This is a genomic window from Mycobacterium sp. NGS40 (genome assembly GCF_059812735.1).
Map to the genome: position 1 here is coordinate 1 of NZ_JCALDG010000027.1, position 52,353 is coordinate 52,353.

The 52,353-nt window shown below is 66.2% G+C and carries 45 protein-coding genes, 2 tRNA genes and 1 pseudogene; 36 read left to right on the forward strand and 12 right to left on the reverse strand.

Annotated features, from left to right (window positions below; all coding sequences use genetic code 11):
• Positions 1-232 (reverse strand): DUF222 domain-containing protein (locus AC5Y5O_RS27265; RefSeq protein ID WP_500028183.1); only part of this gene is annotated, 232 nt, incomplete at its 3' end.
• A gap of 208 nt (positions 233-440) precedes the next feature.
• Here AC5Y5O_RS27265 and AC5Y5O_RS27270 point away from each other — a divergent pair.
• The 5 genes from AC5Y5O_RS27270 (at position 441) to AC5Y5O_RS27290 (ending at position 8,682) form a co-directional block, all read left to right on the forward strand.
• The gene (locus tag AC5Y5O_RS27270; protein ID WP_096291274.1) at positions 441-926 is read left to right on the forward strand and encodes a single-stranded DNA-binding protein; all 486 of its coding nucleotides are present in this window, start codon (positions 441-443) and stop codon (positions 924-926) included.
• Between the two features lie 80 nt (positions 927-1,006).
• Complete coding sequence (gene ettA, locus AC5Y5O_RS27275; protein WP_500028185.1) at positions 1,007-2,683, forward strand: energy-dependent translational throttle protein EttA; 1,677 nt, start codon at positions 1,007-1,009, stop codon at positions 2,681-2,683.
• 103 nt (positions 2,684-2,786) lie between these two features.
• Complete coding sequence (locus AC5Y5O_RS27280) at positions 2,787-7,613, forward strand: NAD-glutamate dehydrogenase (RefSeq protein WP_096289367.1); 4,827 nt, start codon at positions 2,787-2,789, stop codon at positions 7,611-7,613.
• The gene (locus AC5Y5O_RS27285; RefSeq protein ID WP_096289365.1) at positions 7,610-8,023 is read left to right on the forward strand and encodes an acyl-CoA thioesterase; all 414 of its coding nucleotides are present in this window, start codon (positions 7,610-7,612) and stop codon (positions 8,021-8,023) included. Before AC5Y5O_RS27280 ends, AC5Y5O_RS27285 begins: the two co-directional genes overlap by 4 nt.
• A gap of 32 nt (positions 8,024-8,055) precedes the next feature.
• On the forward strand, positions 8,056-8,682 hold the full coding sequence (locus AC5Y5O_RS27290; RefSeq protein ID WP_096289363.1) for a DUF8185 domain-containing protein: 627 nt from the start codon (positions 8,056-8,058) through the stop codon (positions 8,680-8,682).
• Positions 8,683-8,692: 10 nt separating this feature from the next.
• On the opposite strand, the gene AC5Y5O_RS27295 is transcribed toward AC5Y5O_RS27290, so the two are convergent.
• From AC5Y5O_RS27295 to AC5Y5O_RS27305, 3 genes are all read right to left on the reverse strand, one after another.
• Positions 8,693-9,709 (reverse strand): FAD/NAD(P)-binding protein, encoded by a 1,017-nt coding sequence (locus AC5Y5O_RS27295; RefSeq protein ID WP_500028233.1) that lies wholly within the window; start codon positions 9,707-9,709, stop codon positions 8,693-8,695.
• A gap of 75 nt (positions 9,710-9,784) precedes the next feature.
• The gene (locus tag AC5Y5O_RS27300; protein WP_096289361.1) at positions 9,785-11,350 is read right to left on the reverse strand and encodes a glycoside hydrolase family 13 protein; all 1,566 of its coding nucleotides are present in this window, start codon (positions 11,348-11,350) and stop codon (positions 9,785-9,787) included.
• Positions 11,351-11,375: 25 nt separating this feature from the next.
• Complete coding sequence (locus tag AC5Y5O_RS27305) at positions 11,376-11,771, reverse strand: globin (RefSeq protein WP_096291272.1); 396 nt, start codon at positions 11,769-11,771, stop codon at positions 11,376-11,378.
• A 143-nt stretch (positions 11,772-11,914) separates the two neighbouring features.
• On the opposite strand from AC5Y5O_RS27305, the gene AC5Y5O_RS27310 reads away from it, so the two are divergent.
• From AC5Y5O_RS27310 to AC5Y5O_RS27320, 3 genes are all read left to right on the forward strand, one after another.
• Positions 11,915-12,586: an HNH endonuclease gene (locus AC5Y5O_RS27310; RefSeq protein ID WP_500028189.1), complete on the forward strand. Its 672-nt coding sequence runs from the start codon at positions 11,915-11,917 to the stop codon at positions 12,584-12,586.
• Positions 12,587-12,653: 67 nt separating this feature from the next.
• The gene (gene ctaJ, locus AC5Y5O_RS27315; protein WP_096289357.1) at positions 12,654-12,878 is read left to right on the forward strand and encodes an aa3-type cytochrome oxidase subunit CtaJ; all 225 of its coding nucleotides are present in this window, start codon (positions 12,654-12,656) and stop codon (positions 12,876-12,878) included.
• Complete coding sequence (locus AC5Y5O_RS27320) at positions 12,865-13,332, forward strand: DUF5130 domain-containing protein (RefSeq protein WP_207768555.1); 468 nt, start codon at positions 12,865-12,867, stop codon at positions 13,330-13,332. The genes ctaJ and AC5Y5O_RS27320 overlap by 14 nt, the downstream gene beginning before the upstream one ends.
• 86 nt (positions 13,333-13,418) lie before the next feature.
• Here the strand turns inward: AC5Y5O_RS27320 and pepN are convergent, their stop codons facing one another.
• On the reverse strand, positions 13,419-16,022 hold the full coding sequence (gene pepN / locus AC5Y5O_RS27325; RefSeq protein ID WP_096289353.1) for an aminopeptidase N: 2,604 nt from the start codon (positions 16,020-16,022) through the stop codon (positions 13,419-13,421).
• Between the two features lie 118 nt (positions 16,023-16,140).
• On the opposite strand from pepN, the gene AC5Y5O_RS27330 reads away from it, so the two are divergent.
• From AC5Y5O_RS27330 to AC5Y5O_RS27345, 4 genes are all read left to right on the forward strand, one after another.
• Positions 16,141-16,764, forward strand: a complete 624-nt coding sequence (locus AC5Y5O_RS27330) for a mycothiol-dependent nitroreductase Rv2466c family protein (RefSeq protein ID WP_096289351.1) — start codon at positions 16,141-16,143, stop codon at positions 16,762-16,764.
• A 69-nt stretch (positions 16,765-16,833) separates the two neighbouring features.
• Positions 16,834-17,313, forward strand: coding sequence for a ribose-5-phosphate isomerase (locus AC5Y5O_RS27335; protein ID WP_096289349.1), 480 nt, complete (start codon positions 16,834-16,836; stop codon positions 17,311-17,313).
• Position 17,314: 1 nt separating this feature from the next.
• On the forward strand, positions 17,315-18,115 hold the full coding sequence (locus AC5Y5O_RS27340; RefSeq protein ID WP_500028193.1) for an Fpg/Nei family DNA glycosylase: 801 nt from the start codon (positions 17,315-17,317) through the stop codon (positions 18,113-18,115).
• A gap of 134 nt (positions 18,116-18,249) precedes the next feature.
• Positions 18,250-18,543, forward strand: coding sequence for an Mtp family mycobacterial-type pilin (locus tag AC5Y5O_RS27345; protein ID WP_500028195.1), 294 nt, complete (start codon positions 18,250-18,252; stop codon positions 18,541-18,543).
• A 69-nt stretch (positions 18,544-18,612) separates the two neighbouring features.
• On the opposite strand, the gene AC5Y5O_RS27350 is transcribed toward AC5Y5O_RS27345, so the two are convergent.
• Complete coding sequence (locus tag AC5Y5O_RS27350) at positions 18,613-19,803, reverse strand: serine hydrolase domain-containing protein (RefSeq protein WP_500028197.1); 1,191 nt, start codon at positions 19,801-19,803, stop codon at positions 18,613-18,615.
• Positions 19,804-19,834: 31 nt separating this feature from the next.
• Positions 19,835-19,905: transfer RNA gene (locus AC5Y5O_RS27355), tRNA-Gly, on the reverse strand.
• A 134-nt stretch (positions 19,906-20,039) separates the two neighbouring features.
• On the opposite strand from AC5Y5O_RS27355, the gene AC5Y5O_RS27360 reads away from it, so the two are divergent.
• The 4 genes from AC5Y5O_RS27360 (at position 20,040) to clpP2 (ending at position 22,903) form a co-directional block, all read left to right on the forward strand.
• Positions 20,040-20,116, forward strand: a tRNA-Pro gene (locus AC5Y5O_RS27360).
• A gap of 40 nt (positions 20,117-20,156) precedes the next feature.
• Positions 20,157-21,545: a trigger factor gene (gene tig / locus AC5Y5O_RS27365; RefSeq protein WP_165796437.1), complete on the forward strand. Its 1,389-nt coding sequence runs from the start codon at positions 20,157-20,159 to the stop codon at positions 21,543-21,545.
• A 126-nt stretch (positions 21,546-21,671) separates the two neighbouring features.
• Entirely contained in the window at positions 21,672-22,262 is a 591-nt protein-coding gene (locus AC5Y5O_RS27370) for an ATP-dependent Clp protease proteolytic subunit (RefSeq protein ID WP_090604644.1), read from the forward strand.
• Positions 22,259-22,903 (forward strand): ATP-dependent CLP protease proteolytic subunit ClpP2, encoded by a 645-nt coding sequence (clpP2, locus tag AC5Y5O_RS27375; protein ID WP_096289341.1) that lies wholly within the window; start codon positions 22,259-22,261, stop codon positions 22,901-22,903. Before AC5Y5O_RS27370 ends, clpP2 begins: the two co-directional genes overlap by 4 nt.
• Positions 22,904-22,922: 19 nt before the next feature.
• Here clpP2 and mmuM read toward each other — a convergent pair whose 3' ends face one another.
• Positions 22,923-23,834 (reverse strand): homocysteine S-methyltransferase, encoded by a 912-nt coding sequence (mmuM, locus tag AC5Y5O_RS27380; protein WP_423790925.1) that lies wholly within the window; start codon positions 23,832-23,834, stop codon positions 22,923-22,925.
• Positions 23,835-24,122: 288 nt separating this feature from the next.
• Between mmuM and clpX the strand changes: the two genes are divergently transcribed.
• The 17 genes and pseudogenes from clpX to proB all read left to right on the forward strand — a co-directional run bounded on the left by clpX (position 24,123) and on the right by proB (position 46,204).
• Positions 24,123-25,403, forward strand: coding sequence for an ATP-dependent Clp protease ATP-binding subunit ClpX (gene clpX, locus AC5Y5O_RS27385; protein ID WP_036470433.1), 1,281 nt, complete (start codon positions 24,123-24,125; stop codon positions 25,401-25,403).
• Between the two features lie 49 nt (positions 25,404-25,452).
• Positions 25,453-26,652: an MFS transporter gene (locus AC5Y5O_RS27390; protein ID WP_500028237.1), complete on the forward strand. Its 1,200-nt coding sequence runs from the start codon at positions 25,453-25,455 to the stop codon at positions 26,650-26,652.
• Between the two features lie 271 nt (positions 26,653-26,923).
• Positions 26,924-28,879, forward strand: a complete 1,956-nt coding sequence (locus AC5Y5O_RS27395) for a 2-oxoacid:acceptor oxidoreductase subunit alpha (protein WP_500028200.1) — start codon at positions 26,924-26,926, stop codon at positions 28,877-28,879.
• Positions 28,880-28,952: 73 nt separating this feature from the next.
• The gene (locus AC5Y5O_RS27400; protein ID WP_500028201.1) at positions 28,953-30,047 is read left to right on the forward strand and encodes a 2-oxoacid:ferredoxin oxidoreductase subunit beta; all 1,095 of its coding nucleotides are present in this window, start codon (positions 28,953-28,955) and stop codon (positions 30,045-30,047) included.
• A 12-nt stretch (positions 30,048-30,059) separates the two neighbouring features.
• Positions 30,060-30,653, forward strand: coding sequence for a molybdenum cofactor guanylyltransferase (gene mobA / locus AC5Y5O_RS27405; protein WP_500028202.1), 594 nt, complete (start codon positions 30,060-30,062; stop codon positions 30,651-30,653).
• 1,110 nt (positions 30,654-31,763) lie between these two features.
• The gene (locus tag AC5Y5O_RS27410; RefSeq protein ID WP_500028204.1) at positions 31,764-32,303 is read left to right on the forward strand and encodes a transglycosylase family protein; all 540 of its coding nucleotides are present in this window, start codon (positions 31,764-31,766) and stop codon (positions 32,301-32,303) included.
• Positions 32,304-32,414: 111 nt separating this feature from the next.
• Positions 32,415-33,671, forward strand: coding sequence for a saccharopine dehydrogenase family protein (locus AC5Y5O_RS27415; protein ID WP_096289331.1), 1,257 nt, complete (start codon positions 32,415-32,417; stop codon positions 33,669-33,671).
• Positions 33,672-33,911: 240 nt separating this feature from the next.
• On the forward strand, positions 33,912-34,544 hold the full coding sequence (locus AC5Y5O_RS27420) for a LysM peptidoglycan-binding domain-containing protein (RefSeq protein ID WP_096289329.1): 633 nt from the start codon (positions 33,912-33,914) through the stop codon (positions 34,542-34,544).
• Between the two features lie 85 nt (positions 34,545-34,629).
• Positions 34,630-37,287 carry a valine--tRNA ligase gene (locus AC5Y5O_RS27425; protein ID WP_500028207.1) on the forward strand — a complete coding sequence of 886 codons (2,658 nt, stop codon included), beginning with the start codon at positions 34,630-34,632 and terminating at the stop codon, positions 37,285-37,287.
• Positions 37,288-37,314: 27 nt separating this feature from the next.
• A pseudogene (gene folC / locus AC5Y5O_RS27430) lies at positions 37,315-38,747 on the forward strand (bifunctional tetrahydrofolate synthase/dihydrofolate synthase).
• A complete protein-coding gene (locus AC5Y5O_RS27435) occupies positions 38,744-39,121 on the forward strand; it encodes a DUF4233 domain-containing protein (RefSeq protein WP_096289323.1) in 378 nt (125 codons plus the stop codon). The pseudogene folC and the gene AC5Y5O_RS27435 overlap by 4 nt, the downstream one beginning before the upstream one ends.
• A 29-nt stretch (positions 39,122-39,150) precedes the next feature.
• Positions 39,151-39,561: a nucleoside-diphosphate kinase gene (gene ndk, locus AC5Y5O_RS27440; RefSeq protein ID WP_500028211.1), complete on the forward strand. Its 411-nt coding sequence runs from the start codon at positions 39,151-39,153 to the stop codon at positions 39,559-39,561.
• A 319-nt stretch (positions 39,562-39,880) separates the two neighbouring features.
• Positions 39,881-42,694, forward strand: a complete 2,814-nt coding sequence (rne, locus tag AC5Y5O_RS27445; protein WP_500028213.1) for a ribonuclease E — start codon at positions 39,881-39,883, stop codon at positions 42,692-42,694.
• A 334-nt stretch (positions 42,695-43,028) separates the two neighbouring features.
• Positions 43,029-43,340 carry a 50S ribosomal protein L21 gene (gene rplU, locus AC5Y5O_RS27450; RefSeq protein ID WP_096289317.1) on the forward strand — a complete coding sequence of 104 codons (312 nt, stop codon included), beginning with the start codon at positions 43,029-43,031 and terminating at the stop codon, positions 43,338-43,340.
• Between the two features lie 15 nt (positions 43,341-43,355).
• Positions 43,356-43,622 carry a 50S ribosomal protein L27 gene (gene rpmA, locus AC5Y5O_RS27455; RefSeq protein ID WP_096289315.1) on the forward strand — a complete coding sequence of 89 codons (267 nt, stop codon included), beginning with the start codon at positions 43,356-43,358 and terminating at the stop codon, positions 43,620-43,622.
• 42 nt (positions 43,623-43,664) lie between these two features.
• Positions 43,665-45,107 (forward strand): GTPase ObgE, encoded by a 1,443-nt coding sequence (gene obgE / locus AC5Y5O_RS27460; protein WP_096289313.1) that lies wholly within the window; start codon positions 43,665-43,667, stop codon positions 45,105-45,107.
• Positions 45,104-46,204, forward strand: a complete 1,101-nt coding sequence (proB, locus tag AC5Y5O_RS27465; protein WP_500028219.1) for a glutamate 5-kinase — start codon at positions 45,104-45,106, stop codon at positions 46,202-46,204. The genes obgE and proB overlap by 4 nt, the downstream gene beginning before the upstream one ends.
• A 4-nt stretch (positions 46,205-46,208) precedes the next feature.
• Here the strand turns inward: proB and AC5Y5O_RS27470 are convergent, their stop codons facing one another.
• Complete coding sequence (locus AC5Y5O_RS27470) at positions 46,209-46,859, reverse strand: TetR/AcrR family transcriptional regulator (RefSeq protein WP_096289309.1); 651 nt, start codon at positions 46,857-46,859, stop codon at positions 46,209-46,211.
• 93 nt (positions 46,860-46,952) lie between these two features.
• Here AC5Y5O_RS27470 and AC5Y5O_RS27475 point away from each other — a divergent pair, with 93 nt between their 5' ends.
• Entirely contained in the window at positions 46,953-48,221 is a 1,269-nt protein-coding gene (locus AC5Y5O_RS27475; protein ID WP_500028221.1) for a cytochrome P450, read from the forward strand.
• Here AC5Y5O_RS27475 and AC5Y5O_RS27480 read toward each other — a convergent pair.
• Complete coding sequence (locus AC5Y5O_RS27480) at positions 48,218-49,075, reverse strand: SIR2 family NAD-dependent protein deacylase (RefSeq protein ID WP_096289305.1); 858 nt, start codon at positions 49,073-49,075, stop codon at positions 48,218-48,220. The genes AC5Y5O_RS27475 and AC5Y5O_RS27480 overlap by 4 nt on opposite strands.
• A gap of 120 nt (positions 49,076-49,195) precedes the next feature.
• On the opposite strand from AC5Y5O_RS27480, the gene AC5Y5O_RS27485 reads away from it, so the two are divergent.
• Entirely contained in the window at positions 49,196-50,689 is a 1,494-nt protein-coding gene (locus AC5Y5O_RS27485) for an FAD-dependent oxidoreductase (protein WP_500028224.1), read from the forward strand.
• Positions 50,690-50,733: 44 nt separating this feature from the next.
• Here AC5Y5O_RS27485 and AC5Y5O_RS27490 read toward each other — a convergent pair whose 3' ends face one another.
• Positions 50,734-51,231 (reverse strand): CHAP domain-containing protein, encoded by a 498-nt coding sequence (locus AC5Y5O_RS27490; protein WP_096289301.1) that lies wholly within the window; start codon positions 51,229-51,231, stop codon positions 50,734-50,736.
• Positions 51,232-51,475: 244 nt separating this feature from the next.
• Here AC5Y5O_RS27490 and AC5Y5O_RS27495 point away from each other — a divergent pair, with 244 nt between their 5' ends.
• Positions 51,476-51,838: a hypothetical protein gene (locus tag AC5Y5O_RS27495; protein WP_500028226.1), complete on the forward strand. Its 363-nt coding sequence runs from the start codon at positions 51,476-51,478 to the stop codon at positions 51,836-51,838.
• 15 nt (positions 51,839-51,853) lie between these two features.
• On the opposite strand, the gene AC5Y5O_RS27500 is transcribed toward AC5Y5O_RS27495, so the two are convergent.
• Positions 51,854-52,249, reverse strand: coding sequence for a hypothetical protein (locus tag AC5Y5O_RS27500; protein ID WP_500028230.1), 396 nt, complete (start codon positions 52,247-52,249; stop codon positions 51,854-51,856).
• Positions 52,250-52,353: the final 104 nt, after the last annotated feature.

The window sequence follows — 52,353 nt, forward strand, 5'->3', positions numbered from 1 at the left end:
TCGTGTGGGCATTCGCCGAGGACAGGGCCAGCTTCCAGCCCAGCAACGCCGCCACTGAGCGTGCGCCGGTCGCCCCGCACAGCTCGTCGCGCTCGATCTCGGCAGCGATCTCCACGATGCGCCCATCAATGGCATTGCGCTGACCGGCTAACTCCGCCAACTCCTCGAACAACACCCCCAGACGGTCGGGCGGGCGCGATTCACCAGCGCTCGGCGAGGCGGTCAACGACATAACGACATCATCGCGACCACCACCGACAAATCCCGGCCGCTCAGATCCCGCGCCGCACCCGCCTCGCGTCCTTATCCACAGTCACGATTTAATCCACAGACGGGCCCGGCAGCGGCGGGACGACCGGCCTGACTCGTCGGTGTCTGCGCGCTCAATGAGCGGCAAGTACGAGCACTACCTGAGACACCTGCGAAAGGAAATTGAGCCCATGTTCGAAACCCAGCTGACCGTCGTCGGTCACATCGTCAACGATCTGCAGCGCCGCACCGTCGGCGGGCAGGAACTCATCAAGTTCCGGGTAGCCAGCAATTCTCGCCGGCGCACCGGCGAGGGAAGTTGGGAGCCGGGAAACTCGCTGTTCATCACCGTCAATTGCTGGGGAAAGCTGGTCACCGGCGTCGGGGCCGCGCTGGGCAAGGGCGCGCCGGTGATCGTGGTGGGCCACGTCTACACCAGCGAGTACGAAGACCGCGACGGCAATCGCCGTTCGTCGCTGGAAATGCGCGCGACATCGGTCGGCCCGGACTGCTCGCGCGCGATCGTGCGCATCGAAAAGCCCGGCTACGCCGGTCCCGACGCGGAGTCGGCGCCGGCCAATAGCGCGGAGGAGCCGGTTAATAGCGCGGAGGACGCGGGCTCGGTCGGATCCGGTGACGGCGCCGAGAACCCCAGCGCGCTGCCTCTGTCGGCTTAGCGGGCGGGTCGGGCATCCCGGGCGATGCATAGGATGGTCCGCGAGATCCTTCTCGAAGACCAGAAAGGCATAACCCCGGCATGGCTGAGTTCATCTACACGATGAAAAAGGTCCGCAAGGCGCACGGCGACAAGGTGATCCTGGACGACGTCACGCTCAGTTTCTTCCCGGGCGCCAAGATCGGTGTCGTCGGCCCCAACGGCGCCGGTAAGTCGAGCGTCTTGCGGATCATGGCCGGACTGGACAAGCCGAACAACGGCGACGCGTTCCTGGCCACCGGTGCCACGGTCGGCATCCTGCAACAGGAGCCGCCGCTGAACGAGGAGAAGACCGTTCGGGGCAACGTGGAAGAGGGCTTGGGCGAGATCAAGGTCAAGCTCGACCGCTTCAACGAGGTCGCCGAGCTGATGGCCACCGACTACTCCGACGAGCTGATGGAGGAGATGGGCCGGCTGCAAGAAGAGCTGGACCATGCCGACGCGTGGGACCTCGACTCGCAGCTGGAGCAGGCGATGGACGCGCTGCGCTGCCCGCCGCCCGACGAACCGGTGACCAACCTGTCCGGTGGTGAGCGACGCCGGGTGGCGCTGTGCAAACTGCTGCTGTCCAAGCCCGACCTACTGCTGCTCGACGAGCCGACCAACCACCTGGACGCCGAGAGCGTGCAGTGGCTCGAACAGCATCTGGCCAGCTATGCGGGCGCGATCCTGGCCGTCACCCACGACCGCTACTTCCTGGACAACGTCGCCGAATGGATTCTGGAACTCGACCGCGGCCGCGCCTACCCCTACGAGGGCAACTATTCGACCTACCTGGAGAAGAAGGCCGAGCGGATCGCGGTTCAGGGCCGCAAGGACGCGAAGCTGCAGAAGCGGCTGCAAGAAGAACTGGCCTGGGTGCGCTCCGGCGCCAAGGCGCGCCAGGCCAAGAGCAAGGCCCGCCTGCAGCGCTACGAAGAAATGGCCGCGGAGGCGGAGAAGACGCGCAAGCTCGACTTCGAGGAGATCCAGATCCCGGTCGGGCCGCGGCTGGGCAATGTGGTGGTCGAGGTCGACCACCTGGACAAGGGCTTCGAGGGACGCACCCTGATCAAGGATCTGTCGTTCACCTTGCCCCGCAACGGCATCGTCGGCGTCATCGGTCCCAACGGTGTCGGTAAGACCACGCTGTTCAAAACGATCGTCGGTCTCGAGCAGCCGGACAGCGGCACGGTCAAGGTCGGCGAGACCGTCAAGCTCAGTTACGTCGACCAGAGCCGCGCCGGCATCGATCCGAAAAAGACCGTCTGGGAAGTCGTCTCCGACGGGCTGGACCACATCATCGTCGGCCAGAGCGAAGTCCCGTCGCGGGCTTACGTGTCGGCGTTCGGCTTCAAGGGCCCCGATCAGCAGAAGCCGGCGGGTGTGCTGTCCGGTGGTGAGCGCAACCGGCTCAACCTCGCGCTGACCCTGAAGCAGGGCGGAAACCTGATCCTGCTCGATGAGCCAACCAACGACCTCGACGTCGAAACGCTGAGTTCGCTGGAGAACGCCCTCGAACAATTCCCCGGCTGCGCGGTGGTGATTTCGCACGACCGCTGGTTCCTCGACCGCACCTGCACACACATCCTGGCTTGGGAGGGTGACGAGGACAACGAGGCCAAGTGGTTCTGGTTCGAGGGCAACTTCGGTGCATATGAGGAAAACAAAGTCGAACGACTTGGAGCCGAAGCCGCCAGGCCGCACCGGGTGACGCACCGCAAGCTCACGCGGGACTAGTGTCACCTTTGCCAGCAGCCCCGCAACGATGCGCCCGGTTCGGTCGCCGAGATGTGGGGTGACTGCGCGTAGTGCCAACCGTCCTGAGTAGGGAGCTAACGGCATGACGATCGGTTCCGGACCGAAGCAGGCAACCATCCCGTGGACCGCGTTCTCCACGATGTCGGACGTTCCTGACTGGATTTCCAAGGCCTACGTCGAGACCTATCGCGGCCCCCACGACAAAGAACCCGGAACCCTCGAAACCGGCGTCATCGACCTGACCATCCCGGCCACCATCCTCACCCCGGCGCTGCTGAACGCGCACTACCGGCTGGGCCAGCACCGACCGCCCGGCGAGAGCTGCGTGGCGGTCTATCCGCCCGAGGATCCCGCGGGCTTCGGGCCCGCGCTGCAGGTCGTCACCGACCACGGCGGCATGCTGATGGACTCCGTCACCGTGCTGCTGCACCGGCTCGGTGTCTCCTATTCCGTGCTGATGACCCCGGTGTTCGATGTGCAGCGCAACCCGGCGGGCGACCTGATCAGCATCGAACCCAAGGCGCCGGGCACCCCGCAATACGTCGGCGAGGCGTGGATCCACATCCAGTTCGTGCCAACCGTCGACACCAAAGCGCTCGCCGAGGTCGAGAGGGTGCTGCCCAAGGTCCTCAGCGACGTCCAACAGGTGGCCGCCGACGCCGCGGCGATCATCGCCGCCCTGAGCAACCTGGCCGCCGACGTCGAAAACAACCCCGGCGGGCGTTTCACGGCGCCCGACCGCGAGGATGTCGCGGCGCTGCTGCGCTGGCTGGGTGAGGGGAACTTCCTGCTGCTGGGCTACCAGCGGTGCCGGGTGCACGACGGTCTGGTTTCTGGCGACGGGACCAGCGAGCTCGGCGTGCTGCGCAGCCGGACCGGTTCTCGCCCGCGACTGACCGATGACGACAAGCTGCTGGTGTTAGCCCAGGCCACCGTCGGTAGCTACCTGCGCTACGGCGCCTATCCCTACGCCATCGGGGTGCGCGAATACGTCGACGGTGGCGTGATCGAGCACCGCTTCGTCGGGCTGTTCACCGTCGCCGCGATGAACGCCGACGTGCTGGAGATCCCGTCGATCTCGCGCCGGGTCCGCGAAGCCCTGGCGCTGGCCGACAGCGACCCCGTCCACCCGGCTCAATTGATCCTCGACGTGATCCAGACCGTCCCGCGTTCGGAGCTGTTCACCCTCAGCGGCGAACGGCTATTCACGATGGCCAAAGCCGTGGTGGATCTGGGATCCCAGCGCCGGGCGTTGCTGTTCGTCCGGGACGACCGGCTGCGCTACTTCGTCTCCTGCCTGGTCTATGTGCCCCGCGATCGCTACACGACGGCCGTGCGGTTGCAGATCGAGGACATCCTGGTCCGCGAATTCGGCGGTACGCGACTGGAATTCACTGCGCGGGTCAGTGAATCACCTTGGGCGCTCATGCATTTCATGGTGCGACTGCCCGAAGATGCGGGCCCGGTCGACGTCTCCGAAAAGAACCGGATGCGAATCCAGGCGCTGATCAGCGAGGCCGCGCGCACCTGGTCTGACCGGCTCGTCGCGGCCGCACCCACCGGAGCGATCTCGCACGCCGACGCCGAGCACTACGCCGGCGCCTTCTCCGAGGCCTACAAGACGGCGGTCACCCCGGCCGATGCCATCGGCCACGTCAACATCATCAACGACCTGACCAGCGATTCGGTCAAGCTCGTGTTCACCGATCGCGGCGAGGGAACCGCACAGCTGACCTGGTTCCTGGGCGGGCACAGCGCCTCGCTGAGCCAGCTGCTGCCGATGCTGCAGAGCATGGGTGTCGTCGTGCTCGAGGAACGGCCGTTCACGGTCATGCGACCGGACGGATTGCCGGTGTGGATCTACCAGTTCCGGATCTCGCCGCACCCGACCATCCAGGTGGCGCAGACGCAGGCCGACCGCGACGCCACGGCACAACGCTTCGCCGAGGCCGTCACCGCGATCTGGCACGGCCGGGTCGAAGTCGACCGGTTCAACGAGTTGGTGATGCGCGCCGGGCTGAGCTGGCAGCAGGTCGTGTTGCTGCGTGCCTACGCAAAGTACTTGCGGCAAGCCAACTTTCCCTACAGTCAGTCCTACATCGAATCGGTGCTCAACGAGCACCCCTCGACAGCGCGATCGCTGGTGCGGCTGTTTGAGGCATTGTTCGATCCCAGCGGATCGGCGACGAGCCGCGACGCGCAAACGGCCGCCGCCGCCGTCGCCGCGGACATCGACGCATTGGTCAGCCTGGACACTGACCGCATCCTGCGTGCCTTCGCGTCACTGGTGCAGGCCACGCTGCGCACCAATTACTTTGTGACACGCGAGGGTTCGGCCCGCGTCCGCAACGTGCTGGCGATCAAGCTGGATGCCCAGCTGGTCGACGAGCTGCCGTTGCCGCGGCCCAAGTACGAGATCTTCATCTACTCACCGCGCGTCGAGGGCGTGCACCTGCGGTTCGGCCCGGTGGCCCGCGGCGGGCTGCGCTGGTCGGACCGGCGCGACGACTTCCGCACCGAGATCCTGGGTCTGGTCAAGGCCCAGGCGGTCAAGAACGCCGTCATCGTTCCGGTCGGGGCCAAGGGCGGTTTCGTCCTCAAACGCCCGCCGCTGCCCACCGGCGACGCCGCGGCCGACCGCGACGCGACCCGCGCCGAGGGCGTCGCCTGCTATCAGCTCTTCATCTCCGGGTTGCTGGACGTCACCGACAATGTCGACCACTCAACCGGAAAGGTAAGCCCCCCACCGCAAGTGACACGCCGCGACGGTGACGACGCCTACCTGGTGGTCGCCGCGGACAAGGGGACCGCGACCTTCTCCGACATCGCCAACGACGTCGCCCACTCCTACGGGTTCTGGCTGGGTGATGCCTTCGCCTCCGGCGGATCGGTCGGCTACGACCACAAGGCCATGGGAATCACTGCCAAGGGCGCCTGGGAGGCCGTCAAACGACACTTCCGCGAGATGGGCGTCGACACCCAGACCCAGGACTTCACGGTGGTGGGCGTCGGCGACATGAGCGGTGACGTATTCGGCAACGGCATGCTGCTGAGCAAGCACATCAGGCTGGTCGCCGCGTTCGATCACCGGCACATTTTCCTGGACCCCGACCCCGACGCGGCGAGAACGTGGCCGGAGCGCCAGCGGATGTTCGACCTGCCGCGCTCCAGCTGGGAGGACTACGACAAGTCGCTGATCAGCGAGGGCGGCGGGGTGTACAGCCGCGAGCAGAAGTCGATCCCGATCAGCCCGCAGGTGCGCGTGGCCCTGGGCATCGACGACGAGGTCACCGAGATGGCCCCGCCCAACCTGATGAAGGCAATTTTGCTCGCACCGGTGGACCTGCTGTTCAACGGTGGTATCGGCACCTACGTCAAGGCCGAGTCCGAGTCCGACGCCGACGTCGGCGACCGGGCCAACGACCCGGTGCGAGTCAACGGAAACCAGTTGCGCGCCAAGGTAATCGGCGAGGGTGGCAACCTCGGCGTGACGGCCTTGGGCCGCGTCGAGTTCGACCTCGCGGGTGGGCGGGTCAACACCGACGCGATGGACAACTCCGCCGGCGTGGACTGCTCCGACCACGAGGTCAACATCAAGATCCTGATCGACTCGCTGGTCACGGCCGGCAAGGTCCACCGGGACGAGCGCAGCGCGCTGCTGGAATCGATGACCGACGAGGTCGCGAAACTGGTGCTCGCCGACAACGAGGACCAGAACGACCTGATGGGCACCAGCCGCGCCAACGCCCCGAGCCTGCTGCCGGTGCACGCCATGCAGATCAAGTTCCTCGAAGAGAACGGCGTCGACCGCGAGCTGGAAGCGTTGCCGTCGGAAAAGGACGTCGCGCGGCGCACCGAAGCCGGTCTGGGGCTGACCTCACCCGAGCTCTGCACCCTAATGGCCCACGTGAAGCTGCTCCTGAAAGCGGAGATGCTGACCACCGAACTGCCAGAGCAGGACGTCTTTGCGTCGAGGTTACCCCGCTATTTCCCGACGCCGTTGCGGGAGCGATTCACCCCGGAGATCCGCACTCACCAGCTGCGCCGCGAGATCGTCACGACGATGTTGATCAACGACATGGTGGACGCCGCCGGCATCAGCTACGCGTTCCGGATCACCCAGGACGTCGGGGTCGGGCAGATCGACGCGGTACGCACCTGGGTGGCCACCGACGCCATCTTCGGGATCGACGAGATCTGGCGCGGTATCCGCGCGGCGGATATCCCGGTCGCGCTCTCGGACCAGATGACGCTGGATACCCGACGTCTGATCGACCGCGCCGGACGCTGGCTGCTCAACTACCGCCCCCAGCCGCTGGCCGTCGGCGCCGAAATCAACCGCTTCGCCGCCAAGGTCAAAACGTTGACCCCCCGGATGTCGGAGTGGCTGCGCGGTGACGACAAGGCCATCGTCGAACAGGAAGCCGCGGCGTTCGCTGCCGGGGGTGCGCCGAAAGAGTTGGCCTACCTGGTGGCGGCCGGCCTGTACCGCTTCAGCCTGCTCGACATCATCGACATCGCCGACATCACCGATACCGAAACCGCCGACGTCGCGGACACGTATTTCGCGCTGATGGACCGGTTGGGCACCGACGGCCTGCTCACCGCGATATCAGCGCTGCCCCGATACGACCGCTGGCATTCCTTGGCGCGCTTGGCAATCCGCGACGACATCTACGCCTCGCTGCGGTCGCTGTGTCTCGACGTGCTCGCGGTGGGGGAGCCGGACGAAAGTGGGGAAGAGAAGATCGCGGAGTGGGAGCACATCAGCGCGTCCCGGGTGGAGCGGGCCAGGCGAACGCTCACCGAGATCTATGCAAGCGGCGCCAAGGATCTCGCGACGCTGTCGGTGGCCGCGCGCCAGATCCGCCGCATGACCCGCACCAGCGGACGGGGGACTTCCGGGTGACCGTCGGATTCGTCGCCCAGGTGCCGGTGCGCTGGTCGGACATCGACATGTACCAGCACGTCAACCACGCCACGATGGTCACGCTGCTGGAAGAGGCGCGGGTTCCCTTCCTCAAACCGGCGTTCGAGGTCGATATCTTGGAGATCGGGCTGCTGATCGCCGACGTACGGGTCACCTACAAGGCGCAGCTGAAGTTGGTCGATTCGCCTCTGCAGGTGACCATTTGGACCAAGCAGCTGCGGACTGTCGACTTCACGCTCGGCTACGAGGTGCGTTCGGTCGGCGCCGATCCGCAGTCCAAGCCGGCCGTCATCGCCGAGTCACAGCTGGCCGCGGTTCACATCCAGGAGCAGCGGTTGGTGCGCCTCGGGCCACAACATCGGGAGTACTTGCAACGGTGGCTGCGTTAGCTGATCGCGGATTGTGGCTGGGCCCGGCATCGATGGCGGCCCATCGCTCCGACCTGGCTGCGTTCGTCGACCGTGCTCTGCGCCTCGACGATGCCGCGGTCGTTCGGCTGCGGACTCGCTCATCCGGTTTGCTAACAGCTTGGATGGCAACGGGTTTCGACGTGCTCGCCAGCCGGGTAGTGGTGGGCCGGGTGAGCCCGGACGACATGACGGTCGCCGCGGACGGATTGGGTCGCGGGCTGTCGGCGATGGATGACACCGGCTACGTCGACCCGGGTTTCGCGATGGACTCGTCCTGGCGCGGTGCACTGCCGCCGGAGTCCGGCTTCACCCACCTCGACGACGTGCCGGCCCAGGTGATGCTGGATCTGGCCCAAGAAGGTGCCCGGCTGGCCAAGGAGCACAGCAGCTCGCACGGCCCGCCGGCCTCGCTGCTCGACCAGGAGGTGATCCGGGTCAGCTCGGCCGACACCAGCGTCGGGTTACCGATGCGTTGTGTGTTCGCTTTGACCGCAATGGGTTTCCTGCCGCAGTCAAGGGATGCAATCGACGCGAGCGAAATCATCCGGGTTCGTACCCTTCCGGCCTGGTTGCGTCTGGACGCCCGCTTCGGATCGGTCTACCGCCGGCGCGGCGAGGCGGCGATGGTGCTGCGCTGAGTGAAGCGGCTCAGGTCCGGTACAACAACCACAACGGCAAAACGGTGTCCAGGTAATCCATGAACTTCTTGAGCCCCACCCGGTATTGCCCGAATCCGTATGGATCTTCGGCATATTCCGGAAACCCGATGCCTAGCCCGAAGAGGCCCGGGGCAAGGATGCCGTTTCTCCTGTTGTAATCCAGCAGGCCCCACTGCGGCGTCTCGGGGAGCTTTCTGCGCTCGAAACCGACGGTGTAGACCACGCGATCGCATTGCGCGAGTTTGTCGTCGAATTCCGGGCTTGATACCCAGCACCTGTCCAGCCGTTCCGGATAGACGCCGTCGATGTTCTCCCGCGCCCACGCGGCCGCCTGGCCTTTGAGGCCGGTGTCGTCGAACAGAATCCAATCATCCAGATACACAGCGTATTTCAGCGGGCTCTGGTAGAAGTTGATCACCCGTTCGACGGGGTTGCGCAGCAGATTCGGCAGCACGATCATCGACGAGTGCGACGAGCCGAAGACGGCCACCGTCGCGCCGTCGAGTGACTGCTCGGCCAGCCGGTCGGGATCCAGCGCGACCTCGACGTCAATCTCCTGCAGGCCGGGGTAAGCAAGCTTCTTGGGCACCGCACCCACGGCGAGGATCACATTTTCGGAGATGACCTCTTGTTGTCCGGTTTCAATTCTCCACTGCCTGTTGCCCAGAAAAAGCGAGGTCGCCGTTGTCTGAAAGACGTGTACCCGCTCGCGCAGGTGCCCGGTAATCCACACCAGCGGATCGGCCACCAGGTCCAGGGCGCACGTCTGGCCCGGCTCCACATCCCGCAGCGGCAGCGGCGGTGCCTCCGAGAACCGAAATGCCGCAGAGCCGTTCAGGAAGTGCAGGAAGGTTTCGGCGATGGTATTACTCGACACCGCTCGCCACTTCTGGCCGAGATCGCCTGCCGCAAAGGCGGGATCGATCCAGGCGATCTTCTCCGCCGCGATGCCGTGATCTAAAAGCCTTCCCACCGCAGCTATTCCGGCGGGGCCGGCTCCGATCACTGCCCACGCATACGCTGCCATGTAACACATATAGGCCAGCGCGGGCCGCGGCGCGAATCGGCCCCCGGTGGAAGGTTAGGCCAACCAGGCCGCCGCATCGGCCGGCAACTCACCGTCGACCAACGGTGCACTGGCGAAAATGAGTTCGCCGGCGGGCAGCGCCATCGGACGATCTCCGGTATTCAGCGCGCACACCAGGCCGCCCGGCCGCCGGAATACCAGCGCATCGTCGGTTGCCGTCAGCCACTGCAGCTCGACGCCGTCGAATTCGGTGCGCTCCCTGCGCAATTTGAGCACCGTGCGAAAAAACGCCAACGTCGAATCGGGATCCGTGTCCTGCTTCTCGACCGTCAGCGACGCCCAGTCGGCCGGCATCGGCAACCAGGTGTCGGGCGAACTGGAGAACCCGAATGGGGGAGTGTCGCCCGACCACGGCAGCGGAACCCGGACCTTGTCGCGGCCCCGCTCGGTGTGCCCGGACCGTTCCCAGGTCGGGTCCTGCAGCACCTCTTCGGGCAGGTCCAGCACGTCGGGCAGCCCGAGCTCCTCGCCGTTGTAAATGAACACCGTGCCGGGCAGTGCGAGCATCGCCATCGCCATCGCCCGCGCCCGGCGCAGCCCGATCTCACCGCCGCCGTAGCGGGTGACCTCGCGGTCGATGTCGTGGTTGGACAGCGTCCAGGTCGGAACGGAGTCGTATATGGCGGTGGCCTTCAGCGAGTTCTCGACGGCGTCGTGAATTTGATGCGCGTCGAAGGCGACCTTGGTGAGCCGGAAATTGAAGCCGAGATGCAGTTCGTCGGGCCGCAGGTACTCGGCCCAGAGCATGTTGTCCAGCACCCACACTTCGCCGATGGTCACCGCGCCGTCGTACTCGTCGACGATCTTGCGAATCTTGCGATGGATGTCGTGCACGGCCGGGTTGTTGAAACGCGGGTCGTCGTCGCGGTGCGACAACACCTTGACGGCTTCCTGTGCGTCGGGCAGGCCGGCCGGCTTGGCCATCCCGTGCGCCACGTCGATGCGGAAGCCGTCCACCCCACGCTCCAGCCAGAACCGCAGCGACGCCTCGAAGTCGTCGAAGACCTCGGGGTTTTCCCAGTTCAGGTCCGGCTGGTGGGTGTCGAACAGGTGCAGGTAGTACTGGCCGGGATTGCCGTCGGGCTCGACCACCCGCTCCCAGGCCGGCCCGCCGAACACCGACGTCCAGTTGTTCGGGGGCAGTTCCCCGTCGGGTCCCTTGCCGTCGCGGAAGTAATACCGCTCCCGCGCTTCGGTGCCCGGGCCGGCGGCCAGCGCCGCCTGGAACCACGCGTGCTGGGAGCTGGTGTGGTTGGGCACCACGTCCATGGTGATCTTGATGTTGCGCTCGTGGGCCGCCGTGATCAGCCGTTCGATCGCCGGCATCCCGCCGAACAGCGGGTCGATGTCACGCGGATCGGCGACGTCGTAGCCGTGGTCGGCCATCGGCGAGACGGTGACCGGGCTGAGCCAGATCGCGTCGATGCCCAGCCGCTCCAGGTAATCCAGATGGGCGACGATGCCGTCGATGTCCCCGACGCCGTCGCCGTTGCTGTCGGCGAAGGAGCGTGGATAGACCTGGTAAAAGACGGCGTTCGACCACCATGCGGCGGGGCTCATATTGCTCCGTTCGGTTGCGAGGTATCTACAAGGGCGAATTGACGAGCGAGTGAGCTGCCATTTCCAGATAGTTGAGCAGCTCTCGGCGATGCTCGTCGTCGAGAGTGTGTGCGTCGATCGACGCGACGGCGGTGTGCATGCAGCGCAACCATGCATCGCGCTCGATCGGGGTGATCCGGAACGGCACGTGACGCATCCGCAGCCGCGGGTGCCCGCGCTGGTCGGAATAGGTGCGCGGGCCGCCCCAGTACTGCTCGAGGAACATGCGCAGCCGCTCTTCGGCGCCCTGCAGGTCATCCAGCGGATAGAGCTCACGCAGGATTTCGTCCTCGGGGACCTGGGCATAGAAGCGCGCCACGATCGTTTTGAAGGTCTCGGCACCGCCGACGGCGTCGTAAAAGGACTGTTGTACCTGATCCATCACCCCCCATTGTGGTGCATCGGCAAGCCGGCGCAGTCAAACGGGCGGAGTCGCTCCTGCTGTTCACCGGTTCGACACGGCGTGCACCAGCAATTAGGCGTGCGATTGGCGACGAATCATGGTGGACTATCGGCGGAGGATTTATGGCGCAGGGCAAGAGACGCCGCAGCCACCGAAGTTCAGGGGCCGCGGCAGGGCTGACCGGACCCACACCCGCGTCGTCCCTGCATAGTCTTTCCCACCGCCCCGCCCCCGGCGTCGATACCCATCCACCCAACCGGCACGAAAGCGCTTCGATCTGGAGTCGCCGCCGGGTTCTGCTGCTGAATTCCACCTACGAACCGCTGACCGCGCTGCCGATGCGGCGCGCGATCGTGATGGTGATCTGCGGCAAGGCCGACGTGGTGCACCACGACCCATCCGGGCCGGTCATCCACTCGGCGAGCGAGTCGATCCCGGTGCCGTCGGTGATCCAGCTGCGGACCTACGTCCGGGTTCCCTACCGGGCCCGGGTCCCGATGACCCGCGCGGCCCTGATGCACCGCGACCGCTTCTGCTGCGCCTATTGCGGAGCGAAGGCCGACACCGTCGACCACGTCGTGCCGCGCAGCCGCGGCGGCGGCCATTCCTGGGAGAACTGCGTCGCCTGCTGCTCGACCTGCAACCACCGCAAGGGCGACAAGCTGCTCGCCGAACTCGGTTGGGCACTGCGCCGGGCGCCGCTGCCGCCGACCGGGCAGCACTGGCGACTGCTGTCCACCGTCAAGGAAATGGATCCGTCCTGGGCCCGATACCTCGGCGAGGGCGCGGCCTGACGGCCAATCTCGTGTCCAAGCGCGCCGCGGGATCACTCGGTGGGATACGGTTTCCGTCGTGAGCGCTATGGAGATTCACCTGTACTTAATCGGAATCCCGGCGTTGCTGGTGATCGTGCTGGCGGCGCTGATCTGGTCGCGCAAGGGGCCGCACCCGGCGACTTACAAGATGTCCGAGCCGTGGACGCATCCGCCGATTCTGTGGGCGGCTACCGACGAATTCGTCGGCCACTCGCACGGACATCACGCATCGGAGTTCTCAGTCGGAGGTGGCGCCAGTGGCACATGGTGAGGTAGCGACGAAGGCCCCGGCGGAACTGCCTGCCGGCTTTGCGATCACGTCCAGCGGCCGGGTTTCCGGCGTCACCGAGCCCGGTGAGCTGTCGGTGCATTACCCGTTCCCGATCACGGACCTGGTCGCGATCGACGACGCCCTGAAGTACGGCTCGCGCCAGTCGATGACGCGGTTCGCCATCTACATCGGCGACCTGGGTAGCGACACCGCGGCCCGGGCGCGCGAGATCCTGGCCGACGTGCCGACGCCCAACAACGCGGTGCTACTGGCCGTTTCGCCCGACCAAGCGGTCATCGAGGTGGTCTACGGCTCCGAGGTCCGCGGACGCGGCGCCGAATCGGCCGCCCCACTGGGCGTTGCCGCGGCCTCGTCGGCGTTCGAGCAGGGGCACCTGGTCGACGGTCTGGTCAGCGCGATTCGCGTGCTGAGCGCGGGTATCAGCCCGGCTTAGAGCCATGAGCCACTGCACGTCCCGGTTCGCGACCACGGGGCGCGCCATTGCGGCGGTGACGTTCGCTGATGGTGCTCGGCCCGCCGTTACTGCTGGCCCGCGTCGAACGTGCGCGCGCGCAACGCCCGCTTCACCCCGGCCTGGCCCTCCAGCACCAGGCGGCGCAGCGCTGGGGGCACCTCGGAGTCCGGCGCCGACAGGAACTCGTCGGCGGCGGCGATACCCTCCTCGCTGATGTTCCAGGACGGGTACAGCCCGATCACCACGGTCTGCGCGACCTCGCTGGAACGCCGCGCCCAGACGCCGGGAATGGCCTGGAAATAGCGCGCGGTGAACGGCTTGAGCAACTCACCCTGGCCGGGCGCCGCGAATCCCCCGACGATCGAACGCGCCGACGTGTTGGCCACGGTGTCGTCCTCGACCACCGTGATGAACGCCTGCTCCTTGACCTCAAGCTGGGGACGGGCCGCGGCAGCCTGGGCGCCGTGGCGCTTGCCGGTCGCGGTCGGGTCGCGTCGCACCTCGGCGTCGATGAACGGCGTCTCGATGCCGTCGGCGTCGATATCGCCGGCGGTGGCCAACGCGGTCACGATGCGCCAGCGCAGGTCGGTGTCGATCTCGAGGCCCGCCAGGCCCAATTCGGACGGATCCCGATCGAGCAGATCGGCCAGCGCCGCGATGTGCCGGTCGGCAAGCACCGACGAGCACAGCGTGTTGACGAAGGCGAGCTGGTGATCCGATCCCGGTTCGGCCGCCCGCGCCAGCGCCAGCACCCGATCGGTGAACTGCGGCCAGCCGTGCTCGCGGGCCCAGCCCGGCTCGGCGTAGGAACCCAGCGCGGTCTGCGCCTGCATCAGCAACCGTTGTGCCACACCGACTTCCGTCTCGGCCTGCACGCCGCCGGAGACCAGCGCGACGAAGTCGCGGGCACGCAGCTCGGCCTCGCGGGTCATCTCCCACGCGGCCGACCACACCAGCGAGCGGGGCAGTGGATCGGCGATGTCGGCGACGCGCTCCAGCGCGGTCCGCAACGACTGTGCGTCCAGGCGAAGCGAGCAGTAGGTCAGGTCGTCGTCGTTGACCAGAATCAACTTGCCTGACGAAATACCAACCAGTCCAGGCACTTCCGTCTGTGGCCCGTCGACGTCGAGTTCCTCACGGTGCACCCGCACCAGCTTGCCCGCACCGTCGTCGTCGTAGATCCCGACCGCCAGCCGATGTACCCGGGTTTCACCGGCCCCCGGGGCCGCGCCGCTCTGGGTCACCGCGAAACGGGTGAACTTCCCGTCGGCATCGGTGTCGAATTCGGGCCGCAGCGTATTGAGCCCGGTGGTCTTCAGCCACTGCTGTCCCCAGTTCGACAGGTCGCGGCCCGAGGCCTGCTCGAGCGCGGACAGCAGGTCGCTGAAGGTGGCGTTGCCGAAGGCATGCGTGCGGAAGTAATCGCGCAGTCCGGCCAGGAAGTGCTCCAGCCCGACGTAGGCCACCAGCTGCTTGAGCACCGAAGCGCCCTTGGCGTAGGTGATGCCGTCGAAGTTCACCTCGACCGCGTGCAGGTCGGGGATGTCGGCGGCGATGGGATGCGTCGACGGCAACTGGTCCTGGCGGTAGGCCCACGACTTCTCGACCGTCGCGAATGTCGTCCAGGCTGAGGTGTATTCGGTCGACTCGGCCTGGCACAGCACCGACGCGAACGTCGCGAACGACTCGTTGAGCCACAGGTCGTCCCACCACGTCATGGTGACCAGGTCGCCGAACCACATGTGCGCCATCTCGTGCAGCACCGTTTCGGCGCGCCGCTCGTAGGAGGCGCGGGTGACCTTGCTGCGGAAGACGTAATCCTCCAGGAAGGTCACCGCCCCCGCGTTTTCCATTGCGCCGGCGTTGAATTCGGGAACGAACAGCTGGTCGTATTTGCCGAATGCGTATGGCACCCCAAAGTTCTTGTGGTAGAAGCTAAATCCCTGCTTCGTCTCGGTGAACAACCGCTCGGCGTCCATGTGTTCGGCCAGCGAGGACCGGCAGTAGATGCCCAGCGGGATCTCGCCGTGCTCGTCGCGATAGGAGTCGGTCCACTGCGAGTACGGGCCCGCGATCAGCGCCACCAGATAGGTGCTCATCCGCGGGGTGACCGCAAAACTGTGCACGCCGTCCTCGACCGACGTGGTGGCGCCGTTGGAGATCACCTTCCAGTGCGCGGGCGCGGTCACCCGCAGGTCGAACGTCGCCTTGAGGTCGGGTTGGTCGAAGCAGGCGAACATGCGCTTGGCGTCCGCGGTTTCGAACTGCGAGTACAGGTAGGTCTCGTCGTCGACCGGGTCGACGAAGCGATGCAGTCCCTCGCCGGTGTTCGAGTAGCGGCAGTCGGCGTCGACGACGACCACGTTGCGGTCGGCCAGTCCCCGCAACGGGATGCCGGTCGACTCGTCGTAGCCCGAGACGTCCACGTCGCGCCCGTTGAGGGTGGCACTGCGCACGGTCTCGGCCGACAGGTCGATAACCGTGTCGGCGCCGGCGAGTGCGTCGAACACCACCGTGGTGGTGGACCGGAAAGTACGCGAGGTTCGTTCGCCGGGCCCGCCTGAAACACCGGAGCCGTCGGTGACGTCGAGGCTGATCTGGTAGCTGTCGACGGTGATCAGAGCCGCGCGTTCGACGGCTTGGTCGCGGGTGAGGTTAGGAAGGGCCACCCGTCCAACTTAATAGCGTCGCGGGCTCACAGTGCGGAACGGGAACACGCGCGCGGCGACTACGGTTGTGCACAACGGTGCCCTAACCGTTTCCGATCTCTTCCGAGAGGACTGCGCAATGTCCGAGAAGGCCCCCGCGAAAGACAAGGCCGATTTCTGGTTCGACCCGCTGTGCCCCTGGGCATGGATCACGTCGCGCTGGATCCTCGAAGTCGAAAAGGTGCGCGACATCGAGGTGAACTTCCACGTGATGAGCCTGGCGGTGCTCAACGAGAACCGCGAAGACCTGCCCGAGCAGTACCGCGAAAACATGAAGCGGGCCTGGGGTCCGGTGCGGGTGGCCATCGCCGCCGAGCAGGCGCACGGCGCCGAGGTGCTGGCCCCGCTCTACACCGCGATGGGCACCCAGATTCACAACAAGGGCAACAAGGAACTCGGTGACGTCATCAAGCTGGCGCTCGACGAGGTCGGCCTGCCGGCCGAGCTGGCTGCCGCCGCCGACAACGACTCGTACGACGAGGCTCTGCGCAAGAGCCACCACGCCGGCATGGACGCGGTGGGCGACGACGTCGGAACGCCCACCATCCACGTGAACAACGTCGCGTTCTTCGGGCCGGTGCTGTCGCGGATCCCGCGCGGCGAGGAAGCCGGCAAGCTGTGGGACGCCTCGGTGACCTTCGCCGGTTACCCGCACTTCTTCGAGCTCAAGCGGTCGCGCCACGAAAAGCCCGAGTTCGACTGAGCCGTCTGGCGCCGCCCGGCGTGACCCCGCGCGTTGCGTCGCCCGGGCGACCAGGTAAGGATTGCGGTCATGCGCGTCTACCTGGGTTCAGACCACGCTGGATTCGAGCTCAAGCAAGCGATCATCGACCACCTCAAAAAGACCGGCCACGAGCCGATCGACTGCGGCGCGTTCACCTATGACGCCGAGGACGACTACCCGGCCTTCTGCATCGACGCCGCGAGCCGCGCGGTGGCCGACCCCGACAGTCTGGGCATCGTGATCGGGGGATCGGGCAACGGCGAGCAGATCGCCGCCAACAAGGTGCCGGGCGCGCGGTGCGCGCTGGCCTGGAGCGTCGAGACCGCGTCGCTGGCGCGCCAGCACAACGACGCACAGCTGATCGGCATCGGCGGCCGGATGCACACCGTCGACCAGGCGCTGACATTCGTCGACGCCTTCCTCTCCACGCCGTGGTCGAAAGCCGAACGCCACCAACGGCGTATCGACATTCTCGACGAGTACGAGCGCACTCACCAGGCTCCGCCGGTGCCCGGCGCGCAGGTTTAAGGTGCCCGAAGGCCATACCCTGCACCGCTTGGCCCGGTTGCACCAACGGCGTTTCGGTGGCGCGCCCGTCGCCGTGTCCAGCCCACAGGGCCGCTTCGCCGATGCGGCGTCCGTGGTCGACGGTCAGGTGCTGCGCACGTCCAACGCCTGGGGCAAGCACCTGTTCCACCACTACGCCGGGGGCCCGATCGTGCACGTGCATCTGGGTCTCTACGGCACCTTCACCGAATGGCAACGCTGCGACGAGCTTCCCGAACCGGTCGGGCAGGTGCGGATGCGGATGGTCGGTGCCGAGTTCGGAACCGACCTGCGCGGCCCGACGGTGTGCGAGGTGATCGACGAGGCTCAGGTCAGCGACGTCGTCGCGAAGCTCGGTCCCGACCCGTTGCGCAGCGATGCCGACCCGGCGTGGGCGTGGAACCGAATCACGAAGTCCCGCAGGCCTATTGGCGCGTTGCTGATGGACCAGGGCGTCATCGCCGGGGTGGGAAATGTGTACCGAAGCGAGTTGTTGTTCCGTCATCGCGTCGATCCGTACCGGCCCGGGCGAGGGGTCGGTGAAGCGGAATTCGACGCCGCATGGACCGATCTGGTCGCGCTGATGAAGGTCGGCTTGCGGGGCGGCAAGATCGTCGTGGTGCGCCCCGAACACGACCACGGCCCGCCGTCGTATGCACCCGACCGCCCCCGCACGTATGTGTACCGGCGCGCCGGCGAGGCGTGCCGCGTGTGCGGCGGCCCGATCGGCACGGCAGTCCTCGAGGGCCGCAACGTGTTCTGGTGCCCGAACTGCCAAAAGTGACGCGTTCGAACTGCCAGGAAACTGACAGGAAGAAACGCTGGCGTCTCTAGTTTTCGATCGTCTTATCGTGGGTAGAAGTTGCGCTTGTGAAACCGATACCGCGTTTAGCTGCAACGATTTTCGCGGGAGCCGCGTTGGCTCTGGCGGGCGTGGGCGTGGCCGCCGAGGCTGCGGCACAGCCCGGCCCGTTCCCGCAATGGTGTCCGGGGGAGTGGTGGGACCCGGGCTGGGGCAACAACTGGGACTGGAACAACTGCCATGACTGGCGCGGAGGCCCGCCGGGGCCGCCCGGAAATCCGTGGGACCGTGGGCCCGGATGGGGGCCGCCCGGACCTCCGCCGCCGCCCGGCTGGGGCCCGCCCGGACCCCCGCCGCCGCCTGGCTGGGGCCCGCCTGGACCGCCGCCGCCTCCCGGATGGCACCCCTGATTCACACGTCCGTAGTGACAACTGCGCCCTGCCGGCGTTGCCCGGCAGGGCGCAGTTAGCTCGGGTGACTCAGCAGACGTCGACACCCAGCACGGTGTACACCGCGTTGGACAGGGCGAGGCTGCGGGGGTCCGCGTTGGCCTTGGTGGCGTCGAAGCGGTTCGCCACATACGCGTAGCCGATGCCGTGCTCCAGGTCGACGAACCCGAACGAGCCGCCCAGCCCGCCGTGACCGAAGATGCGCGGGTTCGGGCCGTTGACGCACCGCTGGTTGAGCATGTAACCCAGGCCCCAGCCGTGGTCGGCGACACGGGGGCCGAGCACCAGATCGTTCTCCAGCCCGCCCTGCGACACCCGGATCAGATCCATGTGTTCGCGGCTGAGCAGCTTCTCCTGGGCGAGCGCGTTGTAGAACGTGGCCAATCCCAGGGCCGACACCTGCCCGTTGGTGCCCGGGAATTCGAGCCGGCGCCACAGCTCGAGGTCGTAGGAGCTGACCTCGTCGTCGGGCGCGAAGCCCATGGCGACCGCCAGCCCCGCCTTGGGGTGGTCGGACAGGCTGGTCGGGTCGCTGGGGATATGGGTGAGCAGGTCGCGCATATGCGGCTTGTTCACCCGCTCGGCGCAACGCCGTTGCTCGGCGTCGGACAGGCCGATGTGGATATCGGCGCCCAGCGGCTCGGCGATCTCGGTGCGCAGGTACTGACCGATCGTGCGGCCCGTCGTGCGGCGGAAGACCTCACCACAGATGAAGCCGAAGGTCGTCATGTGGTAGCCCTGCGCGGTCCCCGGCTCCCACCACGGTTCGGCGGCGGCGATCTGTGCGCAGGCGTAGTCCCAGTCGGTGACCTGTTGCCAGCTCATCGGCACCCGCGGTCCGATGACCCCGGATCGGTGGCTCATCACCATGGCCAGCGTGATGTCCTGCTTGCCGGCTTGGCCGAACTCGGGCCAATAGCGCGCTACCGGCGCGTGCAGGTCCAGTTCACCGCGGTCGATGAGCTGGTGCACACAGGTGGCCGACAGGCCCTTGGTGCCGGACAGCACCGTCGTCAGCGTGTCTTGCTCCCAGGGCCGGGTGCCGGCCGCGTCGGCCCAGCCACACCAGAGGTTGACGACGAGGTTCCCGTCGACCCATACCGCGACGGCCGCGCCTTGCTCCAGACGCTCGGCAAAGTTGCGCTCGAACGCTTCGCGGACTCCCGCGAAGTCCGGCGTGCATGAGCCCTTGATGTCCACGTCCAGTTTCAGGTCGCTCATGGCGCCTTTCTGTGGAGCACTACTTACCCGGAGCGGGCGACGGGAATCGAACCCGCGTAGCTAGTTTGGAAGACTAGGGCTCTACCATTGAGCTACGCCCGCATGTATTAGTCGAGCGTGACTTTATCTGGCGGCGAACATCAAATCTAATCGACGCGGCCTTGTGACCGCTCTGTTAGGTCTGCGAGGCCGTTGGTGGGCCGACGCCGTCGCGCCGTAGGATCGCGAGGTCAGCGCGGGGTGTAGCGCAGCTTGGTAGCGCATCCGCTTTGGGAGCGGAAGGCCGCAGGTTCAAATCCTGTCACCCCGACCACGCGCCGCACCACCGAAAACAAAGAACGAGGAGCACATCCGTGAAGAGCAGCGTCGAGCAGTTGAGCCCCACCCGGGTGCGCATCAACGTGGAGGTGCCGTTCACCGAACTCGAGCCCGACTTCCAGCGCGCTTATAAGGAACTGGCCAGGCAGGTCCGGCTGCCCGGGTTCCGGCCCGGCAAGGTGCCGATGAAGTTGCTGGAGGCGCGCTTCGGCCGCGAAGAGATGCTCGACCAGGTCGTCAACGAGGCGCTGCCCACCCGGTATGGACAAGCGGTCACCGAGACCGAGGTGCACCCGATCGGCCGGCCCGAAATCGAGGTGACGAAGAAGGAGTACGGCGAGGACCTCGCATTCACCGCCGAGGTCGACGTCCGTCCCAAGATCACCCTCCCGGACCTCAGTGCGCTGAAGGTGTCGGTGGACCCGATCGCGGTCAGCGACGACGATGTCGACGCCGAGCTGCAGTCGCTGCGGGCCCGATTCGGCACCCTGACCGGAGTGGACCGTCCGGCGGCGGAGGGCGACTTCGTCTCGATCGACCTGTCGGCGACGATCGACGGCGAGGAGGTTCCGGGCGCCGCCGCGCAGGGCCTGTCGCATGAGGTTGGCTCTGGACGGCTGATCGAAGGCCTCGATGACGCGATCGTCGGGCTGTCCGTCGACGAGTCCAAGGAATTCACCGCCAAGCTGGCCACCGGCGAACACGCCGGCAAGGACGCGTTGGTGACCGTTACCGTCAAGACGATCAAGCAACGCGAACTGCCCGAGCCGGACGACGAATTCGCGCAACTGGCAAGCGAATTCGACACGATTGAGGAGTTGCGCAGCAATCTGCGCGATCAAGTGGCCAACCTCAAGCGCGCCGAGCAGGCGGGCAAGATTCAGGAAGCCACGATGGACGCCCTGCTTGAGCAGGTCGAGGTGCCACTGCCGGAGGGCATCGTCGCCGAGCAGTTCGACAGCGCCATGCACGGCGCCATCGACAGCGTCAACCATGACGAAGCCAAGTTCGTGGAGGTGCTTGCCGAGCAGGGCAAGACGCGCGAGGAGTTCGAAACCGAGACGCGCGCCGCGGTAGAGAAGGACGTCCAGCGCCAGCTGTTGTTCGACGCGCTGGCCGATGAATTGGAAGTCCAGGTCGGCCAGGATGACCTGACCGAGCGACTGGTGGCCACGTCGCGGCAGTACGGCATCGAGCCGCAACAACTGTTCTCCTATCTTCAGGAAAACAACCAGCTGCCGGCCATGTTCGCCGATGTGCGGCGCGGTCTGGCGATCGCCGCGGTGGTGTCCAAGGCGACCGTCACCGACACCGACGGCAACACCATCGACACGAGCGAGTTCTTCCCGGACCGCACCAAGAACGCCGATGCCGAGGACGCAGAGGACGCTGACGACGCGGCCGAAGAGTCCAGCGAGGAATGACCCGACCGTGACGCTGTGAGCGAACGCGCCCGTTTCGGGGGTGCGTGGCCGCGAAACGCTGCGCTTGGTTGGTTAGTGTCGTCAGTACAGATCGCAAAGAAAGCAGGTAACCCAGTCGTGACTGATATGCGTTCGAATTCGGTGGGTCTCAACCTCACGGACTCGGTCTATGAGCGCTTGCTCTCCGAGCGCATCATCTTCCTGGGTTCGGAGGTGAACGACGAGGTCGCCAACCGGTTGTGCGCGCAGATTCTGCTGCTCGCCGCCGAGGACAGCGACAAGGACATCAACCTCTACATCAACTCCCCGGGCGGGTCGATCAGCGCGGGCATGGCGATCTACGACACGATGGTGCTGGCGCCGTGCGATATCGCCACCTACGCGATGGGGATGGCCGCGTCGATGGGCGAGTTCCTGTTGGCGGCGGGGACCAAGGGCAAGCGCTACGCGCTGCCGCACGCCCGCATCCTGATGCACCAGCCGCTGGGTGGGGTGACCGGTAGCGCGGCCGACATCGCCATTCAGGCCGAGCAATTCCACGTCATCAAGAAGGAGATGTTCCGGCTGAACGCGGAGTTCACCGGTCAGTCGATCGAGCGCATCGAGGCCGACTCCGACCGCGACCGGTGGTTCACCGCGCAGGAGGCCCTGGAATACGGCTTCGTTGACCACATCATCACCCGCGCCGCCCACATCACCAATGGAGAAGCCCGATGAGTTTCCAGAACCCCGAAACCCAGCCCCAGGCGCGCTACATCCTGCCGTCGTTCATCGAGCACTCGAGCTTCGGCGTCAAGGAATCCAACCCGTACAACAAGCTGTTCGAGGAACGCATCATCTTCCTCGGCGTGCAGGTCGACGACGCCTCAGCGAACGACATCATGGCGCAGTTGCTGGTGTTGGAGTCGCTGGACCCCGACCGCGACATCACCATGTACATCAACTCGCCCGGTGGCGGATTCACCTCGCTGATGGCGATTTACGACACCATGCAGTACGTGCGCGCCGACATCCAGACGGTTTGCCTGGGTCAGGCCGCCTCGGCCGCGGCGGTGCTGCTGGCCGCCGGCACGCCGGGCAAGCGGATGGCGCTGCCCAACGCGCGGGTGCTGATCCACCAGCCATCGCTGCAGGGAGTGATCCAGGGGCAATTCTCCGACCTGGAGATCCAGGCCGCCGAGATCGAGCGGATGCGCACGCTGATGGAGACCACGCTGGCCCGGCACACCAATAAGGAGCCCTCGGTCATCCGTAAGGACACCGACCGGGACAAGATCCTGACCGCCGAAGAGGCCAAGGACTACGGGATCATCGACACCGTTCTCGAGTACCGGAAGCTGTCCGCTCAAACGGCATGAGTTTGCGCCGAACGTGCGCTCACTGCGAATTTTCGGCGGCGGTTTCGCGCTGAGTGCACACTCGGCGAACATCGGCAATGTCGGCAATGTCGGTGGGCCCGACCCGGCAGCATCCGCCGACGATGCGCGCGCCGGCGGCGATCCACTGCCGGACGAGTCCGGCGGAGAACCGCGACGTTCCGGTCCAACCATGGCCGTCCCACCGTTGGCCGCTGTTCGGGTAGACGATCACCGGCTTGCCCAGCGTCGAGGCGATCTCGATGGCTCCCAGCACGTCGTCGGGTGCGCAGCAATTGACACCGACCGCGACGATCTCGTCGACCCCGGCAGCCACCGCGAACGCCTCGGCGAGCGGCTGGCCGGCACGCGTGGTCGGCCCGTCGATCGTGTAGCTGAGCCAGGCCGGCACGCCGACCGTACGCACCAAGTCGACCAGCGCCTGGGCCTCGTCGGCGTCCGGCACGGTTTCGCAGGCGAGCACATCGGGGCCGGCCGCGGCCAGGGTCTCCAGTCGCGGCCGATGCCAGCGCCGCAGCGCCTCAACCGAGAGGCCGTAGCGACCCCGGTATTCGGATCCGTCGGCCAGCATTGCGCCATAGGGCCCGACCGAGGCGGCGACGAGAAGGCCGGCGGCGCCGTTCTCTTCGCGCGCCACCCGGGCGAGTTCGACACTGCGGCGCAACAATTCGGCGGAGCGGTCGCGGTCGAACCCGCGGGCCGCAAAGCCGTCGAACGACGCCTGATAGCTGGCGGTCGTCGCGATCGCGGCGCCGGCCCGAAAGTAAGCGGCATGCACCGCGACGATTTCCTCCGGGGCATCGGCCAGCAGCCGCGCCGACCACAGCGGGTCGGACAGGTCGTGACCGCGTGCTTCCAGCTCGGTGGCCAGACCGCCATCGCTGATCAGGACCGATTCGTCCGCCCTAAAAATTCCCCCAGCCAATCCCACCTGGCCACTGTATGGTGGTGGCCTGGCAACCAGCCCGTTTGGTGTTAGCAGCCTCGGTGGGGTAACGACCGCGACACGCCAAAGACACGGAAAGCGCGTCTGCGGCAGTGACGGGGGTTGTCGGGCTATATGTTTTCGGACAGGCATGAATACCACCGACGCGATTCGGCGCTAATGGTCGCGGCGGGCCCGATCCAACGGGTAGCGTCGGGGGAATACATGCGGCACGTTAAAAGACGTACGGCAACAGGAAGTAGGCACTGAGGCACCATGGCGCGCATCGGAGACGGCGGTGATCTGCTGAAGTGCTCATTCTGCGGAAAGAGTCAGAAGCAGGTCAAGAAACTCATTGCGGGCCCCGGGGTCTACATCTGCGATGAGTGCATCGATCTTTGTAACGAGATCATCGAAGAGGAGCTGGCGGACGCCGACGACGTCAAGCTCGACGAGCTCCCCAAGCCCGCTGAGATCCGGGAGTTCCTCGAGGGCTACGTGATCGGGCAGGACACCGCCAAGCGCACGCTGGCCGTCGCGGTCTACAACCACTACAAGCGAATTCAGGCCGGCGAAAAGGGCCGTGACTCCCGGTGCGAGCCGGTCGAGCTGACCAAGTCCAACATCTTGATGCTCGGCCCCACCGGCTGCGGCAAGACCTACCTCGCCCAGACCCTGGCCAAGATGCTCAACGTGCCGTTCGCCATCGCGGACGCCACCGCGCTGACCGAAGCCGGTTACGTCGGTGAGGACGTCGAGAACATTCTGCTCAAGCTGATCCAGGCCGCCGACTACGACGTCAAGCGCGCCGAGACCGGCATCATCTACATCGACGAGGTCGACAAGATCGCCCGCAAGAGCGAGAACCCTTCGATCACTCGCGATGTCTCCGGCGAAGGCGTCCAGCAGGCCCTGCTGAAAATCCTGGAGGGCACGCAGGCGTCGGTTCCGCCGCAGGGTGGCCGCAAGCACCCGCACCAGGAGTTCATCCAGATCGACACCACCAACGTGCTGTTCATCGTCGCGGGTGCGTTCGCCGGTCTGGAGAAGATCATCTACGAGCGCGTCGGCAAGCGCGGCCTGGGCTTCGGCGCCGAGGTTCGTTCCAAGGCCGAGATCGACACCACGGACCACTTCGCCGAAGTGATGCCCGAGGACCTGATCAAGTTCGGTCTGATCCCCGAGTTCATCGGCCGGCTCCCGGTCGTCGCCTCGGTCACCAACCTCGACATGGAGTCGCTGGTCAAGATCCTGTCCGAGCCGAAGAACGCGCTGGTCAAGCAATACACCCGCTTGTTCGAGATGGACGGCGTCGAGCTGGAGTTCAGCGACGACGCGCTCGAGGCGATCGCCGACCAGGCGATCCACCGCGGCACCGGTGCCCGCGGCTTGCGCGCCATCATGGAAGAGGTGCTGCTGCCGGTGATGTACGACATCCCGAGCCGCGACGACGTCGCCAAGGTGGTCGTGACCAAGGAGACCGTGCAGGACAACGTCTTGCCGACGATCGTGCCGCGTAAGCCCTCGCGCACCGAGCGCCGCGACAAGAGCGCCTAACTAGGACTCGGGCACGCCCGTTCCGTCCAGCGACGCAGTTCCGCGCCGACTGGCTCGTCCGCTGGACCTGCTGAATTTCCTGCTGGCCGACGTGCGCGACGGGCTGGGGCCCTATCTCTCGATCTACCTGCTGCTGACCCACCACTGGGACCAGGAGTCGATCGGCTTCGTCATGGCGATCGGCGGTGTCGGCGGCATTCTTGCGCAGGCACCGGTGGGCGCGCTGGTCGACAACACCACCGCCAAGCGAGCCCTGATCATCGCCGGTGCCTCGACAGTCACGGTCGCGTCGCTGGCGATGCCGATGTTTCCCGGCTTCTACTCGATCTCGGTGCTGCAGGTGCTGGCCGGAATCGCCGGCTCGATATTCGCGCCGGCGCTGGCCGCGATCACCCTGGGCATCGTCGGGCCGAGATGGTTCTCGCGCCGAATCGGCCGCAACGAGTCGTTCAACCATGCCGGAAACGCCACGGCCGCAGCCATTACCGGGGGGCTGGCCTATTTCTTCGGTCCGGCGGTGGTCTTCTGGGTGCTTGCCGTGATGGCGGCGGCCAGCATCGCCGCGACCCTGGGTATCCCGCGCGATGCCATCGACCATGACGTCGCCCGGGGCATGGATCACGTGCCCGGCGCGCAGCACACCGAGCCCTCACACCTGAGCGTGCTGTGGCACAACCGCAGGCTGATGATCTTCGCCGCCTCGGTTGTCGCGTTTCATTTTGCGAACGCCGCGATGCTGCCGCTGGTCGGCCAGTTGCTCGCGCTGCATAACAAGCAAGTCGGGACCGCGCTGATGGCTCTCTGCATCGTCGCGGCGCAAGTGGTGATGGTGCCGGTTGCCTATTTGGCCGGCGCCAAGGCCGACTCCTGGGGACGAAAGCCGATCTTTTTATTCGGATTCGCGATTCTGACGGCTCGCGGCTTTCTCTACCCGCTGTCGGGCAATTCGTATTGGTTGGTCGGCGTACAGCTACTGGACGGGGTGGGTGCCGGCATTTTCGGGGCGCTGTTTCCTCTCGTCGTGCAAGACGTGACCCATGGGACGGGCCGATTCAACCTCAGCCTGGGAGCGATCACAGCGGCGACCGGATTGGGTGCCGCGGTGTCGAACTACGCCGCGGGCGCCATCGTGGTCGCGGCCGGCTACAACGTCGCCTTCTTGGCTCTGGGCGGCCTCGCCGGTGCGGGTTTCGTGCTGTATCTGCTCGCGATGCCGGAGACGGCGGTGCGTGAACAACACGCCGGATAACGATTGATTACGGCAGACAAACGCATTGGCGACGACGTGACCAAGACCACAGTTTTGTGTCGTACTCGTCGGTAGCCCTTGCTGACTACGTGTTTTGCTTAAGATATTGGTAAGTACGGGTAGCCAAGGATGTCCTTGTGACACGAAAACCAGTGCAATAATTGGTACTACGAGTCTCATACAACCCTAAGTGCGTGGGACTCACTTTGACGGCGCGTAACCTGAAACTTCGGCAGTGTGCCTGTCCGGTTAACAAATGGAAGGCGGAGACGTGGATCCGAACGGCAGTGGAGCCGGGTCAGATTCTCATGGCGGGGCCCCTCTTGTCGGGTCGGACCGTCAACGCCTGGAACAGGTCGTCATCCGATTCGCCGGCGATTCCGGCGACGGTATGCAGCTAACCGGTGACCGGTTCACCTCGGAGGCCGCGCTGTTCGGCAATGACCTCGCGACCCAGCCGAACTATCCCGCCGAGATCCGCGCCCCCGCAGGCACATTGCCCGGGGTCTCGTCATTCCAGATTCAAATCGCCGACTACGACATCTTGACCGCCGGCGACCGGCCCGACGTGCTCGTCGCGATGAACCCGGCCGCGCTGAAGGCCAACATCGGCGACCTGCCGCGCGGCGGAATGGTGATCGCGAACTCCGACGAATTCACCAAGCGAAACCTGACCAAGGTCGGTTACGTAGCAAACCCGTTGGAGACCGACGAGCTGTCCGACTATGTGGTGCACTCCGTCGCGATGACCACGCTGACGCTCGGCGCCGTCGAGGCGATCGGCGCGTCCAAGAAAGACGGACAGCGCGCCAAGAACATGTTCGCGCTCGGCCTGTTGTCGTGGATGTACGGGCGACCGATCCAGACCAGCGAGAACTTCATCAGGGAGAAGTTCGTCCGCAAGCCCGACGTCGCCGAGGCCAATGTGCTCGCGCTCAAGGCAGGCTGGAACTACGGCGAGACCACCGAGGCCTTCGGCACCACGTATGAGGTGTCCCGGGCGACCCTGCCCACCGGCGAATACCGTCAGATCTCCGGCAACACCGCGCTGGCCTACGGCATCGTGGCGGCCGGCCAGCTGTCCGGCATTCAGGTCGTGCTCGGCAGCTACCCGATCACGCCGGCGTCGGACATCCTGCACGAGCTGTCCAGGCACAAGAACTTCAACGTGATCACCTTCCAGGCCGAAGACGAGATCGGCGGCATCTGCGCCGCGATCGGGGCTTCGTATGGCGGCGCGCTGGGCGTGACCAGCACCTCCGGGCCGGGTATCTCGCTGAAATCCGAGGCACTCGGCCTGGCCGTGATGACCGAACTGCCGCTGCTGGTCATCGACGTGCAGCGAGGCGGACCCTCGACCGGCCTGCCCACCAAGACCGAGCAGGCCGACCTGCTGCAGGCGCTCTATGGCCGTAACGGCGAGTCACCGGTGGCGGTGCTGGCGCCGCGGTCGCCGTCCGACTGCTTCGAGACCGCCCTGGAGGCGGTGCGCATCGCGGTGTCCTACCACACGCCGGTGATCCTGTTGTCCGACGGCGCGATCGCCAACGGCTCGGAGCCGTGGAAGATCCCGGACGTCTCGACGCTGAAGCCGATCACGCAGAACTTCGCCAAGCCCGACGAGCCCTTCCAGCCTTACGCGCGGGACCCGGAGACGCTGGCCCGCCAGTTCGCCGTTCCGGGCACGCCGGGTCTGGAGCACCGGATCGGCGGCCTGGAGGCCGCAAACGGTTCGGGCGCAATCTCTTACGAGCCGGTCAACCACGACTTGATGGTTCGGCTGCGCCAGGCCAAGATCGACGGGATCTCGGTGCCCGACCTGGAAGTCGACGACCCGACCGGGGATGCCGAGCTGTTGCTGATCGGCTGGGGCAGCTCGTACGGCCCGATCGGTGAAGCCTGCCGGCGCGCGCGGCGCAAGGGCATCAAGGTCGCCCACGCCCACCTGCGTTATCTCAATCCGTTTCCCGCCAACCTAGGCGACGTGCTGCGTCGGTACCCGAGGGTGGTGGCACCGGAGATGAACTTGGGGCAGCTGGCAATGCTGCTGCGCGCCAAGTACCTCGTCGACGTGCAGTCGGTCACCAAGGTGCAAGGCGTTGCCTTCCTCGCCGACGAGGTCGGACGGCTCATCCGCGCGGCCCTGGCCGGGACCCTGGCCGAGATCGAGCAAGACAAAGCGATGGTCGCCAGAATGGCGGCAGCAACGGTTGGAGCTAACGCATGACGCGTGACGGCGACGATGCAGTGGGGCTACCTCCCGCTGGCGGGGGACAAAGCGATGGGGAGGAGCGGCGCTCGTGACTAACGCGATCAGCGGCGACCTGGCGGGCACCGACCTCGGCTTGACTCCGAGGTTGAAGAAGAACGATGGTGTGCCCACCACCGATCAGCCGCAGAAGGGCAAGGACTTCACCAGTGACCAAGAGGTCCGCTGGTGCCCGGGCTGCGGTGACTACGTCATCCTCAACACGATCCGCAACTTCCTGCCGGACCTCGGCCTGCGCCGCGAGAACATCGTGTTCATCAGCGGTATCGGCTGCTCGAGCCGCTTCCCCTACTACCTCGAGACCTACGGGTTCCACTCGATCCACGGCCGCGCGCCGGCGATCGCGACCGGCCTGGCGCTTTCCCGCGAGGACCTGTCGGTCTGGGTTGTCACCGGCGACGGCGACGCGCTGTCGATCGGCGGCAACCACCTGATCCACGCGCTGCGCCGCAACGTCAACATCACCATCCTGCTGTTCAACAACCGGATCTACGGGTTGACCAAGGGCCAGTACTCACCGACGTCCGAGGTCGGCAAGATCACCAAGTCGACGCCGATGGGTTCCCTGGATCACCCGTTCAACCCGGTGTCGCTGGCACTGGGCGCCGAGGCGACCTTCGTCGGTCGGGCGCTGGACTCCGACCGCGCCGGGCTGACCGAGGTGTTGCGCGGTGCCGCAGAGCACCGCGGTGCCGCGGTGGTCGAGATCCTGCAGGACTGCCCGATCTTCAACGACGGATCGTTCGACGCGCTGCGTAAAGAAGGAGCCGAGGACCGCGTGATCAGCGTGCGTCACGGCGAGCCAATTGTGTTCGGCGCCAATGGCGAATACTGCGTGGTGAAATCGGGCTTCAGTCTCGAGGCCGCCAAGACCGCCGATGTGGCCGTCGAGGAGATCGTCAAGCACGACGCGCACACCGACGACCCGGCCTACGCGTTCGCGCTGTCGCGGCTGTCGGACCAGAACCTCGATCACACCGTGCTGGGCATCTTCCGGGATGTCTCGCGGCCCACCTACGACGACGCGGCCCGCGCTCAGGTCGCCGCGGCCCGGGCCGCCACCGCGTACGACGCGGCCGCGCTGCAGTCTCTCCTGCGCGGGCGTGACACCTGGACCGTCGACTAAGGGGCTGCGCTCGTGTCCGATGCAGTGTCATTGGCCGCAGTAGTACTCGCCGGGGGCGAATCGCGGCGCATGGGCCGCGATAAGGCCACCCTGCCGGGTCCCGGCGGAGCCGCCACGATGGCCGAGTATGTCGTCGGTGTCGTGGCGCAGCGCTGTGAGCCGGTATTCGTCGTCGCAGCGCCGGGCCAGCCGCTGCCTAAGCTAGCGGCGCATGTCATCCGTGACGAGATCCAGGGGTTGGGGCCGCTGCCCGCGACCGGGCGAGGACTGCGCGCCGCCGCGGCGGCGGGTGCCCAGTTCGCCTTCGTCTGCGCGGTCGACATGCCGCTGCTGACACCGGAATTGATCGACGAGCTGATGGCCCTCGCCACCAAGACCGACGCCGAAGTGATCGTGCCTTGGGACGGCCGCAGCCACTTCCTGGCCGCGGTGTACCGCACCGTTCTGGCCGACCGCATCGATGCACTGGTGGCCACCGGGGAGCGCAGGATGAGCGCGCTGATCGACGCGTCCGACGCCCAGCAGATCGTGCTGCCGGATTCACGTGCGTTGACCAACGTCAATACCGACGCCGAGTTGCGCGCCCTGGTCCTTCCCGGCGCCTGACGCGCCCCGGCGAGTTTTCGCCATTCTTGAGATTAGTTATTCGGTTTCATCTGGATTTATCGCGATAAAGAAATCGCTTAAATGCTCGATCAGTTAACCGTTCGTTCATCCTCGTTTGCGATTCAAATGCAGGTAATATCCGGCTGGTCGGCGCGTTATTGCCGCATGTGCCGGAATCAGGGCAATTCCATCGGCGGCGGATCACGTTGTGCCACAATAGTTTTCGAGCACTGCTCAGCCCGCCGGCGGGGCCGGGTCGTCACCGGCACGGTCATGTGGGCCGCTGAAGGAGCGAGGCGGATTTTCTCCAGCAAATTGCTTTGTGTAAATGCGGGGGGTGCGCCGCGCACCGTCTGGCCTTAGGCGCGACGGCCGACGCGCCGGACGGGCGTTGCGGCGTCGCTGGGCATATTTCTCGCTAAAGCCGTTGAAGCACTGCGTAACTCGACTGAAACGGTTGTCGAGACATGTTTACGCGATGCTAACGCCCGTGGTTTGGGTGCCCCGCGCTTGCGTCGACCAACGGCGTTGTGGAAGAGCATGTTTCAGCTGCTAGCGGCATGTTTTTTGGAGTGATTCGAGTCGAGCTGAACCGATCAAGATCAATGTTCTCGTGCCGGCCGATCGATCTCGATCGCGGCTGCCGGCACTCGGAATCGGCTGGTACCTCGACTGACTGGCAAACGGGTGGCCCAGCTCACAAAATGTGCGTGATTCGAGTCACGAAAACGGCATGATCTTGACCTGGGAGTTTGCGAAGAAAAGGCGTCGCTGACCTGCATAAATTATTCTCGGTTCACGTCGTGATCTGCTCGTTATTGTTCCGAGATATCGGCGTGTCGGATATGACGAATGCTTCCTAGTCCCATACGGTGCCTTTTAGCCCGAAAGGGGTTAAACAAAATTTAATCCACATACCCGTGTGTGAGCGAGGTTGCGGACGGCTATCGCCGCCTGGCAGCCAGCGGCTTTGTGCCTGCTGGGCAGACCCTGCCCTCGCTGTCGTGCCGGAACGAGACGGCATGGTCCAGAGCTCCTATTTCCACTTCACGAACCACCTAAACCCATCCGTGGGTTTGCTTTGGCGCGCGCACTCGCGAAAGGAACGCTTTGAAAAACGTCCGTAAGACGCTCATCCTCGCTGCTATCACAGGTTCGCTGGTGACGCTTCCGTCCGCCACCGCGAGCGCGGATGTGCCCCCGCCGCCGGCTCCCGACGCCCCGGCTCCCGGCGCACCCGCGCCGGTGGGCTTCGACGTTCCGCCGCCTCCGGCACCGGACGCCCCGCCGCCTGCGCCGGTGGGCTTTGACCCGAACGTCCCGCCACCGCCGGCGCCGGACGCTCCGCCGCCGCCCGCCCCGGTCGGTTTCGACGCCCCGCCGCCTCCCGCACCGGACGCCCCGGCGCCGATCAAGGCGTACAGCGTGAACTGGGATGCCATCGCGCAGTGCGAGTCGGGTGGCAACTGGGGGATCAGTACCGGCAACGGCTTCTCCGGTGGCCTGCAGTTCACCCCGAGCACCTGGCGTGCCAACGGTGGGTCGGGTTCCCCGTCCGGCGCGAGCCGCGAGGAGCAGATCCGGGTGGCCGAAAACGTGCTGCACTCGCAGGGGATCGGCGCGTGGCCGGTCTGCGGCCGTCGCGGCTGACCTCAACGACCACCGAAAATGCCGGGCCTTGTGCCCGGCATTTTCTGTTGAGGAAGCCGCGGGTACGCGCGGCCGCGGATCAGCCGATGTCGATCCGGTACCGTCGCGACGATGACCGCATCGGGGCGTGAATTCGACATCGTGCTGTACGGGGCGACCGGCTTCGTCGGAAAGCTCACCGCCGAATACCTGGCACGCGCCGGAGCCGGTGCGCGGATCGCCTTGGCCGGCAGGTCGGAAGATCGCGTGCGCGCCGTTCGCGACAGCCTGGGGGAGACCGCGCAGTCCTGGCCGGTGCTGAGCGCCGATGCGGCGTCGCCCTCGACCCTGGACGAGATGGCCGCTCGCACCCAGGTCGTCGTCACCACGGTCGGGCCCTACGCCCGCTATGGAATGCCGTTGGTGGCTGCCTGCGCCGCGGCGGGCACCGACTACGCGGACCTGACCGGCGAGCCGATGTTCATCCGCGAGGCCATCGACCTGTATCACAAGCAAGCCGCCGACAACGGCGCCCGCATCGTGCACTGCTGCGGATTCGATTCAGTTCCTTCGGATCTGACGGTCTATGCGCTGTACCGGACGGCACAAGACGACGGCACTGGCGAGCTCGGCGACACCAACTTCGTGATGCGCGCGTTGATGGGTGGGTTCTCCGGTGGGACGGTCGCGTCGCTCGTCGGCGTGCTGCGAGCCGCGTCCAGTGACCCGGGTGTCCGCAGCCTGATCGCCGACCCCTACACGCTGAGTACTGATCGCGGCGCCGAACCCGAACTCGGGCGGCAGCCCGATCTGCCCTGGCGGCGAGGTCGCTATATCGCGCCGGAGCTGACGGGAGTATGGACAGCCGGTTTTCTGATGTCGTCGATTAACACCCGAATCGTGCGCCGCAGCAACGCATTACAGGATTGGGCATACGGCCGGCGGTTCCGCTACACCGAGCACATGAGCCTGGGTTCGTCGCCGCTCGCGCCGGTGGCGTCGGCGATCATGGCCGGGATCGGCAACGCCTCGTTGGGACTGGGCAGTCGCTACTTCCGGCTGCTGCCGGGCGCGCTGGTGGACCGCATCACACCCAAACCCGGCACCGGTCCGAGCGAAAAGGCGCGTGACCGCGGCTACTACCGGCTCGAGACCTACACCACCACAACCCGTGGTGCCCGGTATGTGGCGAGGATGGAGCAGCGGGGGGACCCCGGATACAAGGCGACGGCGGTGTTGCTGGGGGAGTGCGGCCTGGCCCTCGCACTGGACCGGGACAAGCTCACGGACCTGCGCGGTGTGCTCACTCCGGCGGCCGCGATGGGTGACGTTCTGCTGACCCGGCTGCCCGCTGCCGGCGTGTCGCTGCGGACCGAGCGGTTGGATTAAACCAGCTGCCACAACGGCTTTCGATCGGCACTGCATCGGACTAATGTCCTACTCGGCTTGCCCGAACATCCGCAAGAGACGATTCGTCGCCACAGACGCGCCGCGCGAAGTAGTCAAGCGTCACAGCACGTCTGGCGCGATCGTCGAAGATTTCCGATGGTTTCGATTCCGTCGAGGGAGGTATGCCAGCAGACGTGTCCGGCGTCATCGCGCCGGCCCAGATCACGAGAGGGAAAAGCCATGTCAGACACGCTTACTGAAGGACAACAGTTGCAGCGGGGGCAATCGCTGGCTTCCAAGAACGGGGCCTACACGCTGACGCTGCAAGACGACGGCAACCTCGTGCTGGCCGCCCGCGGCGAAGCGTTGTGGGCGACGGCGACCAACGGCCAAGACGTGCAGCGCGCCGAGGTGCAGCGCGACGGCAATTTCGTCCTGTACACGTCGGACAGGCCGGTATGGCACACCGACACCAAAGGCAAGAAGGACGTGCGGCTGGTGCTTCAGGACGACTGCAACCTCGTGCTTTACGCAGCGGACGGACCGGCGTGGTCCACCCACACCGAGACCGACGGTCCGCCACCTCCGGCGCCGGCCGCCGAACCCGCGGACACGACGACCGATACGTCCGAGCCCGTCGCCGAGCCCGCCCCGGAACCGATGTCCGGTCCCGTCGGCGGCGTTCCGGAGCCCGCGGGCGAGGCGCCCCCCGAGCCCGCGCCGCGCACCTACACCGTCGTCTCCGGCGACACGCTGTGGGCGATCGCGGAGCGGTTCTACGGTGACGGCAGCAAGTATCAGGTGATCGCGGACGCCAGCGGTGTCTTTGATCCAGACCTGATCCACCCCGGTCAGGTGCTCACGATTCCCTGATCGGGGCGGTGGCACCGAGAGTGACCGAGCACACGCGTGTTCGGGCGCTTACACGCGGGCCTGTCGCGGTTCCTAGAATTGACCGGTGACCGCCAGCCCCCGCTCCGCCGCCGACCTGCCCAAGTCGTGGGATCCCGGCGCGCTGGAGTCGGCGATCTACCAGAAATGGGTGGACGCCGGTTACTTCAAGGCGGACCCGACCAGTTCCAAGCCCGGGTACTCGATTGTGCTGCCGCCGCCGAACGTCACGGGCAGCCTGCACATGGGCCACGCGCTGGAACACACGATGATGGACGCCCTGACCCGCCGCAAGCGCATGCAGGGATACGAGGTGTTGTGGCAGCCGGGAATGGACCACGCCGGCATCGCGACGCAGAGCGTCGTCGAAAAGCAGCTCGCGGTGGACGGCAAGACCAAAGAGGACTTCGGCCGCGAGCTCTTCGTCGACAAGGTCTGGGATTGGAAGCGCGAGTCCGGCGGCGCCATCGGCGGCCAGATGCGCCGCCTCGGCGACGGGGTCGACTGGGACCGCGACCGGTTCACGATGGACGAGGGCCTGTCCCGCGCGGTCCGGGCCATATTCAAACGGCTCTACGACGCGGGGCTGATCTATCAGGCCGAACGACTGGTCAACTGGTCGCCGGTGCTCCAGACGGCGATCTCCGATATCGAGGTCGACTATCAGGAGGTCGAAGGCGAACTGGTGTCGTTCCGGTACGGGTCGCTCGACGACTCGCAGCCGCACATCGTGGTGGCCACCACCCGGGTCGAGACGATGCTCGGTGACACGGCGGTCGCGGTGCATCCCGACGACGAGCGCTACCGTCACCTGGTCGGCACCACGCTGCCGCACCCATTCCTCGATCGGCAGCTGATCATCGTCGCCGACGAGCACGTGGACCCCGAATTCGGCACCGGCGCAGTCAAAGTCACGCCTGCGCACGACCCGAACGACTTCGAGATCGGGTTGCGGCACGAGTTGCCGATGATCTCGATCCTCGACACCAAGGGCCGGATCGCGGCTACCGGAACACAATTCGACGGCATGGACCGCTTCGAAGCTCGTGTCGCCGTTCGTGAGGCGCTGGCCGCGCAGGGCCGGGTGGTCGCGGAGAAGCGTCCCTACCTGCACAGCGTTGGGCACTCGGAGCGCAGTGGCGAACCGATCGAGCCCCGGCTGTCGCTGCAGTGGTGGGTCAGGGTGGAGTCGCTGGCCAAGGCCGCCGGCGACGCGGTGCGCAACGGGGACACCGTGATTCACCCGGCCAGCCTGGAACCGCGCTGGTTCGGTTGGGTTGACGACATGCACGACTGGTGCATCTCGCGACAGCTGTGGTGGGGCCACCGCATCCCGATCTGGTACGGGCCCGACGGCGAACAGGTCTGCGTCGGCCCGGACGAGACCCCGCCGGAGGGCTGGACTCAAGACCCCGACGTGCTGGACACCTGGTTTTCGTCGGCGCTCTGGCCGTTCTCCACGCTGGGCTGGCCGGATAAGACTCCGGAACTGGAAAAGTTCTATCCGACAAGTGTTTTGGTGACCGGATATGACATCCTGTTTTTCTGGGTGGCGCGGATGATGATGTTCGGCACCTTTGTCGGCGCCGACGACGCGATCACGCTCGGCGGTTCCCGCGGACGGCAGGTGCCGTTCACCGACGTCTTCCTGCACGGGCTGATCCGCGACGAGTTCGGCCGAAAGATGAGCAAGTCCAAGGGAAACGTGATCGACCCGCTGGACTGGCTGGAGATGTTCGGGGCCGATGCGCTGCGGTTCACCCTCGCCCGCGGCGCCAGTCCCGGCGGCGACCTGTCCGTCGGCGAGGATGCCGTCCGCGCGTCGCGCAACTTCGTCACCAAGCTGTTCAATGCCACCCGCTTCGCGTTGCTCAACGGCGTGGCATGGCGCCCTGAAAAGACACTGCCGCCGGTCGCAGAGCTGACCGACGCCGACCGATGGATCCTGGGGCGGTTGGAAGAGGTTCGCGCCGAGGTGGATTCGGCGTTCGACAGCTACGAGTTCAGCCGGGCCTGCGAGGCGCTCTACCACTTCGCGTGGGACGAATTCTGTGACTGGTATGTCGAAGTGGCGAAGGTGCAGCTCGCCGACGGGCTCACCCACACCACCGCGGTGCTGGCCGCGGCCCTCGATACGCTGCTGCGGTTGCTGCACCCGGTCATCCCTTTTGTAACCGAGGAGCTATGGCAGGCGTTGACCGGTGAGGAGTCCCTGGTCATCGCCGAGTGGCCGAAGCCCTCCGGTATCAGCCTGAATTCCGTTGCGGTGCAGCGTGTCAGCGATATGCAGCGGTTGGTCACCGAGGTTCGCCGGTTCCGCAGCGACCAGGGTCTGGCCGACCGGCAGAAGGTGCCGGCCCGGCTGGCCGGAGTCGAGGACAGCGGTCTGAGCACTCAAGTGTCCGCGGTGACATCGCTGGCGTGGCTCACCGCGCCGGGCGCCGAGTTCAACCCGTCGGCATCGGTGGAAGTTCGGCTGAACGGCGGCACCGTCGTCGTCGAACTCGACACGTCGGGCACCATTGACGTCGCCGCCGAGCGCCGCCGCCTGGAAAAGGACTTGGCCGCAGCGCAGAAGGAATTGGCCTCCACTGCAGCAAAATTGGGTAACACTGACTTCCTGGCCAAGGCGCCGGAACAAGTCGTCACCAAGATCCGCGATCGTCAGCGGGTTGCCCAAGAGGAAACCGAACGCATCAACACCCGGCTGGCCGGGCTGCAATGACCGACGAGCCCGACTGGCTCGACGAACCTGGGGCCACCAGCTCTGCTCCGGCGCCGGATGCCGCTCCGACGCCGGACGAGATCGCGTCCCTGTTACAGGTCGAGCACCTGCTGGACCAGCGTTGGCCCGAGACGAAAATCGAACCGAGCCTGACCCGTATCAGCGCCCTGATGGATCTGCTCGGCTCGCCGCAGCTCGGTTATCCGTCGATCCACGTCGCGGGGACCAACGGAAAGACGTCGGTGGTGCGCATCATCGACGCGCTGCTGACCGCGCTGCACCGGCGCACCGGCCGCACCACCAGCCCGCATCTGCAGTCGGCGATCGAGCGCATCGCGATCGACGGAAAGCCGATCAGCCCAGCGCAATACGTGGCGACCTACCGCGAGATCGAGCCGTTCGTCCAGATGATCGACGCGCAGTCGCAGGCCGCGGGTGGTCCGGCGATGAGCAAGTTCGAGGTGCTGACGGCGATGGCATTCGCGGCCTTCGCCGATGCGCCCGTCGAGGTCGCCGTGGTCGAGGTCGGCATGGGTGGGAGCTGGGATGCCACCAACGTGATCAACGCGCCCGTCGCGGTCATCACCCCGGTCGGCATCGACCACGTCGAATACCTCGGTGAGGACATCGCCGGGATCGCGGGCGAGAAGGCGGGCATCATCACCAAGGCTCCAGAAGGTGCGCCCGATACCGTCGCGGTCATCGCCCGCCAAGTGCCGGAGGCGATGGAAGTGATTCTGGCACAGACTGTTTCGGCCGATGCCGCCGTCGCGCGTGAGGACTCGGAGTTCGCGGTGCTGAGCCGTCGGGTCGCAATCGGCGGGCAGGTCCTGGAGCTGCAGGGCCTCGGCGGGGTGTACTCCGACATGTACCTGCCGCTGCACGGCGAGCACCAGGCGCACAACGCGGTGGTGGCTCTGGCGGCGGTCGAGGCCTTCTTCGGCGCCGGGACGCAGCGTCAGCTCGACGTCGAGGCGGTGCGGGCCGGTTTCGCTGCTGTCACCAGTCCGGGCCGGCTGGAGCGCATGCGCAGCGCGCCAACGGTTTTCATCGACGCCGCGCACAATCCCGCCGGAGCGGCCGCGCTAGCGCAGACGCTGGACAGTGAGTTCGACTTTCGCTTCCTGGTCGGGGTCCTGTCCGTGATGGCCGACAAGGACGTCGACGGCATCCTGGCCGCGCTGGAGCCGGCGTTCGATGCCGTCGTCGTGACCCACAACGGGTCGCCGCGGGCACTGGATGTCGAGGCGCTGTCGCTGGCCGCCCAGCAGCGGTTCGGGCCCGACCGGGTGTTGACCGCCGAAAACCTTCGTGACGCGATCGACGTCGCGACCGCGCTGGTCGACGACGCCGCCGCCGAGGGCGAGGCGGAAGAGTTTTCCGGCACCGGGATGGTGATCACCGGCTCGGTGTTCACCGCTGGGGCGGCGCGTACCTTGTTTGGTCGTGACCCCGAATGACCGATAGCGAGCAGAGTCCGCCGCCGGCCGACCCCTGGAAGAGCTTCCGGGGCGTGATGGCCGCGACGCTGATCCTGGAGGCGATCGTGGTGTTGTTGGCGATCCCGGTGGTCGGCGCGGTCGGCGGCGGACTGACCTCGGTGTCCCTGGGCTATCTGGTCAGCGTGGCCGGGTTGCTCATCGTGCTGTCCGGAGTGCAGGGCAGGTCCTGGGCGATCTGGGTGAACCTGAGCGTGCAGCTCGTCGTCCTCGCCGGGTTCGCGGTGTACTCCGGCATCGGATTCATCGGCGTGTTGTTCACCGGGCTGTGGCTGCTGATCGCGTACTTCCGCGCCGAGGTCCGCCGGCGTCAGCGGCAAACACCGCCGGGCTGAGTCGCGATTCTTTCTGTACGCTGACCGCCGTGACGGAACGGACCCTGGTACTGATCAAGCCCGATGGCGTCGAACGGCGGCTGATCGGCGAGATCATCAGCCGCATCGAGCGCAAGGGCCTCGCGATCGCGGCGCTCCAGCTGCGCAGCGTCAGCAAAGAACTGGCCACGCAGCACTACGCCGAGCACGACGGCAAGCCGTTCTTCGACTCGCTACTCGACTTCATCACGTCGGGACCAGTCGTGGCGGCGATCGTCGAGGGACCGCGCGCCATCGCGGCGTTTCGGCAGCTCGCGGGGGGTACCGACCCGGTGGAGAAGGCCGTCCCCGGCTCCATCCGCGGCGATTTCGGGCTGGAAACGCAGCTGAATCTGGTGCACGGATCCGACTCGGTCGATTCAGCCAAGCGCGAAATCGCGCTATGGTTTCCCGGCGCTTAGGCCCTTAGACCCACGCCCCGTCGCCGGGGTTCCAGGTCAGGCTCGTTTGGGCCAGCGGCGTGATGTGGGATACTGACTGCGGGTGAACGTCGCCGGACCGGCGTCAGACACCCGAATGAAGACTTAGACAAGCGCGACCATTGCCAGCTCGCGATGTTGCGCCGCATGTCAGGCCGACATTCAGCACGGCGCCGAGTGGGTTCAAGCCAAGTCGCTCGGGGCAAGACCATCACAAGTCCGGGAGAAGTGACCCGGGCACATAGCGAAGCCCTCGCGTGGCCGCGTCGACATGACGCGCCCGGGGGCTTGAGGAGAATACGTGATTGACGGTGACCAAACTTCAGACAGTTCAACTACGCCGGCTCAGGAGGACCTGCCGGACCGTCTGAGAGTCCACTCCCTGGCGCGAGCGCTGGGTACCACCAGCAAGCGGGTGGTCGACGCGCTCAGCGCGCTGGACGGACGCATCCGCAGCGCGCATTCCGGCGTCGACTACGAGGACGCGATTCGGGTGCGCGATCTGCTGTCGCCGCGGCCACCGGAGAACTTCGTGGCCTTCAGCAGCGCCGAGGTCAGCTCGCCCGGGGCATCCGAGTCCCGGGTGGCGGTCGAGAACGCGATCGACCGCCCCGCCTACATGCCGCTGTTCGTCGCGCCACAGCCCGTCGCAACCGACGTTCAACGCCGGGCCGACGACAGCGCCGACACCGACACCGACGATTCCGATGACGGTGACGACGATGACGAGGAACAGGCCGATCGGCCGGCTAACCGGCGGCGGCGCCGGGGCCGGCGGGGTCGCGGCCGTGGCCGTGGCGAACAGGGCGGTCCCGACCTGGACGACGACGGCGACGGCGATCAGCGCGGCCAGAGATCCGCTGACTCCGACGACTCGGACGACTCCGACGACGACTCGGACGACTCCGACGACGACAACGGCGCCGATGACGGTTCGCCGGACGGCGCCAACCGGCGTCGTCGCAGGCGTCGTCGTCGTAAGTCGGGTTCGGGTGACGACAACGACGACAGCGCCGCACCGGACGATCCGCCGAACACCGTGGTGCACGAGCGAGCGCCGCGCGGCAAGGGCGGCTCCTCCGATGACAGCAGGGGCAACAACGCCTCGAGCAACGCCGAGATCAAGGGCATCGACGGGTCGACGCGGCTAGAGGCCAAGCGGCAGCGCCGCCGCGACGGGCGTGACGCCGGACGGCGCCGCCCGCCCGTACTCACCGAGGCCGAATTCCTGGCGCGCCGCGAGGCCGTCGAACGGGTCATGGTGGTGCGCGACCGGGTCCGCACCGAGCCGCCGCACCCGGGTGCGCGCTACACGCAGATCGCCGTGCTCGAAGACGGCATCGTCGTCGAGCATTTCGTGACGTCGGCGGCATCGGCGTCACTGGTCGGCAACATCTACCTCGGCATCGTGCAGAACGTGCTGCCCTCGATGGAGGCGGCCTTCGTCGACATCGGTCGCGGCCGCAACGGCGTGCTGTACGCCGGCGAGGTCAACTGGGAGGCCGCGGGGCTGGGCGGGTCGGAGCGCAAGATCGAAAAGGCGCTCAAGCCAGGCGATTACGTTGTCGTTCAGGTCAGCAAGGACCCGGTCGGACACAAGGGTGCCCGGTTGACCACCCAGGTCTCGCTGGCCGGCCGCTACCTGGTTTATGTGCCGGGCGCGTCGTCGACCGGGATCAGCCGCAAGCTGCCCGACACCGAGCGCCAGCGGCTCAAGGAGATCCTGCGTGAGGTGGTGCCGTCCAACGCCGGAGTGATCATCCGGACCGCGTCCGAGGGTGTCAAAGAAGGAGACATCCGCGACGATGTCACCCGCCTGCAGGAGCGGTGGGAGCAGATCGAGGCCAAGGCGGGCGAGACCAAAGAGAAGGCCGCCGGCGGGGCGGTCGCGCTCTACGAAGAGCCTGACGTGCTGGTCAAGGTCATCCGGGACTTGTTCAACGAGGATTTCGCCGGTCTCATCGTCTCCGGCGACGAGGCGTGGAGCACCATCAACGACTACGTGAATTCCGTTGCCCCCGATCTGGTTTCGAAGCTGACGAAATACGATGCCCCGCCCGTTGCGGAAGGGCAGCCCGGGCCGGACGTGTTCGCGGTGCACCGCATCGACGAGCAGCTGACCAAGGCGATGGAACGCAAGGTGTGGCTGCCTTCGGGTGGCACCCTGGTCATCGACCGGACCGAGGCCATGACGGTGGTCGACGTCAACACCGGCAAGTTCACCGGATCCGGCGGCAACCTCGAGCAGACGGTCACCAAGAACAACCTCGAAGCGGCCGAGGAGATCGTGCGTCAGCTGCGGCTGCGGGACATCGGCGGCATCGTGGTCATCGACTTCATCGACATGGTGCTCGAGTCCAATCGCGACCTGGTGCTGCGCCGGCTCACCGAGTCGCTGGCCCGGGACCGCACCCGCCACCAGGTGTCCGAGGTGACATCGCTGGGCCTGGTGCAGTTGACCCGCAAGCGACTGGGAACCGGTCTGATCGAGGCATTTTCGACGTCGTGCCCGAACTGCGGCGGACGCGGGATTCTGCTGCACGCCGACCCGGTCGACTCGGCCCCGTCGAACGGGCGCAAGTCCGAGTCGGGCGGCGGCCGTCGCGGCAAGCGATCGAAGAAGAATCGATCCGAAGAGCCCGCCGATCAGCCCGCCGTCGCCAAGGTGCCCGTGCATGCGCCGGGCGAGCATCCGATGTTCAAGGCGATGGCCACTCGCGACAACGGTGACGCCGAGGAGGCCGGCGAGGACGTCACCGAGATCGACGAGCAGACCCAGGTGGAGGGTCCCGCCGACCTGGAGGACACCGACTCCGATGCCTTCGAGGACGACGACACCGATCAGGACACCGACGACGTCGACGAGGAGGACGCGGTCGACGAGGATCTCGACGACGAGGATCTCGACGATGACGACGAGGATCTCGACGACGACGAGGATCTCGACGATGACGACGAAGACCTTGACGACGAGGACGAGGATCTCGACGACGACGAGGATTCCGACGACGAAAACGGTTCGGCGAACGGGTCCGAGAGCGACCCGGGCTTCGGACGTCCGCGTCGCCGGCGCGCCGCGGGCAGGCCGGCAGGTCCGCCCATTCACGCGGACTGAAACCGTCACGCGGCGGCGGGAACATCGTGCCGAGCAGCGCTTTGGCCGGCCTCCCGGGCCGTGTGGAGTTAGCTAAAAGCTAGGATATGCCTGAACAAAGCGATTTGCCCGGTTGCCAAAGCCGGCCTCGGGAGCGCGGGTAGCCTGCTGCGGCTCGCCCGGGTGCTGGTTTGACCCTGTAGCCGCTGGTCACGTACCCTTGGACAGTTGTCGTCAAGCCGGGCAGCTGACTTCGGCGGACGACAGGCGGGAAGATTCTCCCGCTCCCCAGACCCACCACGCGCGTCGCAGTTGGTACGCGCGCGGAAGACGTGAAGAAGAGGCAGGAGCAACGATGGCGACCTACGCAATCGTCAAGACCGGTGGCAAGCAGTACAAGGTTGCCGTCGGTGACGTGGTCAAGGTCGAGAAGCTCGAATCCGACCCCGGCGCCCAGGTGTCGCTGCCGGTGGCGCTGGTGGTTGACGGTGCGACCGTCACTTCCGACGCTGCCGCGCTGGCCAAGGTAGCCGTGACCGGCGAGGTGCTCGAGCACACCAAGGGCCCGAAGATCCGTATCCACAAGTTCAAGAACAAGACCGGATACCACAAGCGTCAGGGTCACCGTCAGCAGCTGACGGTCCTGAAGGTCACCGGAATCAAATAGCGGGAGGCGACAGACATGGCACACAAAAAGGGCGCTTCCAGCTCGCGCAACGGTCGCGACTCCGCCGCTCAGCGGCTTGGCGTCAAGCGATTCGGCGGCCAGATCGTCAAGGCCGGCGAGATCATCGTCCGCCAGCGTGGCACCCACTTCCACCCCGGCGTCAACGTCGGCCGTGGCGGCGACGACACGCTGTTCGCGACGGCGGCCGGTGCGGTCGAGTTCGGCAAGAAGCGCGGCCGCAAGACCGTCAACATCGTCGCGGCCGGGCAGACCACCGACTGAGGTCGTCGCGCCCGTGCATGCGGGTAGCTGAGAGGACCCCCGATGCCTCGGTTTGTCGATCGAGTCGTCATCCACGCCCGAGCTGGCTCCGGCGGTAACGGCTGCGCCTCGGTTCATCGCGAGAAGTTCAAGCCGCTCGGCGGTCCCGACGGCGGCAATGGCGGCCGCGGCGGCAGCATCGTCTTCGTCGTCGATCCCGCCGTACACACGCTGCTGGACTACCATTTCCGTCCGCACGTCACCGCTCCCAACGGCAAGCAGGGGGCGGGCAGCAACCGCGACGGCGCGGCCGGTGCAGACCTGGAAGTCAAGGTGCCCGACGGCACTGTCGTGCTGGACGAAAACGGTCGGCTCCTCGCCGATCTGGTCGGTGCGGGCACCCGATTCGAAGCGGCCGCCGGCGGCCGTGGCGGCCTGGGCAATGCGGCGCTGGCGTCGCGGGCGCGCAAGGCGCCCGGCTTCGCGCTGCTCGGTGAGCCCGGCCAGGCGCGCGACCTCACCCTCGAGCTCAAGTCCGTGGCCGATGCCGGCTTGATCGGCTTTCCGTCGGCGGGCAAGTCGTCGCTGGTATCGGTGATCTCGGCGGCCAAACCCAAGGTCGCCGATTATCCGTTCACCACGCTGGTCCCCAATCTCGGCGTCGTCTCGGCTGGCGAGCAGTCGTTCACCGTCGCCGACGTGCCCGGCTTGATCCCGGGCGCCTCGCAAGGGCGGGGCCTGGGGCTGGATTTCCTGCGCCACATCGAGCGATGCGCGGTGCTGGTGCATGTCGTCGACTGCGCCACTGCCGAGCCCGGCCGCGACCCGATCTCCGACATCGATGCGCTGGAAGCCGAACTTGCCGCCTATACCCCGACCCTGCAAGGCGATGCGGCGCTGGTCGACCTGGCCGAGCGGCCGCGGGCGGTGGTACTCAACAAGATTGACGTACCCGAGGCGCGTGAGCTCGCCGAGTTCGTCCGCGACGAGATCGCCGAGCGCGGTTGGCCGGTGTTCCTGGTATCGACGGCAACCCGGGAAGGGGTGCAGCCGTTGATCTTTGGGCTGCAGAAGATGATCTCGGAGTACAACGCCTCGCGCCCGGCGCCGGTAGCGCGACGCCCGGTGATCCGCCCGGTGCCCGTCGACGACAGCGGTTTCACCGTCGAGTCCGACGGCGAGGGCGGCTTCGTGGTCACCGGGGCCCGGCCCGAGCGCTGGATCGGCCAGACCAATTTCGACAACGACGAAGCGGTGGGCTATCTGGCCGATCGCCTCGCGCGCCTCGGTGTCGAGGAGGAGCTGTTGCGGTTGGGCGCCCAGCCCGGCTGTGCGGTGACCATCGGCGATATGACATTCGACTGGGAGCCGCAAACCCCAGCGGGCCAACAGGTTCCGCTGACCGGCCGCGGCACCGACGCACGGCTGGAACGCACCGAGCGCATCGGCGCCGACGAGCGCAAGGCCGCCCGGCGCCGGCGGCGCGAACGCGGTGACGAGCTGTGAGTCATCGCGAAGCCATCCGCACCGCTCGCAGTCTGGTCGTCAAGATTGGGACCAACGCGCTGACCACACCGTCCGGGGTGTTCGACGGGGGTCGGCTGGCCGGCCTGGCCGATGCGATCGAGGCCCGCATGAAAGCCGGCACCGACGTCGTCATCGTGTCCTCGGGTGCCATCGCCGCCGGGATCGAGCCGCTCGGATTATCCCGTCGTCCAAAGGATTTGGCGACCAAGCAGGCTGCGGCCAGCGTGGGTCAGGTCGCGCTGGTGAACGCGTGGAGTGCCGCGTTCGCCCGTTACGGGCGTACGGTCGGGCAGGTACTGCTGACCGCACACGACATTTCGATGCGGGCCCAGCACACCAACGCCCAGCGCACCCTGGACCGGTTGCGCGCGCTGCATGCGGTGGCGATCGTCAACGAAAACGATACGGTGGCCACCAACGAAATCCGGTTCGGCGACAACGACCGCCTGTCGGCACTGGTGGCCCATCTGGTGGGTGCCGAGGCGCTGGTGCTGCTCTCCGACATCGACGGCCTCTACGAGGCTGATCCGCGAAAGACCAACGGGGCCCGCTTCATTCCCGAGGTGGCCGGAACGTCGGACCTAGTCGGTGTGGTGGCCGGTCCGGGCAGCGCGTTGGGCACCGGCGGCATGGCGTCGAAGATGTCCTCGGCGCTGCTGGCCGCCGACGCCGGGGTGCCGGTGCTGCTGGCCGCGGCGTCGGATGCCGCGACGGCGCTCACCGACGCCTCGTCGGGTACGGTGTTCGCCGCCCGGCCCGCGCGGATGTCGGCCCGGCGGTTCTGGGTGCGATATGCCGCCGAGTCCACCGGCTCGCTCAGCCTCGATGCGGGCGCGGTGCGCGCGGTGGTGCAGCAACGCCGCTCCCTGTTGGCCGCCGGCATCACCGCCGTGACGGGCCGGTTCTACGCAGGCGACGTTGTCGAATTGCACGGACCGGACGCGACCATGGTGGCCCGCGGCGTGGTCGCCTACGACGCGGCCGAGCTGGCGACCATGATGGGCCGGTCGACCTCGGAGCTGCCCGACGAGCTGCGCCGGCCCGCGGTGCATGCCGACGACCTGGTTGCCGTCTGACGGATCAGCCAGCCGACAGCGGCTTGAGATACAAAGTGGCCCAGATAATTTCGGACAACGTCGTGGCCAGCTCGGCGTCATAGGAGCCCGGCGCGCCGGGCAGATTCTGCTGGCACGCCCGCTCGGCCATCCAAGTCAGAGCGCTGGCCGTGGTGGCTGCGGATAGCTCCGTGCGAATCGAACCGTCGGCCTGGCCCTCTTCGATCACCCGGGTCAATCGACCGGTGATCGCGGTCAACAGATTGCGGTAGGTTGCCCCGACCACCGGGTCATAGCCCGACATTTCGTTCAGCGCGACGAGCACCGGCTGATGGCGCCGATAGCTGGCCACCAGGCTTGTCATGGCCGCTCGCACGTCGGCCGGATCGTGGCGCCCCGCCACGCTCCACCACTGATTCGCGCTGTCGGCCAGATCGGCGAACACCTGTCCGGCGAGCCGGCGCAGCAGGTGGCCCTTGTCCTCGAAGTAGATGTAGAAGCTCGCGCGCGAGATCCCGGCCTCCGTCGACAGCCGGTCCACGCTCAGCTCGGTGAAACTGGCCCCGCCGCGCATCAGTCGCTCGGTGGCGTCCAGCAGGCGGCGCTCCATCTCCTCTCGCCGCTGCTGGCGCGACTGCTCGCGCTTCGGCTGCGGCTTGCGGGTGACCGAGGGCATTTGCCGAGCATAACCGACATTTCAACATCTTGACTAGACATGATGTCTAGGCATAGTGTTCCAGCAGTTTCACGACCTGATGGAGGACACACGATGGCAGTAATGACCGGGCGGTCCGGCCGCCCACGCGCCTACGACGCGATTGACCTGTCCTCACGCGAGTTCTGGTCGACGACGGCCGCCGACCGCGAGCGCTCGTTTGCGGTGCTGCGGTCCGAGCGGCCGGTGAGCTGGCATCCTCCGGTCGAAGACGCCCTGATGCCGGACCCCGACGACCCCGGCTATTGGGCGGTCACCCGGCGCGCGGACATCGTCACGGTCAGCCGCGACAGCGACGTCTTCCTGTCCGGCAAGGGGGTGATGTTCGAAAGCATTCCGGTGGAGCTGCTCGAGGCGTCCCAGTCGTTCCTGGCGATGGACCCACCGCGGCACACCAAGCTGCGCAAACTCGCCCACGCCGCATTCACGCCGCGGCAGGTCCGCCGCATCGAGGAGTCGATCCAGGCGAACGCGAAGGCGATCGTGGAGGAGCTCCGCGACGCCGGCAGCGGTGCGGATTTCGTCGACCTGTGCGCCAAGGAGCTGCCCATCCGCACGCTGTCGGACATGGTCGGCATTCCGGAGTCCGAGCGCGAGCGCATGGCACACGCCACCGACGCGCTGGTGTCGTGGGCCGACCCCGAATTTCTCGATGGGCACCCCGCACTGGAGGTCATCTTCGAACAGCAGATGTACCTGCACCGGGTCGTCGGCACGCTCGCCGCGCAGCGCCGCGAGAAGCCGGGCGAAGACCTGATCAGCAGCCTGGTGCATGCCGAAGTGGACGGCGACCGGCTGACCGACGCTGAGGTGGCCGCGTTCTTTGTGCTGCTCTCGGTGGCGGGTAACGACACCACTCGTCAGACCATGAGCCACGCCATGAAAGCGCTCACTGATTTCCCGGCCCAAAGGGCTTGGCTGCTAGCCGATTACGAGGACAGGATCGGCGTGGCGGTCGAGGAGTTCGTCCGCTGGGCGACACCGGTTATGACGTTTCGTCGGACGGCGGCAACCGATTTCGAACTGGGCGGCCAGAGAATCGCCGCGGGTGAGAAAGTGGTGATGTTCTATTCGTCGGGTAACTGGGACACCGATGCCTTCGCGCATCCGGATCGCTTCGACCTGAGCCGCAGTCCCAATCCCCATGTCGGATTCGGGGGCGGCGGACTGCATTTCTGCCTCGGTGCCCACGTGGCGCGCGCGCAACTGCGCGCCTTCTTCGGTGAGTTGCTGAGTCAGCTGCCCGACATTCAGGCAAGCGAGGCGACGTACGTGGCGGGCAATTTCGTGCACGCGGTGCGCACCCTGCCCTGCACGTTTTAGTGCAAGGCCAGCGGCGCCGGCGCACCTCCCAGTTCCGAGGCGAGTAGCACCAACAGCTCCGAGCATCCGGTGTCGAGTTTGACGGTGGCCAGTTCGTCACCGCGGGTGGGTCCGCGGTTGACGATGGCGACCGGAATGGCTCGTGCGGCAGCGTGCCGCACGAATCGGTAGCCGGAGAATACGGTCAGCGACGATCCCGCGACCAGCAGCGCGTCGGACTCGTCGAGCAGCGAAAAGGCTTGCGTCACAGTATCTTTAGGGACGCTCTCACCGAAATAGACGATGTCGGGTTTGAGCATGCCGGTGCAGCGCGGACAGTCCAGATACCGAAATGACGTGGTATCGGCGACGACGGCGTCGGCGTCGGGCGCCACCGCCAGACCGCCGATGGCCTCGGCGCGCTCGATGAATCCCGGGTTGAGTGCCTCGAGTTCGTCGGCCAACGCGGCGCGACTCATGGTGTCCCCGCAGGCCAGGCAGATCACCCGCGCGTAGGTGCCGTGCAGATTGATCACGTTGGCACTGCCGGCCTTGGTGTGCAGCAGATCGACGTTCTGGGTGATCACGCCGGTCACCACCCCGGCCAGCTCCAGCGCGGCCAGTGCCCGATGCCCCGCATTTGGCTGCGTCGCGTCCATGTGCCGCCAGCCCACGTGGTTGCGTGCCCAGTAGCGCTGGCGGAACGCCGGATCCGAGGTGAACTGACGAATCGTCATCGGGTTGCTCGGCGGCGAATCTGGCCCCCGGTAGTCGGGAATGCCCGAGTCGGTGGAAATCCCCGCGCCGGTCAGCACCGCGACCCGGCGTCCAGCCAACAACGCGACCAGTTCCGGAGATTCGGTTCGGCGAGGCACGTATTCGAGAGTACGGGTTCATCGTGCAGCGATGCCGGCGCTAGTGGGGTAGTCGATTACGCATCCCGGCAGTGCGGGTGCGTACCCATACTTGACGCCTCGGCACGGAAAGGCGGGATCATGTCCGAATCCCAGTCCCCGCGGGTGGAAACCTGCGACCTCTGCATCATCGGGGCCGGCATCGCCGGGCTGAACGCTCTGTTCGCGGCCAGCCGGTACCTGTCGCGGGACCAGAAGGTGATCCTGATCGATCGTCGGCCGCGTCCGGGCGGCATGTGGGTCGATGTGTACTCGTATGTGCGCCTGCATCAACCGCATCCGATGTTCACCGCGGGCAATATCGAGTGGACCCTCGACCAGGATCGCGCCCACTTGGCGACCAAAAGGGAGGTGCTCGACCACCTTCGCTATTGCGTTGACGTGATAGCCGAACGCGTGCCGGTCGACGAGTACTTCGGCTGGGAATTCGAGTCTCACGACGAAGTGAACGGAGTCGTGCGGGCCACTTGCCGGGCTGCGGACGGCCGGATGCTCGTCGTGGAGGCCAAGCGATTGATCAAGGCATTCGGTCTGGCGGTCACGCCGAACGAGCCTCTGGACATCTCCAGCAAACGGGTCCATTCGGTGTCGCCTGACTATTGCGACATCCGGTCGGGCGACATCAGGGAAAGCCGTGCGCCGGTGTGGATCATTGGTGGCGGGAAAACCGCGATGGACACCGCGCACGCACTGATTACGGCCTACCCCGGTCGCCAGGTGAATCTGGTCGCGGGCCGAGGAACATTCTTCTCCAGCCGCGACAGGCTGTTACCCAGTGGCCCCCGGAGGTGGTGGACGGGCACCGTGCCGAGCACCCTGGCCGCACAGCTGAGTCGCCGGTTCGACGGCACCAACGAATCGGAGGTCCAGGATTGGTACCGCGCGACCCACGGCACGTTCCTGACACCTCAATCGGACAACTTCGTGTTGGGAGTGTTATCGGAGGCGGAGAACGACACGATCTCCGCCGGCCTCAACGATGTCGTCATGGACTATCTCGAAGATGTCGTCGATTGCAACGGCACGACCGAGTTGCTACTCCGAAGCGGATCGACGAAGACGATCGAGCCGGGCAGCTGGGTGGTCAACTGCACGGGCTACGTCAAAGTCACCGATGACTACCCCTACGAACCCTACGTTTCACCCAGCGGCGCAGTCGTTTCGATCAACGTGCGTTCGGCTGTGCTGCATTTGCCCGCATTCATGGGGTACTTCCTGGGGCATCTGCTGTTCTTGGACAAACTCACGCAGATTCCGCTTTATGAACTCGACTGGCGGGGACTGAGGGACAAGGCGCCGATGGCATTTCCGTATGTGCTTTTCGCGCTCGTCCAACACAACCTCAGCCTGATCTACGACAACGTCCCGAGAGCTGTGTTCAGCGAGAACGGTCTTGATTTCGATAAGTGGTATCCGCTACCGCGCCGCCTACCGGGACTGGCACGGTTCGTGCTGACGCATCGCCGCGAACGCGAGCGGCAGCGTCATGTTCTCAACACGGTGCGGGAGCGATTCGATATCCGTTGCGGACCAATCACTGAGCAGCGGACACTGCGCGCCAAAACGTACCAGTGACAGCGGCCGAATGTGTTGGCGTGTCGAATATTTCGTGGTCCCGTTCATGGGATCAGGATGTAGGTCATTCCCGGTGCCTGTGCGACGCTGCGCGTGTCGAACTGGTGGAAACCCGTGGTTCGGAATCCGTTGGCCGCGGTGGCCCCGTAACCCATGTTCATTTCGGTGATCGTGAGGCGATTGCCGTCGACAGCGTCGACCCAGGCGACGTGTCCGACGCCGCCGACGAGCGCGCTGCTGAAGACCGCGATCGAGTGGGCCTGCGCATCGTTGCTGACCGTCCAGCCTGCCGCTCGGGCTTGGTTGGCCCAGTCTTCAGCGTTTCCGGTCAGCGCTTTGATGTAGTAGCCGGTATGGGCGTGAATCTGTTCTTGGGCGCCCCACGTGCAGTACCCCTCGTAGTCGCCGCTAAAGGGGTTGTGGTCGATCGTGCGGCCTACGCTTGCTGCCGGGTCTCCGCTGGCCGGTGCCGGGGCCATGGACGCTCCCAGCGACAGGGCGCTGCTGACGGCGACTGCGGCCATGATTCCGGTGCGCTTCATGGGCGTCCTCTCGCCGGCCGGTGAACCGTTACGTTCCTGTTATCGCGGCGAGATCAGAATTCGTTTCACGGCTTCGGCTTCGACCGGTCAGTCGCCGGTGCCTGCGCACCCGCCGCCGATTACTTCCGTGTGCCTTCTCATTTCTGAGGCATAGGAAATACGGGTGGGAGCTACCGGCGTCCTCGCTGATTGGGGCACCCGGTTCAGTGGTTGCTCCCTTTCGACGGTCGGGAACCATGACGGCATGACTCTGGTCCGTGCAGGCCTGGCCGAGGGGTTCTACTTCGGCGAGGACGCGGTGCTGTTGGCCCTGGATACCGACGGGTTGAATACCTTCCTCGCAGCACTGATTCACGCAGAGGAAGAGGGGTCGTCGCACCTAGAGGTCGACGCAACGATTCATCAACTCGTCATCGAGGGCAGAGCGTCCGCCATTGAGTTCCTTGATGATGACGACACAGTGGTGTGGCGCCTCGGCGCCGCCAAGGCGCACGAAATTATCGAGCTGTTGACCGAGATGAGTCGGCGTCCTGACCGGGGCCACCACTACGTCGACGTGTCCACACCCGTTAGGACGCTGGTGATTTCGCTCAATGAGTACGCCTAGCGGTGGTTGGTGCACTTACTGTGGCTCGTCAGCGTGCTCGGGAATTAGCAGGCTTCCATCGATGCCGTGGCGATTGATCTTCCGCTGGACGGAGCGCAGTAGCGGTGCTGCTGCGTCGTCACGGAAGTTAGTCGCAAAGTCCAGCCCGGAGCCGACCAGGGTGCTTGCCCAGGAAACTTCGGTGAGGAAGACAGCGCGGGCCCAGTCGAGCTTGGACAAAGGTTGATGCTGCCCAATAGAGTGCAGGAGCTGTTCGATAAGGGCATAAAACGTTGCGCGGTCTCGCAGACCCAAAGCTCGGGTCATTACGGATTTGTACTGAATCGAACCGCCATATTCGTTGATGCCGTGAAACAAGAGCTGACGCTCATCCTCGGTCAGCTCGACGTCGACGAGTTCCGTCGCGGTCATGGATTCAGCTTACTTAGGTGTCCGGGGATCAATGGTGATCGTCTTCCCAGGGTTCTTCGGCGGCGTCGCCGAGCACGTGGGGCCCGTGCCAGTGCGGTGGTGGT

Excerpts from the sequence above, each read along its gene's own strand:
- AC5Y5O_RS27270 (WP_096291274.1), top strand. The coding sequence starts at position 441 with ATGTTCGAAACCCAGCTGACCGTCGTCGGTCACATCGTCAACGATCTG.
- ettA (WP_500028185.1), top strand. The coding sequence starts at position 1,007 with ATGGCTGAGTTCATCTACACGATGAAAAAGGTCCGCAAGGCGCACGGC.
- AC5Y5O_RS27280 (WP_096289367.1), top strand. The coding sequence starts at position 2,787 with ATGACGATCGGTTCCGGACCGAAGCAGGCAACCATCCCGTGGACCGCG.
- AC5Y5O_RS27290 (WP_096289363.1), top strand. The coding sequence starts at position 8,056 with ATGGCGGCCCATCGCTCCGACCTGGCTGCGTTCGTCGACCGTGCTCTG.
- AC5Y5O_RS27300 (WP_096289361.1), bottom strand. The coding sequence starts at position 11,350 with ATGAGCCCCGCCGCATGGTGGTCGAACGCCGTCTTTTACCAGGTCTAT.
- AC5Y5O_RS27305 (WP_096291272.1), bottom strand. The coding sequence starts at position 11,771 with ATGGATCAGGTACAACAGTCCTTTTACGACGCCGTCGGCGGTGCCGAG.
- AC5Y5O_RS27310 (WP_500028189.1), top strand. The coding sequence starts at position 11,915 with ATGGCGCAGGGCAAGAGACGCCGCAGCCACCGAAGTTCAGGGGCCGCG.
- ctaJ (WP_096289357.1), top strand. The coding sequence starts at position 12,654 with ATGGAGATTCACCTGTACTTAATCGGAATCCCGGCGTTGCTGGTGATC.
- AC5Y5O_RS27330 (WP_096289351.1), top strand. The coding sequence starts at position 16,141 with ATGTCCGAGAAGGCCCCCGCGAAAGACAAGGCCGATTTCTGGTTCGAC.
- AC5Y5O_RS27335 (WP_096289349.1), top strand. The coding sequence starts at position 16,834 with ATGCGCGTCTACCTGGGTTCAGACCACGCTGGATTCGAGCTCAAGCAA.
- AC5Y5O_RS27350 (WP_500028197.1), bottom strand. The coding sequence starts at position 19,803 with ATGAGCGACCTGAAACTGGACGTGGACATCAAGGGCTCATGCACGCCG.
- AC5Y5O_RS27370 (WP_090604644.1), top strand. The coding sequence starts at position 21,672 with ATGCGTTCGAATTCGGTGGGTCTCAACCTCACGGACTCGGTCTATGAG.
- clpP2 (WP_096289341.1), top strand. The coding sequence starts at position 22,259 with ATGAGTTTCCAGAACCCCGAAACCCAGCCCCAGGCGCGCTACATCCTG.
- clpX (WP_036470433.1), top strand. The coding sequence starts at position 24,123 with ATGGCGCGCATCGGAGACGGCGGTGATCTGCTGAAGTGCTCATTCTGC.
- AC5Y5O_RS27415 (WP_096289331.1), top strand. The coding sequence starts at position 32,415 with ATGACCGCATCGGGGCGTGAATTCGACATCGTGCTGTACGGGGCGACC.
- AC5Y5O_RS27420 (WP_096289329.1), top strand. The coding sequence starts at position 33,912 with ATGTCAGACACGCTTACTGAAGGACAACAGTTGCAGCGGGGGCAATCG.
- AC5Y5O_RS27435 (WP_096289323.1), top strand. The coding sequence starts at position 38,744 with ATGACCGATAGCGAGCAGAGTCCGCCGCCGGCCGACCCCTGGAAGAGC.
- rplU (WP_096289317.1), top strand. The coding sequence starts at position 43,029 with ATGGCGACCTACGCAATCGTCAAGACCGGTGGCAAGCAGTACAAGGTT.
- rpmA (WP_096289315.1), top strand. The coding sequence starts at position 43,356 with ATGGCACACAAAAAGGGCGCTTCCAGCTCGCGCAACGGTCGCGACTCC.
- obgE (WP_096289313.1), top strand. The coding sequence starts at position 43,665 with ATGCCTCGGTTTGTCGATCGAGTCGTCATCCACGCCCGAGCTGGCTCC.
- AC5Y5O_RS27470 (WP_096289309.1), bottom strand. The coding sequence starts at position 46,859 with ATGCCCTCGGTCACCCGCAAGCCGCAGCCGAAGCGCGAGCAGTCGCGC.
- AC5Y5O_RS27475 (WP_500028221.1), top strand. The coding sequence starts at position 46,953 with ATGGCAGTAATGACCGGGCGGTCCGGCCGCCCACGCGCCTACGACGCG.
- AC5Y5O_RS27485 (WP_500028224.1), top strand. The coding sequence starts at position 49,196 with ATGTCCGAATCCCAGTCCCCGCGGGTGGAAACCTGCGACCTCTGCATC.
- AC5Y5O_RS27490 (WP_096289301.1), bottom strand. The coding sequence starts at position 51,231 with ATGAAGCGCACCGGAATCATGGCCGCAGTCGCCGTCAGCAGCGCCCTG.
- AC5Y5O_RS27495 (WP_500028226.1), top strand. The coding sequence starts at position 51,476 with ATGACTCTGGTCCGTGCAGGCCTGGCCGAGGGGTTCTACTTCGGCGAG.
- AC5Y5O_RS27500 (WP_500028230.1), bottom strand. The coding sequence starts at position 52,249 with ATGACCGCGACGGAACTCGTCGACGTCGAGCTGACCGAGGATGAGCGT.